Source organism: Mesorhizobium sp. M0060 (assembly GCF_040323155.1).
In the GTDB taxonomy this organism is placed as follows: domain Bacteria; phylum Pseudomonadota; class Alphaproteobacteria; order Rhizobiales; family Rhizobiaceae; genus Mesorhizobium.
This window is the reverse complement of sequence record NZ_JAMYUP010000004.1, coordinates 1-56544: the sequence shown is the minus strand read 5'-3', so window position 1 is coordinate 56544 and position 56544 is coordinate 1. Positions and strand designations below refer to the sequence as shown.

Annotated in this window: 50 protein-coding genes and 3 pseudogenes (1 of these 53 only partly in view); 27 read left to right on the top strand and 26 right to left on the bottom strand. The window is 62.7% G+C overall.

What is annotated here, in order from left to right:
* On the bottom strand, window positions 1-282 hold the 5' portion of the coding sequence (gene coaD, locus NKJ94_RS05755) for a pantetheine-phosphate adenylyltransferase (protein ID WP_352448768.1). Its footprint begins 219 nt before the window's first position; the window shows 282 of its 501 coding nt (coding positions 1-282); the start codon lies at window positions 280-282; the stop codon falls past the left edge of the window.
* A 196-nt stretch (window positions 283-478) separates the two neighbouring features.
* Here coaD and NKJ94_RS05750 point away from each other — a divergent pair, with 196 nt between their 5' ends.
* Entirely contained in the window at window positions 479-631 is a 153-nt protein-coding gene (locus NKJ94_RS05750; protein ID WP_352523479.1) for a hypothetical protein, read from the top strand.
* A gap of 62 nt (window positions 632-693) precedes the next feature.
* Here NKJ94_RS05750 and gyrA read toward each other — a convergent pair whose 3' ends face one another.
* Window positions 694-3507, bottom strand: a complete 2814-nt coding sequence (gyrA, locus tag NKJ94_RS05745; protein WP_352523477.1) for a DNA gyrase subunit A — start codon at window positions 3505-3507, stop codon at window positions 694-696.
* Between the two features lie 148 nt (window positions 3508-3655).
* The gene (locus NKJ94_RS05740; RefSeq protein ID WP_352523849.1) at window positions 3656-4483 is read right to left on the bottom strand and encodes a helix-turn-helix transcriptional regulator; all 828 of its coding nucleotides are present in this window, start codon (window positions 4481-4483) and stop codon (window positions 3656-3658) included.
* A gap of 85 nt (window positions 4484-4568) precedes the next feature.
* Between NKJ94_RS05740 and NKJ94_RS05735 the strand changes: the two genes are divergently transcribed.
* From NKJ94_RS05735 to NKJ94_RS05725, 3 genes and pseudogenes are all read left to right on the top strand, one after another.
* Window positions 4569-5099: a hypothetical protein gene (locus NKJ94_RS05735; protein WP_352523476.1), complete on the top strand. Its 531-nt coding sequence runs from the start codon at window positions 4569-4571 to the stop codon at window positions 5097-5099.
* A 32-nt stretch (window positions 5100-5131) separates the two neighbouring features.
* Window positions 5132-5511: pseudogene (locus NKJ94_RS05730) on the top strand (VOC family protein).
* Between the two features lie 115 nt (window positions 5512-5626).
* Window positions 5627-6248: pseudogene (locus tag NKJ94_RS05725) on the top strand (MarC family protein).
* Window positions 6249-6257: 9 nt separating this feature from the next.
* Here the strand turns inward: NKJ94_RS05725 and NKJ94_RS05720 are convergent.
* Both NKJ94_RS05720 and ssb read right to left on the bottom strand, forming a co-directional pair.
* On the bottom strand, window positions 6258-6680 hold the full coding sequence (locus tag NKJ94_RS05720; protein WP_352523475.1) for an OsmC family protein: 423 nt from the start codon (window positions 6678-6680) through the stop codon (window positions 6258-6260).
* Window positions 6681-6803: 123 nt separating this feature from the next.
* Entirely contained in the window at window positions 6804-7313 is a 510-nt protein-coding gene (gene ssb, locus NKJ94_RS05715; protein ID WP_352523473.1) for a single-stranded DNA-binding protein, read from the bottom strand.
* A 209-nt stretch (window positions 7314-7522) separates the two neighbouring features.
* Between ssb and NKJ94_RS05710 the strand changes: the two genes are divergently transcribed.
* The 9 genes and pseudogenes from NKJ94_RS05710 (at window position 7523) to NKJ94_RS05670 (ending at window position 16044) form a co-directional block, all read left to right on the top strand.
* On the top strand, window positions 7523-7912 hold the full coding sequence (locus tag NKJ94_RS05710) for a cupin domain-containing protein (RefSeq protein WP_352523472.1): 390 nt from the start codon (window positions 7523-7525) through the stop codon (window positions 7910-7912).
* A gap of 80 nt (window positions 7913-7992) precedes the next feature.
* The gene (locus tag NKJ94_RS05705; RefSeq protein WP_292653450.1) at window positions 7993-8307 is read left to right on the top strand and encodes an ArsR/SmtB family transcription factor; all 315 of its coding nucleotides are present in this window, start codon (window positions 7993-7995) and stop codon (window positions 8305-8307) included.
* Window positions 8304-8813 carry an SRPBCC family protein gene (locus tag NKJ94_RS05700; protein WP_352523470.1) on the top strand — a complete coding sequence of 170 codons (510 nt, stop codon included), beginning with the start codon at window positions 8304-8306 and terminating at the stop codon, window positions 8811-8813. Before NKJ94_RS05705 ends, NKJ94_RS05700 begins: the two co-directional genes overlap by 4 nt.
* A gap of 26 nt (window positions 8814-8839) precedes the next feature.
* The gene (locus NKJ94_RS05695) at window positions 8840-9445 is read left to right on the top strand and encodes an ATP-dependent Clp protease proteolytic subunit (RefSeq protein WP_254817374.1); all 606 of its coding nucleotides are present in this window, start codon (window positions 8840-8842) and stop codon (window positions 9443-9445) included.
* A 97-nt stretch (window positions 9446-9542) separates the two neighbouring features.
* Window positions 9543-9839 carry a hypothetical protein gene (locus NKJ94_RS05690; RefSeq protein WP_502904174.1) on the top strand — a complete coding sequence of 99 codons (297 nt, stop codon included), beginning with the start codon at window positions 9543-9545 and terminating at the stop codon, window positions 9837-9839.
* Between the two features lie 701 nt (window positions 9840-10540).
* Window positions 10541-13462 carry an excinuclease ABC subunit UvrA gene (gene uvrA / locus NKJ94_RS05685; protein WP_352523467.1) on the top strand — a complete coding sequence of 974 codons (2922 nt, stop codon included), beginning with the start codon at window positions 10541-10543 and terminating at the stop codon, window positions 13460-13462.
* A gap of 34 nt (window positions 13463-13496) precedes the next feature.
* Window positions 13497-13965, top strand: a pseudogene (locus tag NKJ94_RS05680) (GNAT family N-acetyltransferase).
* A 24-nt stretch (window positions 13966-13989) separates the two neighbouring features.
* Complete coding sequence (locus tag NKJ94_RS05675; RefSeq protein WP_352523465.1) at window positions 13990-14796, top strand: DUF72 domain-containing protein; 807 nt, start codon at window positions 13990-13992, stop codon at window positions 14794-14796.
* Window positions 14797-14892: 96 nt separating this feature from the next.
* On the top strand, window positions 14893-16044 hold the full coding sequence (locus NKJ94_RS05670; RefSeq protein ID WP_352523463.1) for a GGDEF domain-containing protein: 1152 nt from the start codon (window positions 14893-14895) through the stop codon (window positions 16042-16044).
* Between the two features lie 38 nt (window positions 16045-16082).
* On the opposite strand, the gene NKJ94_RS05665 is transcribed toward NKJ94_RS05670, so the two are convergent.
* From NKJ94_RS05665 to urtA, 6 genes are all read right to left on the bottom strand, one after another.
* Window positions 16083-16259 carry a hypothetical protein gene (locus NKJ94_RS05665; protein ID WP_352523462.1) on the bottom strand — a complete coding sequence of 59 codons (177 nt, stop codon included), beginning with the start codon at window positions 16257-16259 and terminating at the stop codon, window positions 16083-16085.
* Between the two features lie 208 nt (window positions 16260-16467).
* Window positions 16468-17163 (bottom strand): urea ABC transporter ATP-binding subunit UrtE, encoded by a 696-nt coding sequence (gene urtE / locus NKJ94_RS05660; RefSeq protein ID WP_006202038.1) that lies wholly within the window; start codon window positions 17161-17163, stop codon window positions 16468-16470.
* Window positions 17164-17233: 70 nt separating this feature from the next.
* Window positions 17234-17980, bottom strand: coding sequence for an urea ABC transporter ATP-binding protein UrtD (gene urtD, locus NKJ94_RS05655; protein ID WP_352523461.1), 747 nt, complete (start codon window positions 17978-17980; stop codon window positions 17234-17236).
* Window positions 17981-17987: 7 nt separating this feature from the next.
* Window positions 17988-19220, bottom strand: a complete 1233-nt coding sequence (gene urtC / locus NKJ94_RS05650) for an urea ABC transporter permease subunit UrtC (protein WP_352523459.1) — start codon at window positions 19218-19220, stop codon at window positions 17988-17990.
* Window positions 19217-20833 carry an urea ABC transporter permease subunit UrtB gene (gene urtB, locus NKJ94_RS05645; protein ID WP_352523457.1) on the bottom strand — a complete coding sequence of 539 codons (1617 nt, stop codon included), beginning with the start codon at window positions 20831-20833 and terminating at the stop codon, window positions 19217-19219. Before urtB ends, urtC begins: the two co-directional genes overlap by 4 nt.
* Before the next feature lie 100 nt (window positions 20834-20933).
* Window positions 20934-22244, bottom strand: a complete 1311-nt coding sequence (urtA, locus tag NKJ94_RS05640) for an urea ABC transporter substrate-binding protein (protein WP_352523455.1) — start codon at window positions 22242-22244, stop codon at window positions 20934-20936.
* 300 nt (window positions 22245-22544) lie between these two features.
* Here urtA and NKJ94_RS05635 point away from each other — a divergent pair, with 300 nt between their 5' ends.
* A complete protein-coding gene (locus NKJ94_RS05635) occupies window positions 22545-22940 on the top strand; it encodes a hypothetical protein (RefSeq protein WP_352523453.1) in 396 nt (131 codons plus the stop codon).
* A 103-nt stretch (window positions 22941-23043) separates the two neighbouring features.
* Here NKJ94_RS05635 and NKJ94_RS05630 read toward each other — a convergent pair whose 3' ends face one another.
* Together NKJ94_RS05630 and cckA are read right to left on the bottom strand one after the other, a co-directional pair.
* On the bottom strand, window positions 23044-23754 hold the full coding sequence (locus NKJ94_RS05630) for a purine-nucleoside phosphorylase (protein WP_352523452.1): 711 nt from the start codon (window positions 23752-23754) through the stop codon (window positions 23044-23046).
* Between the two features lie 83 nt (window positions 23755-23837).
* The gene (cckA, locus tag NKJ94_RS05625) at window positions 23838-26411 is read right to left on the bottom strand and encodes a cell cycle histidine kinase CckA (RefSeq protein ID WP_352523450.1); all 2574 of its coding nucleotides are present in this window, start codon (window positions 26409-26411) and stop codon (window positions 23838-23840) included.
* Between the two features lie 203 nt (window positions 26412-26614).
* On the opposite strand from cckA, the gene NKJ94_RS05620 reads away from it, so the two are divergent.
* Window positions 26615-27406, top strand: a complete 792-nt coding sequence (locus NKJ94_RS05620) for a hypothetical protein (RefSeq protein WP_352523449.1) — start codon at window positions 26615-26617, stop codon at window positions 27404-27406.
* Window positions 27407-27490: 84 nt separating this feature from the next.
* Here the strand turns inward: NKJ94_RS05620 and dksA are convergent, their stop codons facing one another.
* A complete protein-coding gene (dksA, locus tag NKJ94_RS05615) occupies window positions 27491-27907 on the bottom strand; it encodes an RNA polymerase-binding protein DksA (protein ID WP_023717816.1) in 417 nt (138 codons plus the stop codon).
* A 261-nt stretch (window positions 27908-28168) separates the two neighbouring features.
* Between dksA and NKJ94_RS05610 the strand changes: the two genes are divergently transcribed.
* The 6 genes from NKJ94_RS05610 to NKJ94_RS05585 all read left to right on the top strand — a co-directional run bounded on the left by NKJ94_RS05610 (window position 28169) and on the right by NKJ94_RS05585 (window position 34612).
* Complete coding sequence (locus tag NKJ94_RS05610) at window positions 28169-28672, top strand: SixA phosphatase family protein (protein WP_352523447.1); 504 nt, start codon at window positions 28169-28171, stop codon at window positions 28670-28672.
* A 64-nt stretch (window positions 28673-28736) separates the two neighbouring features.
* Window positions 28737-30215 (top strand): YcjX family GTP-binding protein, encoded by a 1479-nt coding sequence (locus NKJ94_RS05605; protein WP_352523445.1) that lies wholly within the window; start codon window positions 28737-28739, stop codon window positions 30213-30215.
* Window positions 30212-31306, top strand: a complete 1095-nt coding sequence (locus NKJ94_RS05600; RefSeq protein WP_352523444.1) for a YcjF family protein — start codon at window positions 30212-30214, stop codon at window positions 31304-31306. The genes NKJ94_RS05605 and NKJ94_RS05600 overlap by 4 nt, the downstream gene beginning before the upstream one ends.
* An 87-nt stretch (window positions 31307-31393) precedes the next feature.
* The gene (locus NKJ94_RS05595; protein ID WP_352523442.1) at window positions 31394-31948 is read left to right on the top strand and encodes a hypothetical protein; all 555 of its coding nucleotides are present in this window, start codon (window positions 31394-31396) and stop codon (window positions 31946-31948) included.
* Window positions 31949-32207: 259 nt separating this feature from the next.
* Window positions 32208-34043 carry a monovalent cation:proton antiporter-2 (CPA2) family protein gene (locus tag NKJ94_RS05590; RefSeq protein WP_352523440.1) on the top strand — a complete coding sequence of 612 codons (1836 nt, stop codon included), beginning with the start codon at window positions 32208-32210 and terminating at the stop codon, window positions 34041-34043.
* A 20-nt stretch (window positions 34044-34063) separates the two neighbouring features.
* On the top strand, window positions 34064-34612 hold the full coding sequence (locus tag NKJ94_RS05585; protein ID WP_352523847.1) for a DUF924 family protein: 549 nt from the start codon (window positions 34064-34066) through the stop codon (window positions 34610-34612).
* 24 nt (window positions 34613-34636) lie between these two features.
* On the opposite strand, the gene folK is transcribed toward NKJ94_RS05585, so the two are convergent.
* The 3 genes from folK to folP are packed head-to-tail and all read right to left on the bottom strand — an operon-like array spanning window position 34637 to window position 36353.
* Window positions 34637-35161, bottom strand: coding sequence for a 2-amino-4-hydroxy-6-hydroxymethyldihydropteridine diphosphokinase (folK, locus tag NKJ94_RS05580; RefSeq protein ID WP_352523438.1), 525 nt, complete (start codon window positions 35159-35161; stop codon window positions 34637-34639).
* Window positions 35145-35504, bottom strand: a complete 360-nt coding sequence (gene folB / locus NKJ94_RS05575) for a dihydroneopterin aldolase (protein WP_352523436.1) — start codon at window positions 35502-35504, stop codon at window positions 35145-35147. The genes folK and folB overlap by 17 nt, the downstream gene beginning before the upstream one ends.
* Window positions 35505-35507: 3 nt before the next feature.
* Window positions 35508-36353 carry a dihydropteroate synthase gene (gene folP, locus NKJ94_RS05570; protein ID WP_352523435.1) on the bottom strand — a complete coding sequence of 282 codons (846 nt, stop codon included), beginning with the start codon at window positions 36351-36353 and terminating at the stop codon, window positions 35508-35510.
* Between the two features lie 96 nt (window positions 36354-36449).
* Between folP and NKJ94_RS05565 the strand changes: the two genes are divergently transcribed.
* Both NKJ94_RS05565 and NKJ94_RS05560 read left to right on the top strand, forming a co-directional pair.
* The gene (locus tag NKJ94_RS05565; RefSeq protein WP_352523433.1) at window positions 36450-37067 is read left to right on the top strand and encodes a DUF922 domain-containing Zn-dependent protease; all 618 of its coding nucleotides are present in this window, start codon (window positions 36450-36452) and stop codon (window positions 37065-37067) included.
* A 226-nt stretch (window positions 37068-37293) separates the two neighbouring features.
* Window positions 37294-38775 carry an MDR family MFS transporter gene (locus tag NKJ94_RS05560; RefSeq protein WP_352523431.1) on the top strand — a complete coding sequence of 494 codons (1482 nt, stop codon included), beginning with the start codon at window positions 37294-37296 and terminating at the stop codon, window positions 38773-38775.
* 27 nt (window positions 38776-38802) lie between these two features.
* Here NKJ94_RS05560 and NKJ94_RS05555 read toward each other — a convergent pair whose 3' ends face one another.
* The 3 genes from NKJ94_RS05555 to NKJ94_RS05545 all read right to left on the bottom strand — a co-directional run bounded on the left by NKJ94_RS05555 (window position 38803) and on the right by NKJ94_RS05545 (window position 40700).
* A complete protein-coding gene (locus NKJ94_RS05555) occupies window positions 38803-39831 on the bottom strand; it encodes an NAD(P)/FAD-dependent oxidoreductase (RefSeq protein ID WP_352523429.1) in 1029 nt (342 codons plus the stop codon).
* 82 nt (window positions 39832-39913) lie between these two features.
* Complete coding sequence (locus tag NKJ94_RS05550) at window positions 39914-40234, bottom strand: 2Fe-2S iron-sulfur cluster-binding protein (RefSeq protein WP_023674833.1); 321 nt, start codon at window positions 40232-40234, stop codon at window positions 39914-39916.
* A 97-nt stretch (window positions 40235-40331) separates the two neighbouring features.
* A complete protein-coding gene (locus tag NKJ94_RS05545) occupies window positions 40332-40700 on the bottom strand; it encodes an Hpt domain-containing protein (protein WP_352523846.1) in 369 nt (122 codons plus the stop codon).
* Between the two features lie 284 nt (window positions 40701-40984).
* Here NKJ94_RS05545 and NKJ94_RS05540 point away from each other — a divergent pair, with 284 nt between their 5' ends.
* On the top strand, window positions 40985-47479 hold the full coding sequence (locus NKJ94_RS05540; RefSeq protein ID WP_352523427.1) for an apolipoprotein A-IV repeat region-like domain-containing protein: 6495 nt from the start codon (window positions 40985-40987) through the stop codon (window positions 47477-47479).
* 116 nt (window positions 47480-47595) lie between these two features.
* On the opposite strand, the gene NKJ94_RS05535 is transcribed toward NKJ94_RS05540, so the two are convergent.
* From NKJ94_RS05535 to NKJ94_RS05520, 4 genes are all read right to left on the bottom strand, one after another.
* The gene (locus tag NKJ94_RS05535) at window positions 47596-48204 is read right to left on the bottom strand and encodes an ABC-type transport auxiliary lipoprotein family protein (RefSeq protein WP_352523844.1); all 609 of its coding nucleotides are present in this window, start codon (window positions 48202-48204) and stop codon (window positions 47596-47598) included.
* Between the two features lie 82 nt (window positions 48205-48286).
* Window positions 48287-49660, bottom strand: a complete 1374-nt coding sequence (locus NKJ94_RS05530; RefSeq protein ID WP_352523425.1) for an MlaD family protein — start codon at window positions 49658-49660, stop codon at window positions 48287-48289.
* 13 nt (window positions 49661-49673) lie between these two features.
* On the bottom strand, window positions 49674-50492 hold the full coding sequence (locus tag NKJ94_RS05525; protein WP_352523423.1) for an ABC transporter ATP-binding protein: 819 nt from the start codon (window positions 50490-50492) through the stop codon (window positions 49674-49676).
* Window position 50493: 1 nt separating this feature from the next.
* The gene (locus NKJ94_RS05520) at window positions 50494-51678 is read right to left on the bottom strand and encodes an ABC transporter permease (RefSeq protein WP_352523421.1); all 1185 of its coding nucleotides are present in this window, start codon (window positions 51676-51678) and stop codon (window positions 50494-50496) included.
* A gap of 78 nt (window positions 51679-51756) precedes the next feature.
* Between NKJ94_RS05520 and dgcA the strand changes: the two genes are divergently transcribed.
* Window positions 51757-52740, top strand: a complete 984-nt coding sequence (gene dgcA / locus NKJ94_RS05515; RefSeq protein ID WP_352523420.1) for an N-acetyl-D-Glu racemase DgcA — start codon at window positions 51757-51759, stop codon at window positions 52738-52740.
* On the opposite strand, the gene NKJ94_RS05510 is transcribed toward dgcA, so the two are convergent.
* Together NKJ94_RS05510 and NKJ94_RS05505 are read right to left on the bottom strand one after the other, a co-directional pair.
* The gene (locus NKJ94_RS05510) at window positions 52711-53928 is read right to left on the bottom strand and encodes an MFS transporter (protein ID WP_352523418.1); all 1218 of its coding nucleotides are present in this window, start codon (window positions 53926-53928) and stop codon (window positions 52711-52713) included. The genes dgcA and NKJ94_RS05510 overlap by 30 nt on opposite strands.
* 127 nt (window positions 53929-54055) lie before the next feature.
* On the bottom strand, window positions 54056-54844 hold the full coding sequence (locus NKJ94_RS05505; RefSeq protein ID WP_502904172.1) for a UDP-2,3-diacylglucosamine diphosphatase: 789 nt from the start codon (window positions 54842-54844) through the stop codon (window positions 54056-54058).
* Between the two features lie 153 nt (window positions 54845-54997).
* Between NKJ94_RS05505 and NKJ94_RS05500 the strand changes: the two genes are divergently transcribed.
* The gene (locus NKJ94_RS05500; RefSeq protein WP_352523416.1) at window positions 54998-55777 is read left to right on the top strand and encodes an SDR family oxidoreductase; all 780 of its coding nucleotides are present in this window, start codon (window positions 54998-55000) and stop codon (window positions 55775-55777) included.
* 260 nt (window positions 55778-56037) lie between these two features.
* Window positions 56038-56544: IS110 family RNA-guided transposase (locus NKJ94_RS05495; protein ID WP_352523415.1), on the top strand; the 507-nt coding region annotated here is incomplete at its 3' end.

Genomic DNA, 56544 nt, shown 5'->3' with positions numbered 1-56544 from the left:
GCGGATCATGATCGAGGCGCCATGCTTCCTGGCCGCATCGATGACCAGACCGTCGAAGGCGACCACTTTGATGCGCGCACCGTCGCTGCCGAATTCCGCCTTGGCTGCCGTTTCGATCAGGCCAACCCGTTCCTCGAAGGAAAACAATGGCTTCTTGCCGGGATGGATGCCGATCGCCGCATAGATGGTGTCCGCCACGGCCAGCGACGCTTTCAGCACGTCGAGATGGCCGTTGGTCAGCGGGTCGAAAGAGCCGGCATAAAGGGCGATGCGTTCGGTCATGGCAGGTGCTTCTAGCGAGCCTCTCCCCTAAAGGCAAATCCGATCAGCAGGCCCGCCCCATGAACCTTTTGGCCGACGTGAACGACAGATGAATGTGCCGGTCACAACGGCTTCACGCAGTGTTCACCAAGTTACAGCTGCAGAAGATGAAACCAAACACCCATCTAATCGTTGGTAGGCGCAGGAGAACACGCACATGCTGATCTACATGCTTGCCACCGCAATGACCGTCGCCATGCTGATCGCTACCGTATTCGGGTTGCATCAGGAGGCACAGCGCGTCCGCGCCAAGGCCAATACCAAACGGTTCGAAGGCTTCGGCAGCCGCAAGCCTTATCGCCACTTCTAGATTGTTTGTTGACAACGCCGACCTATCGGGCCGACCTATCGGGCTGGCATTGTCGTGGCAACTCACTCGACGTTGTTGTTGTCAGGCTCCCCACCTTCCGCATCGGTAGCAGCGCCACCTTCAGCCTCGACACTCTCTTCGATCTCTTCGTCCGCTTGCGGCTCCGAAATCCGCTCCACCGACACGACCTTCTCGCCCTCTGCGGTATTGAAGATGGTAACGCCTTTGGTGGCGCGGCTGGCGAAACGAATGCCGTTGACCGGGACGCGAATGACGGTGCCGCCATCCGAAACCAGCATGATCTGATCGTCATTGCCGACCGGGAAGGTCGCCACCAGACGGCCGATTTCGGCTGTTTTCGAAACGTCGGTGGCGCGGATACCCTTGCCGCCGCGACCGGTCAGACGGAAATCGTACGACGACGAACGCTTGCCGTAGCCATATTCCGTCACCGTCAACACGAACTGCTCATGCGCCTTGAGGAATTCGTAGCGCTCGTCGGAAAGCTCCGCCTCTTCGCCGACCTCCTCATTGGTAAGCTGAATCTCTTCCTCCTCGCTGGCCGCAATGTCGGCGGCGAGCCGGCGTTCAGCCACCACCCGCTTGAGATAGGCGGCGCGCTCGGCCGGCGGCGCATCGACGTGCTCGATCACCGCCATCGAGATCACCCGGTCGCCATCGGCCATAACGATGCCGCGCACACCGACCGAATTGCGGCTTTGGAAGACGCGTACGTCGCTGACCGGAAAGCGAATGCACTGGCCGGAACTTGCTGTCAAAAGCACGTCATCATTGTCGGTGCAGGTCTCGACGCCGAGGATCTCGTCGCCTTCCTCGTCCAGCTTCATGGCGATCTTGCCGTTGCGGTTGACCTGGACGAAGTCGGAAAGCTTGTTGCGACGCACGGTGCCGCGCGTGGTGGCGAACATCACGTCGAGCTCGCCCCAGCTCGTCTCATCCTCAGGCAGCGGCATGATGGTGGTGATGCGCTCGCCCTGTTCGAGCGGCAGCATGTTGATCAGCGCCTTGCCGCGTGACTGCGGGTTGCCGATCGGCAGGCGCCAGACCTTTTCCTTGTAGACGATGCCACGCGAGGAGAAGAACAGCACCGGCGTGTGTGTGTTGGCGACGAACAGCCGGGTGACGAAATCCTCTTCCTTGGTCGACATGCCGGAGCGGCCCTTGCCGCCGCGGCGCTGCGCCCGGTAGAGCGACAGCGGCACGCGCTTGATATAGCCGGAATGGCTGACGGTGACGACCATGTCTTCGCGCTGGATCAGGTCCTCGTCTTCCATGTCCGCCCCGCCCTCGGCGAGCTCGGTGCGGCGCGGCGTGCCGAACTCGTCGCGCACGGCGATGAGCTCGTCCTTGACGATCTGCTGGATGCGGGCGCGGGACGACAGGATGTCCAGGTAATCCTTGATCTCGTCGCCGATCGTGTTCAACTCGTCGGCGATCTCGTCGCGGCCGAGCGCGGTCAGGCGCTGCAGACGCAGTTCGAGGATGGCGCGGGCCTGCTCCTCGGATAGATTGTAGGTGCCGTCCTCGTTGATGCGGTGGCGCGGATCGTCGATCAAAAGGATCAGCGATTCCACGTCGCCCGAAGGCCAGCGCCGCTCCATCAACTGCTCGCGCGCCGTCTGCGGATCCGGCGCGGTGCGGATCAGCTTGATGACTTCATCGATATTGGCGACGGCGATGGCAAGGCCGACCAGCACATGGGCGCGGTCGCGCGCCTTGCGCAGCAGGAATTTCGTGCGCCGGCTGATCACGTCCTCACGGAAGGCGACGAACGCCTTCAGCATGTCGGTCAGCGTCAGCAATTCTGGCTTGCCGCCGTTCAGCGCCACCATATTGGCGCCGAAGGACGTCTGCAGCGGGGTGAAGCGATAGAGCTGGTTGAGGATGACGTCGGCGACCGCGTCGCGCTTCAGTTCGATGACGACGCGGTAGCCCTGGCGGTCGCTCTCGTCGCGGATGTCGGAAATGCCCTCGATGCGCTTGTCGCGCACCAGCTCGGCCATCTTCTCGATCATCGACGACTTGTTCACCTGATAGGGAACCTCGGTGATGATGATCGATTCACGGTCGTTGCCGCGTTGCTCAATATTGACACGGCCGCGCATGACGATCGAACCGCGGCCGGTCGAATAGGCACTGTAGATGCCGGAACGGCCGAGCACGATGCCGCCGGTCGGGAAATCCGGTCCAGGAATGATCTCCATCAGCGCCGGCAGATCGATCGCCGGATTGTCGATGAGGGCAATGGCGCCGTTGCAGACCTCGCCCAGATTGTGCGGCGGGATGTTGGTGGCCATGCCGACGGCGATACCGCCGGAGCCGTTGACCAGCAGGTTCGGGAAGCGCGCCGGCAGGACTTTCGGTTCGCTGCCGGACGCATCATAAGTGTCCTGGAAATCGACGGTGTCCTTGTCGATGTCTTCCAGCAACTCATGCGCGACCTTGGTCAGCCGCGATTCTGTGTAGCGCATCGCCGCCGGCGGATCGCCGTCGATCGAGCCGAAATTGCCTTGCCCGTCGATCAGCGGAACGCGCAGCGACCAATCCTGCGCCATGCGCACCAAAGCGTCATAAATCGAGGCGTCGCCATGCGGATGGTATTTACCCATCACGTCGGCGACCGGGCGTGCCGATTTCACATATTTGCGGTTCCAGTGATAGCCGCTCTCATAGGCGGCGTAGAGGATGCGGCGATGCACCGGCTTAAGGCCGTCGCGCACGTCCGGCAGCGCACGGCTGACGATCACGCTCATGGCGTAATCGAGATAGGAGCGCTGCATCTCCTCGATGATGGATATCGGCTCGATGCCGGTGGGGCCGCCGTCGGCGCCGCGCGGTGTCTTTTGGTCGGTCAAATCGGATCACAATCTAATCAGGAATCACTTGGTGCTTATATAGGAAGCCGGCCCGAAACTCCAACAATCGCGGCAGTTTTCCAGTGTCGTTTTTAGCGGCAAATTCAAAAGGATACACCAATTGCGACGATATGGCCGTGGCACCCTTTCACGAGCGTCGCCGGCGGGCGCGATAAGTACCCGGCGTCTCGCCCATCAGCCGCCGGAAACGGCGGTTGAAGGTCGATAGATCGTTGAATCCCGCCGCAAAGGCGATCGCCGAAATCGCCTGATCTGACGTCCGCAACCGCACGGCGGCCTTGTGCAGCCGGGTCCGCAGCAGGAACTGGTAGGGCGTCATGCCGGCAACGTGCCGGAAGGTGCGCAGGAAATGGTAAGGACTGGTGGCGGTCTGATCGGCGAGTTCGGCAAGCGAGATCGGTCGGTCGGCATCGACTTCGATGCGCAGCACCGCTTCGGCGATGCGTTTCTGGTCGCGGCGGCTCGGCGCGCGTTGCCCTTCCGTAGCGCCGCAAGCCGCTGTCACCGCCGCACCGGCAATGCGCAGGGCGAATTCCTCGAAGGCGCCGGTGTCGGCCATCTCGCGCGCCGCCTCTGCTTCGGCGAGCAGCGGCACCAGCGCCGGCAATGGCGGCAGGCGCGGCATCCTGAAATCAAGCTGCTTCGCGCCCGGCACGTCGGCGACGATCCGCTCCATATAGGCCGGTCCGAAATGGAAGGAGAGGCAGCGGTCGCCGGCGCCATGCTCGTGGCCGCACTCGTAGCATGTGCCGGGATTGCCGAGCAGGAGCGCCCCCGGCGCCAGCATCGCCGTGCCCTGGCGCGCGCGATAACGGAAGGTGCCGCTGGTGACGGCGGCGACGCAGAAATCCCGATGCTCCTCCTCGAATGGCCTGTCGGCGGCACTGGCGGTGCAGATGACATCCGACACCTGCCAGCCTCGGCCCGACGCCAGCCTATGCGCGCTCGTCGTCATCACCGAAAGATAGCAATTTTTCCCAAGCGCAGAACACTGTCAGTCACTATGCCTGCCGGTCTCCTGACACGATGAGAGCGAAGCCATGTCCAATTCTTTTGCCAAAGCCTTGCACAGCGATTGGCCCGCACCGGCCCTTGCCGAAAAACTGGACCTTTACGGCCGTTTCGTCGGCGCCTGGACATTCGATGCCACACGCCATCTCGAGGACGGTTCGGTGCTGACCGGGCGCGGCGAGGTGCATTTCGGCTGGGTCCTGGAGGGCCGGGCGATCCAGGACGTGTGGATCCTGCCCGCCCGTGACGCAGGTGCCTCGCCTTCGCTCGGTAAATGGACCTTCTACGGCACGACGTTGCGCGTCTACGACCCCGGCGTCGATGCCTGGCACATCTTCTGGAGCGATCCGCGCAGCCAGTATTACAGCCGCCAGCTCGGCCGCGCCGAGGGCGATACGATCGTCCAATTGGGCGCAGACGGTACCGGCGCTTCAGTGCGCTGGAGCTTTTCCCAAATCACCGGAAATTCCTTCCGCTGGCTGGGCGAGCGCTCGCAGGACGACGGCGCCACCTGGCGTCTCGAGGTCGAGTTTCTGGCCCACAGAACAGCCGACACTTGACAGCCCAATACATTGTAAAAAAGGAGAAAACCATGCTTGACCATGTTTCAATAGGTGTCCGCGATACCGACGCCTCGAAGCGTTTCTACGATGCCGCGCTGAAGCCGCTCGGCTATACCTGTCTCAGCCAGTCGCCGGGCTCGCTCGGCTATGGCGCGCAAGGTGTTGCGCTGTGTGGGTGAACGAGGCTCAGCGCCCGGTTTCAGCAGACGGCGAGTCCGGCCTGCATTTCTGCTTTGCGGCGCCGACGCGGAGCAACGTCGATGCCTTCCATGCGGGCGCCTTGCGTGCAGGAGGCAGCGACAATGGCACGCCTGGCCTGCGCGCCGGCTATGGCGAAAATTACTACGCCGCCTTTGTTATCGACCTGGACGGCTATCGCATCGAGGCCTATTGCGGAGCGGCCGGCTAGGCTCATCCTACCCCATCAAGGTTGCCGAATTCCCGCAGCTCAAACGGTTTCCACTAACCCTGCTTTGCTCTACCAATGCCAGTATTCGGGCACGGCCCGGCGGGGAGGGTCAGAGATGCCGAGCTTCAACAGCCTGTTCAACGCCCATTCTCGTGACCATCGACCCGCCTGGCCTGGCGCCGCTTTTCCTCGCCGTGACCCGCGGCATGAACCGCGAGGAGCGCAACCAGGTCTCCGTGCGCGCCTCGATCATTGCTTTCCTGGTGATGGCGCTGTTTGCCGTCGCCGGTGCGTCGATCCTGTCGGTGTTCGGCATCACCCTGCCGGCCTTCCGCGTCGCCGGCGGCTTCCTGCTGTTCTTCATCGCCTTCGAAATGGTGTTCGAGCGCCGGCAGGACCGCAAGGAGAAGATCGGCGACGTCGCCATCACCAGGGACATGATCCACAACATCGCCGCCTTTCCGCTGGCGATCCCGCTTATTGCCGGTCCCGGCGCGATTTCGGCGACCGTTCTGCTCTCAAGCTCGTTTCAGGGTTTTGGCGCACAGGCAGCCCTTGTCGGCATCATCGCGATCTGCCTTGTCATCACCTATCTGGTATTCGTGCTGTCAGAGCGCATCGACCGTATCCTTGGCCAAACTGGCCGTTCGATCCTGACAAGGCTGCTGGGCGTCATCCTGGCGGCGCTCGCCGTACAGTTCGTCGCCGATGGCATCAAGGCGCTGATGGCGACGTAGGAAACTGTCTTACTTTGCCGTCTCAATGACTTCGAAGTCGTGGGTGATCACGGCGGTCTTGGCCATCATTGCCGAGGCCGAGCAGTATTTTTGGATCGAAAGCTCGATAGCCCGCTTCACCTTGTCGTGCGACAGCGCCCGGCCCTTGACGACGAAATGCATGTGGATGCGGGTGAACACCCTGGGATCGGCTTCTGCGCGATCAGCATCGAGTTCGACCACGCAATCTTCGACCGCCTCGCGCCCCTTTTCGAGGATATGGACCACGTCATAGGCCGAACAGCCGCCGGTGCCGATCAGCACCAGTTCCATTGGGCTCGGCCCCGGCGTCTTGCCTTCCGGTCCCAACGCAGTACCTAGGACCAGCTTGTGCCCACTGGCGGACTCGCCGACGAAAGTGCGCTCCTCGACCCATTTGACCCGTGCTTTCACTTGATACGTCCTTTCACCGCTCAAACGCACAGCGTCCCGAAAATCCAAGACAGATTTTCAGGACGCCAATTCGTGGCCAAGTAGCTGGCGTTTTTCGCCGTAAGGGTAGTCCGCCCCGAGAAATCAGAACGGGATTTCGTCGTCCAGCTCGCGCGACGAACCACCGCCGCCCTTGTTGGGTCCGCCGCGATTGAAACTTTCGCCGGGGCCGGACTGGCCGAAATCGGAACCGCGGCTCGCACCACCACCGGCATAGTTGCCGACCTGGCCGCCGCCCTCGCCCCGCGCATCGAGCATCTGCAGCTCGCCGCGGAATTTCTGCAGCACGACCTCGGTCGTATAGCGGTCATTGCCGGTCTGGTCCTGCCACTTGCGCGTCTGCAGCTGGCCCTCGACATAGACCTTCATGCCCTTCTTCAGATACTGCTCGGCCACCTTGGCGATCTGGTCGTTGAAGATCACGACATTGTGCCACTCGGTCTTTTCCTTGCGCTCTCCTGACGTCTTGTCGCGCCAGCTTTCCGAGGTGGCGATGCGGATGTTGACGACCAGGTCACCCGAATTCAGGCGGCGGATTTCAGGGTCCGCCCCGAGGTTGCCCACCAGAATGACCTTGTTGACGCTACCCGCCATGACACTTCTCCGCGCTTATCCGAAACCAAACTTTTGTCGCTGCACCTTACAGGCTGCGGACGATCCCCGCCTGCCGTGGCTGCCTTTTCCCACAAGGTTTTTGTTCTCTTTTCGTTCTAGGCTAAAGGCCCTGCACTGTCAATAGTTGTCAGTAACAAGTAGTGTCTTGGCGTCGAATTTCCACGAACCATGAGATCGAGGCGAACGCAATGAAGATGATTGCGCACGACGACCAGCCGCAAGAAGAATGGCGAGCGGGAGTAAAGACCCGCATGCATGTCTCGGCCCGCAACGGCGCAACTCAACTTTGCATATTTGAACAATGGGTCGAACCGGCGGTTGGCGCCCCGACCCATTGGCACCGGGTCGAGGAAGTGCTTACCGTCATCGCTGGCAAGGCCGAGATGTGGATCGACCAAGAGCATCTCGTCTTGACTGCTGGACAGTCGCTTGTTGTTGCCGCGCGCAGGCAACATGGCTTCAGAAACGTCGGCTCCGAAATGCTTCATATCCATGCCGTGCTCGCGTCACCAGTTTTCGAGGCGACGTTCAACGGATCCCCCGACATGGTGAGACGCTGGCTCCCAGAGAGTTTGTAAAACCTCGCCTGTCTTAAAACACCGCTTGTCTTAAAAAACTTCGCTTGCCAAACCGATAAGTATCGACTTATGCTTTCGGCATGATCGAAGCAGAGATTTTTCGGGCGCTGGCCGATCCAACGCGTCGCGCCGTCTATGAGCGGCTCGCCGACGGCGAGATGACGGTGTCGGAACTGCGCACTGGCATGCCGGTATCGCAGCCGGCGGTATCGCAGCATCTGGCCGTGCTGCGCGGCGCCGGCCTTGTGGTCGAGCGACGGGCTGGCCGCAACGCCTATTACCGCGCCGATCCGAAGGGGCTTGCGCCGCTGCTCGGCTGGATCGAACGCTACCGTGCATTCTGGCCAGAGCGCATTGAAAGGCTCAAGACGGTTTTGAAGGATATGGACCAATGACCAGCCGAGGCAAAGAACACGCGGAAATGGCGGCAGACAAGATCGAGTTCGAGTGCGAGTTGCCCGACCCGCCGGAAAAGGTGTGGCGGGCGTTGACAGTGCCGGACCTGCTCGCGGCCTGGATGATGCCGAACGACATAAAGCCCGAAATCGGTAGCCGCTTTGCCTTTAAAACGCCGGAGGCGCCGATCGAGTGCGAAATCCTCGACGCGGATCCCGGACGCCTGCTGCGGTATTCCTGGCGGGAACGGCCGGCGCCCGGCGATGCGCAGGCCCCGCTCGACAGTCCAACGGACAGCCCAATCGACAGCATCGTCACCTTTACGCTCGACCGCACCGTTTCCGGGGGCACGCATCTGCGCATCGTCCATGATGGTTTTGCCCGGGCAGCGATGCCAGAGATCGCGATGGCAGGCGCCGGCTGCAGGCTTTCGTTTGAAGCAAGCAATCCCAGCCACAAGCAGATCGCCGCAAACACCCCGCGCCTCTTCCGGCGCGCGGCCTGAACGACAATAGTCAACGGAGAGAAACGATGAGCGGCCTTGCCAACCTGGTCCCAATGGTGATCGAGCAGTCGAGCCGCGGCGAACGCGCCTTCGACATATTTTCGCGGCTGCTGCGCGAGCGCATCGTCTTCATCAACGGGCCGATCGATGACGGCACCTCGGCGCTGGTCTGCGCCCAGCTTCTGTCGCTGGAATCCGACAATCCCGACAAGGAGGTCTCGCTCTACATCAACTCGCCGGGCGGCGTGGTGACCAGCGGTTTCGCCATCTACGATACGATGCAGTACATCAGCTGCCCGGTCTCCACCGTTTGTATGGGCTTTGCCGCCTCGATGGCCTCGTTCCTTTTGATGGCGGGCACGCCGGGGCGGCGTATCGCGCTGCCCAACACCAGCATCGTGCTGCATCAGCCTCTCGGCGGCTTCCAGGGCCAAGCCTCCGACATCCAGCGCCATGCCGAGGGCATCCTTCGCACCAAGCGGCGCATGACCGATCTTTACGCCCACCATTGCGGCCGCACCTACGAAGAAGTGGAACGCACGCTCGACCGCGACTTTTTCATGACCGCCCAGGAGGCCAAGGATTGGGGCCTTGTCGACCATGTTTTCGACACTCGCAAACAGGCCGCGTGAACGAGCGGAGCCGGCGGACGGAACTGCGGCGATTGAGCGCCCGCAATTCAGCGCCGCCGGTCTGGTCCTGCCGCTATCGCGGCATTATAGTCCGGCGATGATCGCCTGCCGTTCATCCAGCATATTGCGCTTTGCCGCCGTCGCCATTGCCGGCACGAACATGCTGGTCGGCACGGCATTTGCCCAAGATAGTTCGACGTCTTCGCAAAAGGGCGCCCTGCCCGGTGTGACCAGCGACTATCGCATCGCCGAGCCAGCCCCGCAGCCCGAGCCCGACGACGCGGTTCCCAGCAGCGGCAACGGCACGTCCAAGATCGGCGATACCGATGTTCGGATTTCCGGTAGCATAACTATCGATGTCGCTACCGGCGGGATCAGGCCCTCCAGCCGGTAAGTTCGCCTGGTATGCACCACAATCGTTGCGCCTCAAACGAACAGCCCCGCCATTGCTTTTGCAACTGACGGGGCTTCTTGGATCTGAAATCCAAATTGCCGGGAGTGTACTGCCGGCTTTTTATTTCGGATGCTTCGCGGCGTTCAGCCGACGATCCGACTAGCAGTCTCTGATTTTTGTGGGGATCGGCAGATCAACGTTTAACGGGCGGCGAAAACGCCTGACCCTGGCCACTTATACCTGCCGCGGCTCCAGCGACACGTGGAGCCTCAAGGAACTATCCGGTGGAGTCATGCCTCTGCTCTCCTTCTGTTCGTTGTGACTGTCGTCATCGAAGCGCTCATCGCATACCCTGCAGCGTCTCGCAGGCTGGCCCCAGGCCGCGAGGCCATCGAAAGACGGCCGGCTTCGTTGACGTTTGGAGTCTGCCCCCATGGCGCAGGGACGTCAACCTTGAATAGCCGATTTACCGAAAAATGTGATCGCGAGACGCTTTGTGAAGCCGGCTGCACGGGCAGCTTTTGTCAGGAGCGTGTTCGGCCTTTGTTCTTTCCGCTTGCCCGTTCGCGCGAAAGACGGTTAAACGCTTTGGTCGAGAGTTGTGGCGTCTCTCGAAAAGGCGGCGAAATTACCTACATAGGGGGGTGGTCGGGAAAACCCGCCCATCCCACGAATTCCAGATTCTGAGGCGGCGACCGGCGATGGCCGACCATAAATATCTTTCCATTCGCGGGGCACGCGAACACAATCTGAAGAATGTCGATCTCGACCTGCCGCGTGACAGCCTGATCGTCATGACCGGGCTGTCGGGGTCCGGCAAGTCGTCGCTTGCCTTCGACACCATCTATGCCGAAGGCCAGCGCCGCTATGTCGAGAGCCTTTCGGCCTATGCACGGCAATTCCTCGAAATGATGCAGAAGCCGGACGTCGACCAGATCGACGGCCTGTCGCCGGCCATCTCCATCGAGCAGAAGACCACCTCGAAGAACCCGCGTTCGACGGTCGGCACTGTCACCGAGATCTACGATTATATGCGGCTTTTGTTCGCCCGCGTCGGCATCCCCTATTCGCCGGCCACCGGCCTGCCGATCGAGAGCCAGACGGTTTCGCAGATGGTCGACCGGGTGCTTGCGGTCGAGGAAGGCACCCGGCTGTTCATTCTGGCGCCGATGGTGCGCGGCCGCAAAGGCGAGTACCGCAAGGAACTGCTCGAGTTGCAGAAGAAGGGCTTTCAGCGCGTCAAGGTCGACGGCGTCTTCTATGAGATCGCCGACGTCCCGGCGCTGGACAAAAAGTACAAGCACGACATCGACGTCGTCGTCGACCGCATCGTCGTGCGCGGCGATCTGGCGACGCGGCTCGCCGACTCCATCGAGACCGCGCTGAAGCTGGCCGACGGACTGGCGGTGGCCGAGTTCGCCGACAAGCCGCTCGACGCCAGCCAAACCGGCGAGGATTCGGTCAACAAGTCGAAGAACGAGACGCATGAGCGCATGCTGTTCTCGGAAAAGTTCGCCTGCCCGGTATCCGGCTTCACCATTCCCGAGATCGAGCCCAGGCTGTTCTCGTTCAACAATCCGTTCGGCGCCTGCCCGACCTGTGACGGTCTCGGCAGCCAGCGCGCCATCGACGCCAGCCTGGTCGTGCCCGACGAGAATGTCTCGCTGCGTGCCGGCGCCGTCAGCCCGTGGGCGAAGTCGACCTCGCCCTATTATGCGCAGACGCTGGAAGCGCTGGGCGTTGCCTATGGCTTCAAGCTTGGCGACAAGTTCAAGGATTTGAGCGAGGAGGCAAAGCAAGCCATCCTGCACGGCACCGGCGAGCGCGAAATCACCTTCCACTATGATGACGGCCTGCGCTCTTACAAGACGACCAAGACCTTCGAGGGCGTCATTCCCAATCTCGAGCGCCGCTGGAAGGAAACCGAATCAGCCTGGATGCGCGAGGAGATCGAGCGTTTCATGTCGGCCACGCCTTGCCCGGCCTGCCGCGGCTATCGGCTGAAGCCGGAGGCGCTCGCGGTCAAGATCGCCGGCAAGCACATCGGCGAGGTCACCGAGCTGTCGATCCGCAAGGCCGACCAGTGGTTCACCGATCTGCCTGCTTCCCTCAACGACAAGCAGAACGAGATTGCGGTGCGCGTGCTCAAGGAGATCCGCGAGCGGCTGCGCTTCCTCAACGATGTCGGGCTTGACTATCTGACGCTGTCGCGCAACTCCGGCACGCTGTCGGGCGGCGAAAGCCAGCGCATTCGCCTCGCCTCGCAGATCGGCTCCGGCCTGACCGGCGTCCTCTACGTGCTGGACGAGCCGTCGATCGGCCTGCACCAGCGCGACAATGCCCGCCTGCTCGACACGCTGAAGCATCTGCGCGACATCGGCAACACGGTGATCGTCGTCGAGCATGACGAGGACGCCATCCTGCATGCCGACTATGTCGTCGACATGGGCCCGGCTGCCGGCATCCATGGCGGCCACATCATCGCCCAGGGGACGCCGCAGCAGATCATGGCCACCCCCGCCTCGATCACCGGCAAATACCTGTCTGGCGAACTCGAAGTGGCGGCGCCTTCGGTGCGGCGTGAGGCCAAGAAGAACCGGCGGCTGAAGATCGTCGGCGCACGCGGCAACAATCTGAAGAACGTCACCGCCGAACTTCCGCTCGGCACCTTTACCGCGGTCACCGGCGTGTCCGGCGGCGGCAAGTCGACCTTCCTGATCGAGACCTTGTTCAAGGCGGCGTCGCGCCGCATCATGGGCTCGCGCGAGCATCCGGCCGAGCACGACCGCATCGAGGGGCTGGAATTCCTCGACAAGGTCATCGACATCGACCAGTCGCCGATCGGGCGCACCCCGCGCTCCAATCCCGCCACCTATACCGGCGCCTTCACGCCGATCCGCGACTGGTTCGCCGGCCTGCCGGAAGCCAAGGCGCGCGGCTACCAGCCGGGGCGCTTCTCGTTCAACGTCAAGGGCGGCCGCTGCGAGGCGTGCCAGGGCGACGGCGTCATCAAGATCGAAATGCACTTCCTGCCCGACGTCTACGTCACCTGCGACGTCTGCCACGGCAAGCGCTACAACCGCGAGACGCTCGACGTCCTGTTCAAGGGCAAGTCGATCGCCGATGTGCTCGACATGACGGTCGAGGAAGGCGTCGATTTCTTCGCCGCCGTGCCCGGCGTGCGCGACAAGCTGGAGACGTTGAACCAGGTCGGCCTCGGCTACATCCATATCGGCCAGCAGGCGACGACTTTGTCGGGCGGCGAGGCACAGCGCATCAAGCTCGCCAAGGAACTGTCGCGCAAGGCGACCGGCAAGACGCTCTACATCCTCGACGAGCCGACCACCGGCCTGCATTTCCACGACGTCGCCAAGCTGCTCGAAGTGCTGCACGAGCTGGTCGACCAAGGCAACACGGTCGTCGTCATCGAGCACAATCTCGAGGTGATCAAGACCGCCGACTGGGTACTCGATCTCGGCCCCGAGGGCGGCGACGGCGGCGGCGAGCTGGTGGCGTCCGGCACGCCGGAGGACATCGCCCGCGAAAAACGCAGCTATACCGGGCAGTTCCTGAGGGAGTTGCTGGAACGAAGGCCCGGGGGTAAGCGCGAAGCGGCGGAGTGAATGAGGACTGGCTAGCGTTTGGAAGAACCTTCAAATGAAGATCAGAAGAGCGTTTGCCGGTGATTTTGATGCTGTCGTCCGGCTGACCGGCGCCGCCTACGCGCCCTACACCGCCTTGCTCGGCGCCACCGATCCCTGTCACCGAAGACTATGCGCTGCGCATCGAACGCGGCGAGGTCTGGCTTTCAGAGCAAGATGGACAGCCGGCCGGCCTGGTCGTTCTCGAACGGCACCCAGACCATACGATGATCTTCAGCGTCGCCGTCGCGCCGGCCTTTCAAGGCAAGGGTTTCGGCGTCGCGCTGCTCAACTGGGCCGAGGAACAGACCCGCCTGTGGAGCTTGCCCGAGGTGCGGCTCTATACCAATGCCAGGATGGAACGGAACATCGCACTGTACAAAGCCCATGGCTTTCGCGAAACGGGTCGTCGGCCCAATCCATACCGGCCAGGATGGACGATCGTCGACATGGCCAAAGCCGTCCAGACGACCGCCATCGCCTGATCTTTTCAAACCGGGAGGACGACAATGACTCAATCAGGAACAATCCGCGCCGGCATGGGCGGCTGGACCTTCGAGCCGTGGGACACGTCCTTCTACCCGGACAAATTGTCGAAGGCCAAGCAGCTGCATTATGCCAGCCGGCAGGTGCCGACCATCGAGGTCAACGGCACCTATTATTCGAGCTTCAAGGAACCGACCTTCGTCAAATGGGCCAACGAGGCGCCGGACGGTTTCGTCTATTCGCTGAAGGGCAACCGCTTCGTCACCAACCGTCGCGTGCTCGGCGAGGCCGGCGAATCGGTGATGCGCTTTCTCGGGTCGGGTGTCGCAGCACTTGGCGACAAGCTCGGGCCGATCCTGTGGCAGTTCGCGCCGACCAAAAAATTCGACCCGGACGATTTCGAAGCCTTCCTCAAGCTGTTGCCGGAAAAGCAGGACGGCGTTGGGCTGCGCCACGCGGTCGAGGTGCGCAACGATAGCTTCGTCGTGCCGGAATTCGCCGCGCTGGCCCGCAAATACAAGGTCGCGGTCGTCTATGCCGACCATGCCAAATATCCAGCGATCGCCGACGTTACCGGCGACTTCGTCTATGCCCGGCTGCAGACCGGCAGCGACGACAATCCCGACTGCTACACGCCGAACGGGCTCGACGAATGGGCAGCCCGGGCAAAGGTCTGGGCGGAAGGCAAGGTTCCCGCCGACCTGCCGCGCGCCGATCCTTCGACGGACGCGCCGGTCAAGCCACGCGACGTGTTCGTCTACTTCATCACCGAGGGCAAGGTCCGCGCTCCATTCGGCGCCATGGCGCTGATGAAGCGGGTCACGGGCTGACGACCCCGAATTGTGACATCTTCATCACCATCGTAACCTTATCGATACCTCCTTGCTGCATGAATCCGCGGAGCTAGGGCAGCCGCGGGTTAGGGCATGTCGCTCGACTACCACTCACTTCTGCTGGCTGTCGGTTTTTCCGCCGCCTGCCTGAGCCTGACGCTGTTCGGCATCTGGCTGACCGCGCGAACCGAAAAGTTCCTGCTGACATGGGCGATTAGCGCTTTGTTGATCGTCGGCGACGTTTTCATCTACGAGGACTATATCGAGACGCCCGGACGCATCCTCGGCATCGCGACGTTTGCCCTGCTCCTGGTTGGGTTCTCGACCATACTGGGCGCCGCCTATCAGTTCAGAACCGGCCGGTCGCCGATCCCGCTGACGGTTCGCGGCAGTTGCATCTCGCTTGCCCTGGCGCTGCCGCCGATGGCGTTCGGCTATGACGGTCTCGGCTTCATGTTCGAAAATCTTCTTGCCGCCCTGCTTTTGTTTGCAACGGCCTATCAGTACTGGATCGGGCGCGCTGAAGCCCCCGTCCCGATCATCGGCCTCGCCGCGCTCTACTCGACCACGGCCATGTCCTTCGTGCTGTGTGCCATGGCTCTTGCGTGGGACGGGAAGCTGATTCTTGGACATGCGCCGAGCAACTGGGCCGAGGATCTGAGCCTCGTCATCGTCATTGCCGGCATGACAGGCATCGGCGCCCTTTCGCTGGCGCTCAACCAAGGCCGTCTAGCCCGGCATCACCGTCTGGATGCACTGACCGATCCGCTGACCGGCCTTCTCAACCGGCGTGCCCTGTTCGATCTCAATGGCGGCGCCCCGATCGGGGCGTTCACGGCAGTGGTCGTGTTCGACATCGACGGTTTCAAGGCCATCAACGACGAATTCGGCCACGCCACGGGCGATCAGGTGCTGAAAGTGTTCGCCGAGGAACTGCTCGAGAATCTTCGCCCGACCGATGTCGCCGCGCGCTTGGGCGGAGAGGAATTCGCGCTGGCTCTGAAGCGGACCCTGCCCGAAACAGTGGAATTCACCGCCGAGCGTATACGTACCGCCTTCGCTGCCCGCGTCATTGCGACCGAAACCCGTCCGCTGACATGTACGGTCAGCGCCGGATACGCTTTCGGCAGCAAGGACGGCATGAGTTTCGACAAGGTGCTCAGTGCCGCCGACAAGGCGCTCTATGCCGCCAAGCGCGGCGGTCGCAACCGCGTCGCGGCCGCCACGCTCCGACTGGCAGGCTAGCCGCTCGGCAGCACAGGGTAATCGGCCTCAGCTAGTCCTCATGCCGCCATGACGATCTCATTGTAGGCATCGAGATCGACGTAGAAGACCTTGGTGATCTCCGCGATCAGCTCGTCGTGGTCGTATCCGTGAGATTTCAAAATGTTGATGGCGGTCATGATGTCGACGCGCTCCGTGAGCCGTCGTTTCTGGTAGTCCTCGACGTAACGTTCCATCAGCTTCCCTGATGCCCGAAAAGTTGAAATAACAGTCAGATCGCAGGAAGGAAGCCGCTCGCATGAAGCGTGATGGCGCGGCCCGCACCTTCCTCTGATCTGCCAATTGAGACTGATACGGAAAGCGGCCGACTCACCAAGGCCAAGCAAAGCCTAGCATGCAATCTTCGGCGCGCCAGGGTTGCAAAGTAATAGAATCAATAAGAATTCAGACAGTCAGGAATTTGCGGACATCCGCGCGGTCGAGATCCTCGGCCGGGCCGGTATGGACGATCTGGCCGCGGTCCATGATGTTGACCTCATCAGCCAATTCCCGGCAGAAATCGAGATACTGTTCGACCAAAAGCACGGCGATGCCGGCCTGGTCGCGCAGATAGCGGATGGCGCGGCCGATGTCCTTGATGATCGACGGCTGGATGCCCTCGGTCGGTTCGTCGAGCACCAGCAGCTTCGGCCGCATCACCAGTGCCCTGCCGATGGCAAGCTGCTGCTGCTGGCCGCCGGAAAGGTCACCGCCCCTGCGACCGAGCATCTGCTTCAGCACCGGAAACAGCTCGAAGACGTGACCGGGAATGTTGCGGTCGGCGCGCTTCAGCGGCGCGAAGCCCGATTCGAGGTTTTCCCGCACCGTAAGCAGCGGAAAGATCTCCCTGCCCTGCGGCACGAATGCGATGCCCGACCGGGCGCGATCATACGCCGCGCTCCGGTCGAGCGCCTTCCCCTCGAAGGCAACGCTTCCGCTCGTCAGCCGGTGATGGCCGACGATCGATCTCATCAAACTGGTCTTGCCGACGCCATTGCGGCCGAGCACGCAGGTGATCTTGCCGGCGCCGGCTTTCAGCGAGACGCCGCGCAGCGCCTGGGCGGCGCCGTAATGTAGCGTGGCATTGGAGACTTCGAGCATGATCAGCGCTTTCTCCAACGCCTGAAGAACGAAAGGTCGAAATGATGGAACGGAACCCGCCAGACCATGCTCATCTCCCCAGATAGACTTCGACGACACGTTCGTCGGCCGAAACGAAGTCGAGCGAGCCCTCGGAAAGCACCGAGCCTTCGTGCAGGCAGGTAACTTTGACGCCGAGCTCGCGCACGAAATGCATGTCGTGCTCGACGACGATGACCGAATGGTCGCGCGCGATATCCCTAAGCAACCGCGCGGTTTCCTCGGTCTCGGCGTCGGTCATGCCGGCGACAGGTTCGTCGACGAGGAGCAGCTTCGGATCCTGCGCGAGCAGCATGCCGATCTCGAGCCATTGCTTTTGGCCATGGCTCAAACTGGCGGCGAGCTCGTCGCGCTTGTCGCCAAGCCGGATGATGCCGAGAATGTCGTCGATCTGCCGCGCCTCGACGGCCGAGCGGCGATGGAACAGCGCCGGGAAAATCGAACGCGGGCCTTTCAGCGCCAGCATCAGATTGTCCTCGATCGTATGGCTTTCGAAGACGGTCGGCTTCTGGAATTTACGGCCGATGCCCATCATGGCGATCTCGGCCTCATCGTGTTTGGTCAGATCGACCTCGCCGTCGAAGAAAACTTCGCCCGCATCGGGCCGCGTCTTGCCGGTGACGATGTCCATCATCGTCGTCTTGCCAGCGCCGTTGGGGCCGATGATCGCCCGCATCTCGCCCTTGTCGAGCACCAGCGACAGATTGTTGATGGCGCGAAAACCATCGAAGGAAACCGAAACGCCGTCGAGATAGAGGATGGTATTGCTCTTCGACATCAGGCCTTCACTCCGCAGGCTGCGGTTCGGCGCCGGAGGCCGACCAGTCGCCCGGCTTTCTTGCCGCCGAGCGATCGGTTTTCGGCGGCACCGGCGCGTCGGGATCGATGCCGGCTTCCTCGGCGACCGAGGCTGCCCGCATCGCCTTGGCATTGCCGCGCCAGGAATCCCACATGCCGATGATGCCCTTGGGCAGGAACAGCGTGACGGCGACAAACAGCCCGCCCAGCGCAAACAGCCAAAACTCCGGCAGCACGCCGGTGAACCAGGATTTACCGGCATTGACCAGAAGCGCGCCGACGATCGGCCCGACGATGGTGCCGCGCCCGCCGACTGCCGCCCATACCACCACCTCGATCGAATTGGACGGTTCGAACTCACCCGGGTTGATGATGCCGACCTGCGGCACGTAAAGCGCGCCGGCGATGCCGGCCATGACAGCCGACACGGTGAAGGCGAACAGTTTGACGTTCTCCGCGCGCCAGCCGAGAAAGCGAGTGCGGCTCTCGGCGTCGCGGACTGCCATCAAAAGCTTGCCGTATTTGGAGCCGACGATTGCCCAGGTGACGAAGACGGCAGACGCGAGCATGACGGCGCTGGCCGCGAACAGCGCCGAGCGCGTCATGTCGGCCTGCACGTTGAAGCCAAAAATGTCCTTGAAATCGGTCAGGCCGTTATTGCCGCCGAAACCCATGTCGTTGCGGAAAAAGGCAAGCAGCAGCGCATAGGTCATCGCCTGGGTGATGATCGACAGATAGACGCCGGTGACGCGGCTGCGGAAGGCGAACCAGCCAAAGATGAACGCGAGCAGGCCGGGCACCGCAAGGACCATGACCGCGGCAAACCAGAAATGGTCGAAACCATACCAGAACCACGGCAATTCCTTGTAGTTCAGGAACACCATGAAATCCGGCAGCAGCGGATTGCCATAGACGCCTCGCGAGCCGATCTGGCGCATCAGATACATGCCCATCGCATAACCGCCGAGCGCGAAAAAGGCGCCATGGCCGAGCGAGAGGATGCCGCAATAGCCCCAGACGAGGTCGAGCGCCAAAGCGAGCAGCGCGTAGCAGAGATATTTGCCGGTGAGCGCGACGATATAGGATGGCACGTAGAAGGAACTTGTCGGCGAGACCGCAAGGTTGAGCAGCGGCACGATGATGGCGACCGCCAGCAGGATGAAGATCGTGATGGCGATGCGGCGGTCGGCGCCGGCGGCGAAGAAGCGTCCCGTGATCATGCTTCCACCGACCTGCCCTTGAGCGCAAACAGGCCGCGCGGGCGTTTCTGGATGAACAGGATGATCAGCACCAGGACGACGATCTTGCCGAGGACTGCTCCGGCATAAGGTTCGAGGAACTTGTTGACGATGCCGAGCGAGAAGGCGCCGACCAGCGTGCCCCAAAGGTTGCCGACACCGCCGAAGACGACGACCATGAAGCTATCGATTATGTAGCCGCGGCCAAGGTTGGGCGAGACGTTGTCGATCTGGCTGAGCGCGACACCGGCGATGCCGGCAATGCCCGACCCCAATGCAAAGGTCAGGGCGTCGACCCACGGCGTCCTGATGCCCATCGAGGCGGCCATGCGGCGATTGGCGGTGACGGCACGCATCTGCAGCCCCCAGGGTGTGCGTTTCATCACGTAGAGCAGCACCGCGAACACGCCGAGCGCAAAAGCCAGGATCCAGAGCCGGTTCCAGGTCACGGCAAGCTGACCGATATCGAACGAACCGGACATCCAGGACGGGTTGCCGACCTCCTGGTTGGTCGGCCCGAAAATGGTGCGCACGGCCTGCTGCAGGATCAGCGAGACACCCCACGTCGCCAGCAGGGTCTCCAGCGGCCGGCCATAGAGGAAGCGGATCAGCCCGCGCTCGATGACAAGGCCGACGAGCGCCGCTACCAGGAAGGCCAGCGGCAGGGCGATGACCAGCGACCAGTCGAACAGGCCGGGAAAGGAATTGCGGATCACCTCCTGCACGACAAACGTCGTGTAGGCGCCAAGCATGACCATCTCGCCATGCGCCATGTTGATCACGCCCATGACGCCGAAGGTGATGGCGAGGCCGATCGCCGCCAGCAGCAGCACCGATCCGAGCGATATGCCGTACCAGATGTTCTGGCCGGCATCCCACAGCGCCAGCGTCGAATTGATGTTGGCGATCGCCGCCGTCGCCGCGTCCTTCACCGCACCTTCGGAATTGGCCTCTACCGACGTGAGCAGCGACACCGCATCGCGGTCGCCGCGCGCACCGATGAGTGCGATCGCCGCCAGTTTGTCGGCCTCCGGCCTGTCGGAAACGAGAACCGATGCGGCGCGGGCCTGTTCGAGCAGCGCCTTGACGCTTGCCACGCTCTCATTGGCGATCGCGGTGTCGAGCGGCTCGATGTTTGCCGCGTCCGGCGTCTTGAACATGGTGTCGGCGGCGGCAATGCGCACGGCGGAATCCTTGGAGCCAAGCGTCAGCGTCCCCAGCGCGTCGCGGATGACGCGGCGCAGCGTGTTGTTGACCTTGATCTTGGTGATGTCGGTCTTGGCAGCTTCGCCCGATTTTTCGCCGGTGAGCGCATCGAGCAGCTCGATGCTGTCGCCGCTCTCCTTACCGACAAAGACCAGTGAATCGGCCTTGCGGACGTAAAGGCTGCCCTCCGCAAGCGCGGCAAGCGGCCGTTCTACGGCCGGATCGCCGGAAGCCGCAAGCTCGCGCACGACGGCTTCGATCGCTGAAAAATTGGAGGCGGTGGCGAGTTTGGCGACGACCGCGCGCAGATCGGCTTCGCTGGCGTTCGACGGCAGCAGCATTCCAAGGAGGAGGAGCAGCATCAGGCCAATCGCGCGGATCAGGATCATCGGTTTCTGGTGGCTCTTGGAGGTTGAATGTCGCCTCCGGGCAGGCTGGAGGACGAGCCCGCCCGGAGGCTTTGCGGTCTGGGAGGACAGACCGGGAGGATCAGTTGGTTCCCTTGCCGCCGCATTTGCCGGTGGCAACATTGAAGTTGCCGCAGGACAGAGGCGCGCGCCAATCGGAGATCAGGTCCTTGGAATCAGGCAGATAGTCGGACCATTCGTCGCCCATCACCAGGCCCGGCGTCTGCGAGACGGTTTCGAACTGGCCGTCGGCCTGGATTTCGCCGATCAGCACCGGCTTGGTGATGTGATGGTTCGGCATCATGGTCGAATAGCCGCCGGTCAGGTTCGGCACCGAGATGCCGATCATGGCGTCGATGACCTTGTCCGGATCGGTGGTACCGGCCTTCTCGACTGCCTTCACCCACATGTTGAAGCCGATATAGTGGGCTTCCATCGGGTCGTTGGTGGTGCGCTTGTCGTTCTTGATGAATTTGTGCCAGTCGGCGATGAACTTCTCGTTCTCGGGCGTATCGACGCTCTCGAAATAATTCCAGGCGGCGAGATGGCCGACCAGAGGCGCGGTGTCGAGACCGGCAAGCTCTTCCTCACCGACCGAGAAGGCCATGACCGGAATGTCCTCGGCCTTGATGCCCTGGTTGCCGAGTTCCTTGTAGAACGGCACGTTGGCGTCGCCGTTGACGGTCGAGACGACCGCGGTCTTCTTGCCGGCCGAACCGAACTTCTTGATCGCCGAGACTTCGGTCTGCCAGTCGGAGAAGCCGAACGGCGTGTAGTTGACCATGATGTCTTCGGCAGCAACGCCCTTCGCCTTCAGATAGGCTTCGAGGATCTTGTTGGTGGTGCGCGGATAGACATAGTCGGTGCCTTCGAGCACCCAGCGCTTCACCGAACCGCCATCCTCGCTCATCAGATAATCGACGGCCGGAATGGCCTGCTGGTTCGGCGCCGCACCGGTGTAGAACACGTTGCGCTCGCTTTCCTCACCCTCATACTGGACCGGGTAGAACAGGATGTTGTCGAGCTCGCTGAACACCGGCAGCACCGATTTGCGCGACACCGAGGTCCAGCAGCCGAACACCGCCGCGACCTTGTCCTTCGAGATCAGCTCGCGCGCCTTTTCGGCGAACAGCGGCCAGTTCGAAGCCGGATCGACGACCACCGCCTCGAGCTTCTTGCCGAGCAGGCCGCCCTTGGCATTCTGCTCTTCGATGAGCATCAGCATGGCGTCCTTCAGCGTCGTCTCCGAGATCGCCATGGTTCCCGACAGCGAATGGAGGATGCCGACCTTGATGGTGTCGTCGGCCGCCCTGGCGGGAACGCTCATCAGCAAGCCGGCGGTGACCACGCCGGCCGAAAACATTTTTGTTATTGTCGAGAAACTGCCCCTCATACTTTTAACTCCCAAACTGGTTAACTGCATCGGAACAGACCATGCAACGGCTGTGCCAATCACCGGAGCAAGATCGGAGGAATTGAGATTTCCCAGCCCTATCAGCGGGTTAATATATTAGCCGCAGAAGATGAACACCGCTCACCAGGTTTTGAATGAGAAACGACCACCCGCGTCAGCCTAAGTTTTACTCATATGCCAACAGATGACTTGTTTTTAGGCAACATCACATGAGCGCCGGCGAAGGATTGCGGCGCCGCAGCGAACTGGGGCAAGTTCGCCTCTCAAACGAGCGACGCCATGGCCTTCAGAACTTCTTGCATTTTCACCACCATGCTTCTGCTGGCGACGACGACCGCGGCGCGCGCCAACTTCAGCGACGGCAAGCTGCCGGACGGCACCTATCATTGCGAGGTCTATTTGCTTGGCATGTTTCTCAGCCTCGGCGACATCACCATCAAGGGAAACGTCTATAGCGGTCCGGTGAGCTTCGGCGCCGCCCCGCCGAGCCATAACTACCAGATGGACGCAGACGGGGTGATCACCTGGCTGGGTCCACTAGGCGGCTACACCAGCGGCGGCAACTCGATCTCGCTCACGCAAGCGACGCTGGACGGCGAAACCACCCCGTCCTTCGATGTCATCATGAAGCAGTCGGACGGAGCCTTTACTGCCTCGACCTGCACGAGGCGCTGAAAAAATTGCCGAACCCGGCAAGGTTCCGCGCCGGAAGGCAGCTCTAATTTGTGTGGCCCTCGCCCAAAGTCGAAAAGCAAATCGCGCCGAAGCAGAAAGCCGCCTAGCTCTCCGCCGCCACGTCGAGCGCCAGCCGCGTCATATCGGTGAAAAGCCCCTGGCGTTCGGAATAGTCGGTCTGCTCGCCGGTTGCCACATTGTCGACGACGGTCAGGATCGACAGCGCCCGGGCGTCGAAATCGGCCGCAATGCGGTAGAGCGCGCTGGTTTCCATGTCCACGGCGAGCGCGCCCTGTGCCTGTGCTTCGGCGAAGCGCTCGCGCCCCTGCGGATGATAGAAAATATCGCTGCAGATGGTCAGCCCGGCCCGATGATCGATGCCGAGCTCGGCGGCCCGGGCCAACGCCTGAGCCAACAATGCCGGATCGGGGCCGGCATCGGCACGGTAGAGCCCGAAACTCTGGCCGCTTTCTGAGCTTTCAGCGCGCACCGATTGCGCGATCACCAGGCTGCGCAGCACCAGCTCGGCGGTCAGCCCACCGCATGTGCCGGTACGGATCAGTGTTTTCGCACCATAGAAATCCAGCAGCTCATGCACGTAGACCAGGAATGACGGGACGCCGATGCCGGTGGACTGAATGCTGACAGGCTTGCCGCGAAACAGGCCGGTAAAACCAAGCGCGCCGCGGCGGCGGTTGACGCAGCGCGGCGCCTCCAGAAAAGTCTGTGCCATCCATTCAGCGCGCTGCGGATCGCCCGGCAGCAGCACCGTGCTTGCGTACTCGCCCTTGCTTGCCTCGTTGTGTGGCGTCACGGCATGCTTTCCAAAACCCGTCGCCCGTTTCGCCTGCAATCATGGCAGTCTCACGACATTGCGCAAGCGGAGCATTGGAAGAGTCAGGATTCCAGCATGTCCTTTACGATTGTGGCCAATTGCTTGAGCGAAAACGGCTTCGGCAAGAAGCCGAAATGCGCGTCCGCCGGCAAGTTCTTGGCGAACGCGTCTTCCGCATAGCCGGACACGAAGATGAACTTGATGTCGGGCTGCCGTTTGCGCAATTCGCCAAGCAGCGTCGGGCCGTCCATTTCCGGCATCACTACATCGGAGACGACGATGTCGACCTTGCCGCCGAGCGCTTCGTAGACTTCAAGCGCCTCGACGCCCGAGGACGCCTCGTGGACGGTATAGCCGCGCGATTTCAGCGCCCGCATGCCGCCCATGCGCACGGCGTCCTCGTCTTCGACCAGCAGCACCGTGGCCGAGCCCGACAGATCCTTGGCTGAGTCGGCGATCTTGGCAGGTGCGGCCGGCACTTCTCCGGCCTCGCCCGCCTTTCTCGCCTCCGCAATGTGCCGCGGCAGGAAGATGCGGAACACGGATCCCTTGCCGACTTCGGAATCGCAGAAGATGAAGCCGCCTGTCTGCTTGATGATGCCATAGACCATGGACAGGCCAAGGCCAGTTCCCTTGCCAACCTCCTTTGTCGTGAAGAAGGGCTCGAAGATCTTTTTCAGCACATCAGGCGCGATACCGCTGCCGCTGTCCTCGACCTCGACCAGCACATAGTCGGCCGGAGTAAGTTCGCGATAGGAAAAGGTCTTGCATTCCCCGGCGCTGACGTTGCGGGTGCGCACGGTGAGGTCACCGCCGGCCGGCATCGCATCGCGCGCATTGACCGCCAGATTGACCACCACTTGCTCGAACTGCCCGATATCGACCCTGACCGGCCACAGGTCGCGGCCATGGTCGATCTTGAGCTTGATGTCGTTACCGACCAGGCGGGCAAGCAGCATCCTTAGATCGGCGAGCACGTCGGTCAGGTTGAGCACCTCCGGCCGCAACGTCTGCTTGCGCGAGAAGGCCAGCAACTGCCGCACCAACGAGGCCGCCCGGTTGGCATTCTGCTTGATGTTCATGATGTCCGGGAACGACGGATCGGACGGCCGGTGATTGGTCAAAAGCAGGTCCGAGGCCATGATGATGGCGGTCAGCACATTGTTGAAGTCGTGCGCGATGCCGCCGGCGAGCTGGCCCACCGCCTGCATCTTCTGGCTCTGCGCCATCTGGCCCTCGAGGGCCTTTTGCTCGGTGGTCTCGACGGCATAGACGATGGCCGATTCCTCGGCACCCTCGCCGCCGGTACCGTCTGCTACTGCATTGACGTAGAAGCGTATGTGGCGCTCCTCATTGCCGGGCAGCACCGTATCGATCGGTTCGATGTCAGCCTGTTGCTGGCGTGCCTTTTCGAATGCCGCGGCGAAAGCCGGCCGGTCGCGCTCGTGGATCACCGTATCCAGCCGCACACGCCGATCGACCGCGTCGCGGTCGACGACCGAGGAAAACAGCGACAGGAACGGCGCATTGGTGCGCAGGATGCGCCCGGCATGGTCGACGCCGGCTATCGCCATTGGCGTCGAATTGAAGAACCGCGTGAAGCGTATTTCCGAGGCGCGGAGGTCGGCCGAAGCATCCTCGCCTTGCGTCCGGTTGAGCACGATGGTGCGAGTCGGGCCGTTGAGGCCCTCTCGGCTGGCCGAAACACGATGCATGAAGCGCACCGGCAGCGCCTCGCCGGTCATCGTCGTCAGATCGAGATCGATAACGGCATTGCGCGTGGTACCCGCGTCGGCCTTGACCGAACGGACCAGCGCCATGCCGTCGCCGGCGACGATCTCCGGCAGCTTGATGGCGCCGGGGGTGAAGCTGGCCAGGTCGATGCCCAGCCACTCCGCAAGGGTCGCGTTGATATAGGTGACGCGGCCTTCCTGGTCAGCGGAAAAGAAACCGGCCGGCGCATGGTCGAGGTGATCGATGGCCTTTTGCAGGTCGAGAAAGAACCGCTCCTGCTCGGCCCGTTCCTGCGAGATATCGGCAAGCTGCCAGGCAAGCATGGGCAGCCGCTGGCCGGGAACGCTGAACGCGCGGGCACGAACGCGGTACCAGCGCGCGCCCGGTTCGGCGCCTGGCCGAATGGACTGGGCCAGCCGAAACTCGCCGTCGCCCGGCTGGCCGTCGCGCAGGCCCGACGCCAGCCGGTATATGGTCACCGAGGCCTCGGGAACGTCTGAAAGCAAACCTTCGACCGTCTTGAGGGCGGCCGCCGACTCGGCGCCCGTCATGTCGGCATAGGTCCGGTTGGCGTAGATGATGCGGCCTTTGGTGTCGGTGACCAGGAGACCTTGCGACATCGAATCGACGAAAGCTTTCGACAGTTCGTCGCTTGTCGAGCGCGGCGTGATGTGCACGAAGCCGATCGCAGTGGCGAACAGAAAGCCGACGCCGATCATCGCCAGCACGCCAAGCATGCCGAGCAGGAATGGATCGCCAAGTCGCTCGCGGAAAAGGCCGAAGACGATCGCTGCCCCTGTCAGGACGACGATGAAGACGATGAGCCGGGTGACCGCGCCCGGTCGCGTGTTCTGGTCGACGATAGGTACCGGATAGAAATCGCCGCGCGCTTCCTTGGCCATGTGCCCCCTGCTCGTGAATTCCGGTGTCGGTTGAATCATATTCTCAGGGTCGGGAAAAGGCCCGGCGGCAAATGTCCGCTAAAAATGACGCCGTTCGGCTCCCGGTGTTTCAAGCTGTTCACGAAGCGTGAAAGGCAACTTGCGGTGGCCTGCCGCAACAGTCTAGTGTCGCCTCTCTTCGAAAGCCGATTTTGGGGGAACCAATGCTGCAATGGCTGGATGGCGTGGCGGGTCCTGGTTATGCCGCAGCAATCCTGTGGACGTTTGCAGTACTTGTCCTTCTGCTCATCATTCTTCTCATCATCAAGCTGGTCCGCAGCCTGACATTCGGAACATTCGTCGCCGGCGGCAGGAACCGCAAGACGCGGCTGGCCGTCATGGACGCCACAGCGGTCGACAGTCACCGGCGGCTGGTGCTGGTGCGCCGCGACGATATCGAGCACCTGCTCTTGATCGGTGGCCCGACCGACGTCGTCGTCGAGCGCGACATCAGGCTCTCGGCGCTGCGCCGCCCGGCATTGACCGGAGACAACAGCCACCAGCCAGCAGCAAGGTCGGCTCAGACCACAGCCGCGCCGGTGAGGCAAGCGCCGCCGCAGCCGGCAAGTGCAGCCGCAACGCCCGTCCGAGCCCGCCAGACGGCGACAACCCCGGCAATGATGCCAGCACCGGCGCCGAAACCGGCATCGAACGTCACACCGTTGCCAAGTTATGGATCCGTCAACGCCAATGTCTCGCGACATGCACCGCCGCCGGCAAGACAGGACTCCCCGGCAAGATACGAGCCTCCGGCAAGGCACGAGTCCGCGACAAGACATGAATCGTCCCCGGCACGGCATGAGTCGATCGACGATGCGCTGATGAAGGAGCTGGAGGTTTCCCTCGACGAGCCACGCTTCAGCCAAACGCCGAGCAAGCCAGTGGCGAAGGCATCGCCCTCTCTCGACGACGAGATGACGAAGCTCCTCGGCGAGTTGTCCAATCAGAAAAGATAGGCTGATAGCGAACGGCCAATGAAAAATGGCCGGAAAACCGGCCATTTTGAACGCTTTACCGATGCCGCTGTTTTTCCCGCCGACTCAGTCGTCGCGGTAGACCTTCTCGCGCCGCTCATGGCGCTCCTGTGCCTCGATCGACAAGGTAGCGATCGGGCGCGCGTCGAGCCGCTTCAGCGCGATCGGCTCGCCCGTCTCCTCGCAATAGCCGTAAGTGCCTTCGTCAAGGCGCTGGAGGGCGGAATCGATCTTCGAGATGAGTTTTCGCTGGCGATCGCGGGCGCGAAGTTCGATGGCGCGGTCGGTTTCCGAGGAGGCGCGATCGGCGAGGTCGGGGTGGTTGGCGTTTTCCTGCTGCAGGATTTCGAGAGTTTCGCGTGCTTCGCGCAAGATGTCGTTCTTCCAGGTGACGAGCTTCAGGCGAAAGTAGGATTTCTGCCGCTCGTTCATGAACGGCTCGTCTTCGGAGGGTACGTAATCGGCGGTAACGATGTCGTTCATTCGACTCACCCAACAAACCCCAATTTTTGCGCCTATATATTCGCGGACCGAAAACTGCACAAGCTCAATCGACGACAGTTTCACGCATTTGTTTATGTGGGACAAACCGACATTGGCGACATCATTCGCATGAACGGCACGCCCGAATTCGCGCATGATTCATTATGCTTGACGGGCATCGGCATTGCGCGCGAAGCGCTTCTGATGGCTAATTCCAGCGGCCGCATTTGACCGGTCGGTACCCGACATATCGGGGGTTCCGTGACCAGACTTTACCTGCTGAGGCATGCAAAGGCCGGCTGGGCGCTGCCCGGCGTCCGCGACTTCGATCGCCCGCTCGATGCATCCGGCTTCGCCGATGCCGAAGCGATGGGCGTGCTGATGCGCGCCCGCAACTATCTACCGGACCTCACCCTTTGTTCCAGCGCCAGGCGTGCGCGCCAGACGCTGGAAAGCTTAGCGGGCTATGCGGACACGGGCCGGGTGCTGTTCTTTGACACGCTCTACAGTGACGATGCCGCCGGGTATCTGGCTACCATCCGGCAGAATGGCGGGCTGGGCCCCCTGCTCGTCATCGGCCACAATCCGATGATTGAGGATCTCGCCATGGCGGTCTCAGGCGATGGCGACGAGACCGCGCGGGCCATGCTGAACCACGGCTTCCCGACCTCCGCTCTTGCGGTGGTCCGGTTCAAAGGCAGTCTTGAAGAGGCTGCGCCGGGCGCCGGCTATCTCGAAGCCTTCCTGACGCCTGCCGATATCTGAGGCCATTTCAAAGCCGCGCATCAAAGCCTATATCGGAGCCTGACCGGCCCCGCGAGAACAGATTTTGGCATCATCGCTGACGACTTTCACCGACGAGGCGAAGATTGCCTTGGATACGTTGTCAGGCCGCGCTGCCGGGCTTTTCACTCCGTCGCTGCGTCTTGGCGTGACCGGGCTGTCCCGCGCCGGCAAGACGGTGTTCATCTCGGCCCTTGTGCACAATCTGGTCCATGGCGGGCGCTTGCCGCTGTTTGAGGCACAAAAATCGGGGCGCATCGCCCGGGCTTTTCTCGAAGAGCAGCCGGACGACGCCGTACCACGCTTCCAGTACGAGGATCACATCGCGGCTCTTGTCGACGACCGCCTCTGGCCGGATTCGACGCGTGCGATTTCCGAACTGAGGCTCACCATCGAATACGAAGCGGCCTCGGGCTGGAGCCGCATGTTTTCTGCCGGCAAATTGTCGGTCGACATCGTCGACTACCCCGGCGAATGGCTGCTCGACCTGCCGCTGCTCGGCAAGTCCTTCGCCGATTTTTCTCGCGAAGCCTTCGAGATGGCCGCGTTGCCGGTGCGTGTCGATCTTTCGCGGGAATGGCAGGCACTCTCCGCCTCCGTCGATCCGAACGCCGACGCCGACGAGATGGCGGCGCGGCGCCTCGCCGAGTGCTTCGCCGCCTACCTCAAGGCCTGCAAGCTCGACGAGCGGGCGCTTTCGACCTTGCCGCCCGGCCGCTTCCTGATGCCCGGCGATCTTGAAGGCTCGCCGGCGCTGACCTTCGCGCCGCTGCCGAAACTCGGCGCCGGGCGCGCCCGCTCCGGATCGCTGCAGGCGATGATGGAGCGGCGCTATGAGGCTTACAAGACGCATGTCGTCAAACCGTTCTTTCGCGAACACATCACGCGTCTCGACCGGCAGATCGTGCTCATCGACGCCTTACAGGCGTTGAATGCCGGCCCCGGCGCGATGGCCGATCTGGAACGCGCGGTCACCGAAATCCTGTCCTGTTTCCGTCCCGGCCGTGGCAACTTCCTGACCGACCTGTTTTCGAGGCGCATCGACCGCATATTGGTGGCCGCGACCAAGGCCGACCATTTGCACCACGAAAGCCACGACCGGCTGCAGGCGATCGTGCGGCGGCTTGCCGACCGCGCCGTGGCGCGGGCGAATTTCACCGGCGCCGACGTCGACGTCGTCGCCATGGCGGCCATGCGCGCGACGCGGGAAGGCACGGTCAAGCAGGGCCGCGAGACTTTGCCGATCATTATCGGCACGCCATTGCGCGGCGAAAAAATCAATGGCGAAACCTTTGACGGGAACACCGAAACGGCCATATTTCCCGGTGATTTGCCGGAGAAAGTTGATGCGGTGTTCGATGTTTCCGAATCGAAGCACCGGCAGAACAATGACGACCCGGCGATCCGCTTCGTGCGCTTTCGCCCGCCGAAACTCGAACGCACGGCCGAAGGCGTGACGCTGTCGCTGCCGCATATCAGGCTCGACCGCGCGCTGCAGTTCCTGATCGGAGACCATCTCGCATGAGCGCACCCCGCAGACCGGCGGCCTTTCGCATCGAGCCGGAGCCCCTGCCGAAGGAAGATCCGACGTCTCGCCATGCCGCGTCCGAGGCCGCGCCGGCGCGAAAGCCGCGTACCGTGAAGGCGGATCTTGCCGTGGTCATACCGGCGGAGATCGACGTCTTCGACGAGCCTGATATCGTCGCTGCCGAACCGCCGCCGGCGATTGCGCCGCGAAAACGTTCGCTGCTTGGCAGCCTGTTCTTCGGCGCGCTGGGCGTTCTGGTTTCGCTGGCCGTCGGCCTCTGGACCGACCAGCTGATTCGCGACCTGTTCGAGCGCGCCGAATGGCTGGGCTGGCTGGCCGCCGGAATGGCCGCGATCGCCATCCTGGCGCTTCTGGTCATCCTCGTCCGCGAATTCCTGGCGATTGCCCGCCTCGCCGAGGTCGAAAAGCTGCAGAAGCGGGCACTCGACGCGATTGCCCGCGACGATCCGAAGGCCGCGCGTGCCGTGGTCGACGAGTTGTCGGCCTTTGTCGCGGCCAAGCCCGAAACAGCGGCCGGCAGGCGCTCGCTGGCCGAATTGCGCGGCGAGATCATCGACGGCGGCAATCTGGTGCGCCTGGCCGAGACCGAGATCCTCGGCCCGCTCGACGCCCGCGCGAAGGTGATGATCCTCGATGCGGCGAAGCGTGTGTCGCTGGTAACCGCGGTCAGCCCACGCGCGCTGGTCGACGTCGCCTATGTCGTATTCGAAGCCGGCCGGCTGATTCGCCGCCTGTCGGAGCTCTATGGCGGCCGCCCGGGCACGCTTGGCTTCTTTCGCCTGGCGCGCAGCGTTCTCGCCCATCTGGCGGTCACCGGGTCGATCGCCGTCGGCGACAGTTTCGTCCAGCAGATCGTCGGCCACGGCCTCGCCGCCCGGCTGTCGGCGAAGCTTGGTGAAGGCGTCGTCAACGGCATGATGACCGCGCGCATCGGCATTGCCGCCATGGAAACCGCAAGGCCCCTGCCCTTTAACGCTGTCAGGCGGCCAGGATTGGGCGATTTCCTCTCCGCGCTGACCTCCTTTGCAGCAAAGAAAGAAAAAGAAACATCCGCTTCCGGAACGTGACTATCGCCTTCGGGTGACAAAGCATTAACCAATCTTGTTCATGGTCGGAGGCGTCCAAACCAGTCTCTTTGTTGCCGGGTGTCGTCGATGAAAAGCGTTATTCTGTCCAGCGTGCTGCCCGTGGCGCTCACGCTTGTCGCAATCGTCGGCATCGCCGGAAAGGCTTCGGCGGCGGAACCGGACAAGCAGTTCTTTCGATCGGTCGAAGGCAAATGGGTCGGCCCCGGAGAAATCGTTGCCGGCAAATACAAGGGCACGAAATTCACCTGCAGCTTCATCGGCTCGACGCCTGACGGCAAGGTCGGCATGTCGCTCGACGGCGGCTGCCGGGTCGGCATGTTCACCCAGCAGATGTCGGCAACGATCGAACACAAGGGCCGGCAGGGTTACAAGGGCAGCTTCATGGGCGGGGCCGCTGGCTCCGGCCTCGACATTATCGGTGGCAATGTCGTCGATGCGCACAAGGTGGTTTTCACCATCAATCGCAATCAGTTGCGCGGCGTGATGCAGGCGCTTGTCCCCGACGACAATTCGATGACGGTGACCGTTGCCGTGCGCGTCGACCAGCAACTGGTCCCGGTCATCGGCATGAAGTTGAAGCGGATCGATGCGGTAGAAGTTGGCTCCATCGCTCCGAACTGAGCCTCCGGCATAAAAAAGGCGGCAGCCAAGCGGCGCCGCCCTCTTTGACATGCACCTGGGCGCTCAGCCCTTGATCGCGGCAATCAGCTCGTCATAGGCCTTGCAGGCGTCGGCCGCTACCGTGCCGCCCCGGAGGCCCCACTATCCTGTGCAGTGCGCCTGCAATATCGCTTTCACGATGCGCTGGATTCGCACTGTTCGATCCGCGCCGAAGCCCCTATCTTGGCCGCTTGACTCCCAAGAGAGCGGAACGGCAGGCATGGCGGCAGAGGCATCGAACAGCGATCTGATCCAAGTGGTGGCGCTGCTTGCCGCCGGCGTCGTTGCGGTGCCGATCTTCAGGCGCATGGGACTAGGCTCCATTCTCGGCTATCTGGCGGCCGGTGTCGTGATCGGCCCGTTCGGGCTGCGCATCTTCTCCGAATCGGAAGCCATTCTTCATGTCGCCGAACTCGGTGTCGTCATGTTCCTGTTCATCATCGGGTTGGAGATGCAGCCGTCACGGCTATGGGGCATGCGCCGCGAGATTTTCGGGCTTGGCGCGCTGCAGGTCGGCGTCTGCGCGGTTCTGCTGACCGGCGTCGGGCTGGCCGGAGGCTTTCCGATCGCACAATCCTTCGTTGCCGGCGCCGGTTTCGTGCTCACCTCGACCGCAATCGTCATGCAGTTGCTGGAAGAACGTGGCGAATTGGCCACGCCCAAGGGCCAGCGCATCGTCTCGATCCTGCTTTTGGAAGATCTCGCGATCGTGCCGCTGTTGGCGCTGATCGCCTTCCTTGCGCCGGGCGGCGCCGATATGAGCCTGTCGGATCGGTTGACGGAGGTCGGCATCGGCCTTGCCGCTATCGTCGGTCTGGTGGTTGCCGGGCGCTATCTGCTCAATCCGTTCTTCCGTATCCTGGCGGATGCGCGCGCCCGCGAGGTGATGACCGCAGCCGCCCTTCTGGTCGTGCTCGGATCGGCGCTTGCCATGCAGCTTTCCGGCCTGTCGATGGCGATGGGCGCCTTCCTGGCCGGCGTGCTTTTGTCGGAATCGACCTTCCGTCACCAGCTGGAGGCCGACATCGAACCGTTCCGCGGCATTCTGCTCGGTCTGTTCTTCCTCGCCGTCGGCATGTCACTCGACCTGCATGTGGTCGTCGTCAACTGGCAGCTCATTGCCATCTATGTCGTTGCCTACATGGTGATGAAAGCGATCGGCATTTATCTCGTTGCCCGCATCCTCAAAACCGGCCATCGGGAAGCGCTCGAGCGCGCCGTCTTCATGGCGCAGGGCGGCGAATTCGCCTTCGTCCTCTATTCCGCAGCGGCGGCGGTGGGCATCATCGACGGCCAGGCCAATGCGATGCTGACCGCCATCGTCATCATTTCCATGGTGCTGACGCCTTTGGCAATCATAGCACTGCGGTATCTGACGCCGCGCGACGAGCAGTCGCTCGAAGGCGTCGATGTCGCCAACGGCCTGACCGGCAGCGTGCTGATCATCGGCTTTGGCCGGTTCGGCCAGATCGCCAGCCAGCCGCTTTTGTTGCGCGGGATCGACGTGTCGATCATCGACAATGAGGTCGAAATGATCCAGGCGGCGGCCGATTTCGGCTTCAAGGTCTATTATGGCGACGGCACGCGGCTGGACATCCTGCGTGCCGCGGGAGCCGGGCGGGCCCGCGCCGTGCTGATCTGCGTCGACAAGCCCGATGCCGCCGTGCGCATCGCGGAGCTGATCAAGGCGGAGTTTCCCTTGCTGACCGTGCTGGCGCGGGCCTTCGACCGCGGCACCGCCTTACAGCTCATTCGTGCCGGCGTCGACTATCAGCTCCGCGAGACTTTCGAATCGGCGCTTGTCTTCGGCGGCTCGACGCTGGAAGCTCTTGGCGTCGACCCCGAAGAGGTCGCCGAGGTCGTCGAGGACGTCCGTCGCCGCGATGCTGCCCGTTTCGAACTGCAGCAGGCCGAAGGCATCCGCGCCGGGCGGCGCTTTCTCAAAGGCAATATCGGCACGCCCATCCCGACGCCGCTCAGCACACCACGGCGCGCGGGCCAGGCGCTCAATGAAGAGACCGCCGGCGTGCTGCAGAAATCCGAGCCGGCCGACTAACCCCTGGAAAGACGCGAATGATGAACGAACTGGACGAGCGCGCTCTCTCCGTCACCAGATTCTGGCGCGACGCCGGGGAGGATGCATGGTTCGAGAAGAGCGACACCTTTGATGCCGACTTCCGCACCCGGTTTCTCGATCTGCACTTCGCCGCCGCCCGGCGCGAATGCGACGGTTGGTCCGAACACGCCGAAGGGTCGCTGGCGCTGATGATCCTGCTCGACCAGTTTCCGCGAAACTGCTTTCGCAGCACCGGCCACATGTACGCCACGGACCCGCTGGCGCGGCATTTCGCCGGGAAGGCGATTGCCGCCGGTCATGACCTGGCGCTCGACGAAGAGCTCCGCGTCTTTCTTTATTTGCCCTATGAGCATTCGGAGGACCTTGCCGACCAGCTCAAATCGATGGAGCTTACCGCCGCCAAAGCCCCGTCCTATCTGAAATATGCGGTAGAGCACCGCGATATCATCCAGCGCTTCGGCCGCTTTCCGCATCGAAACAGGATGCTTGGCCGGGAGACGACACCCGACGAACAGATGTTCCTCGACGGCGGTGGGTTTTCCGGCTGAGTTCGGGCACCGATGGCGGCAGCGTCAGGCCGTCCACCAATCCCGGCCCGACGGCAGCCGTCCAATGCCCGAAGTGTCGACGGCGGCCAGTCGCTCCGACACGCTCTTGCCGTCGACCACAAGCTCCGGCGCAATTTCTGCCAGCGGCGCCAGCACGAAGGCGCGCTCCAGCATGCGCGGATGCGGCACCTCCAGTCCGGTCTCGTGGATGATGCGGTCGCCGAACACGAGAATGTCGATATCGATCAGGCGTGGACCCCAGCGCTCCTCGCGCACCCGCTTCAGTTTTCGCTCGACATCAAGGCAAAGCTCGAGCAAGGCGCGCGGCGCGAGCACGGTCGAGATTTCGGCCGCAGCGTTGAGGAAATCCGGCTGATCGAGCTTGCCCCAGGGCGGCGTGCGGTAGAGCGACGAAACGGCAACGACGCGCGTACTCTCGTCGGCATCCAGAATGCCCAGTGCCGCAGCCATCGACTTCGCCGGATCGCCGAGATTGCCACCAAGGCTGAGATAGACGGTGTTACTGGTATTATTATTCTGGCCAGACAACGGTCACCTCGACATGATCGAGCACACCCGGCACCGGGGCATTCGGCTTGCGCACGGTAATCTCGGCCTTTTTGATCTGCGGAAACCGTGCCGTCAGCGCCCTCGCCACTTCGAGCGCCAGCGCTTCGATCAGAAAGCGCCGCTCGCCGGTAATGATCCTTTCGATCACCGCAAAGGCAATGCCATAATTGACGGTGTCTTCGATGGAATCGTCGACCAGCGCCCGCCCTGGATCCACCGTGAGTGCGGCATCGACATAAAAGCGCTGACCGAGCGTCTCCTCCTCGTCCAGCACGCCGTGCCGGGCGAAGAAGGCGCAGTTCTTCATTCGGATGACATACATGGCTCAGCTTTCCCCGGTCTCACGTGCCAGCATAGCATCGGCAATGGCCAACGCATCCACGTTGATTGCGACATCGTGGACGCGAAACAGATGCGCGCCTTTGAGCCTCAGGATGACGCTGGTGGCCGCGGTTCCGGCACCCCTTGCCGCCGCGTCGCGGTCGGTGACGGTGCCGATAAAGCGCTTTCGCGATGTGCCGGCCATCAGCGGAAAGCCCAGCGCATGAAGCTCGGAAAATCGTGCCATCAGGTCAAAGTTTTCCGCAGCTGTCTCCTTGGCGAAGCCGAAGCCCGGATCGAGCACGATATGGTCGTCGGCAACACCGCTCCGCTGCGCGATTTCCAGCGACTTCCTGAGGAAGAAAAGCTGATCGGCAATCACGTCGGGCAGTTTCTGCCGATCCCGTCCCGTGTGCATGATGACAAGCCCGGCGCCGGTTTCGGCCGCGATGCGGGCAATACCCGGTTCGCGCTGCAGGCCCCAGACGTCGTTGACGATATGCGCGCCGGCTTGGACGGCAAGCCGGGCCGTGTCCTCCCGGTAGGTGTCGACCGAGATCAGCGTTCCGCCAGATTTCGCGAGCGCCTCGATGATCGGCAATATGCGGGCCTGTTCTTCCTCTGCGGAGACCGCAGTCGCGCCGGGACGTGTCGATTCTCCGCCGAGATCAATGACGGAGGCCCCCTCCTCCACCATACGGCGCGCCCGGGCCACCGCTTTTTCCGGGGCATCGAACAGCCCGCCGTCGGAAAAACTGTCGGGCGTGACGTTGAGGATGCCGACGACGACGGCCTTGCCGCCAAGGTCGAGATGGCGCCCATGTGCCAGTTGCCATCGCCCTGTCATCATTGCCCATCAACCATGTTCGATCCCGCGCCACGACCGGGGATCAATTCCGTTGCGCCGGAGACGGCGGTAAAGCAAGGTGGGCAAAGAGGCAACACGATGACACGATCCCTCCTCTGCGCCCTGATGCTCGCTCTGACCGCACTCCCGGCCGGCGCTACGACTCTCGTCAAGACATATAGTTATTTCCCGATCGGCGGCAGGACGCTCGACGACATCGAGACCCAGCTGTCGAAACTCGGGCCTCAGGTGAAAAGCACCGGGTCGCGGCATCCAGGCGCCACCCAGATGGCGTTCACCACCCGCGTCAGTTATGCGGAAAAGCCGGGCTCGTGCTGGATTGCTGACGCCGTCGTCACCGTCAAGGTCAAGGTCATCCTTCCCTCATGGCGCCGCCCGCGCAAGGCCGATGCCGGCGTCAGGCTGTTCTGGGATACGTTATCCGCCGACATCAAGCGCCATGAGGAACGCCACGTCGAGATTGCCAAGAACCATGGCCGCGAACTCGAAGACGCCTTGAAGGCGAGCTACCCGGAAAAGACCTGCGAACTGGCCAAGGCCAAGGCCGCGAAAATCACAGCGGCCATGCTTGCCAAGCACGACCAGGACCAGATGCGCTTCGATCGTGTGGAAAGCGCCAATTTCCAAAGCCGTATCCTGCGGCTTTTGCACTATCGCATCGAGCGCATCGAGAACGGCCGGCTCGCTCCCGGCTGAACTCTGCGTCGTCGGACAAAACCAATTTGGAACAAGCCAATTTTGGCGAAGCATAGTGCCAGCTTCGAAAAACTTTCGAGCCCCTGTCGAAATCGGCCTATAGCGAACGACATATGTCAAGTTCGCAAGGCTCAGTCTCAAGGCACGAGAACACGTCCAATCTGCACACTCGACGCAGTCCAGCCGCCTCGCGGACGTGCACGCAAGCATTAATGGATGAACCGATATGGACCAGACTATCGACAAGCAAGCGATGGTGGAAACCAGCACGCCGCTGACCGAAGCCGAGAAAAACGCCATCATCGGCGGCGTGCTGTTGTCGATGCTGCTGGCGGCGCTCGACCAGACCATCGTCGCGCCGGCGATGCCGACGATGGCACGTCTGCTCGGGCATGCCGAATATCTGCCGTGGATCGTGACCGGCTATCTTCTGACCGCGACCGCCGTGGCGCCGCTCTACGGCAATATCTCCGACATCTATGGCCGCCGGCCGACCGTCTATGCGGCAATCCTGATCTTTCTCGCCGGGTCGCTGGTCAGCGCCATGGCCCCCAACATGCTGGTCCTCGTCGTCGGCCGGGCGATCCAGGGCGCCGGCGGCGGCGGCCTGTTCGCCCTGACGCAGACCGTGATCGGCGATCTCGTGCCGCCGCGCGAGCGGGCCCGCTACGCCGCCTGGATCTCGGGCACCTGGGCCGTCGCCAGCATCGCCGGGCCGCTGCTCGGCGGCACCTTCGCCGAGCATCTGCATTGGTCGCTGATCTTCTGGATCAACATCCCGCTTGGCCTGCTGGCCATGGCGATCATCAACAAGCCGCTCAAGAAGCTGCCGATCGCCGCAAAGCATCACCGCGTCGACGGCCTCGGTGCGGTGCTTCTGATCGCGGCCACCTCCTTGCTGCTGCTTGCCTTGAACTGGGGCGGCAGCGAGTATCCGTGGTTGTCGCCTGACATCCTTGGACTGCTCGCCTGCTCTGCTGCGTTCTGGAGCGCGTTCGCGCTGCGGCTCATGCGCGCGGCCGAACCGCTGATCTCGCTCGAAGTGCTAGGCAATCCGATTGTTCTCGCCGGCACGCTTTCGATGTTCCTGCTGCAGGCCGCCAATGTCGGCTTGTCGGTCTATCTGCCTGTCTACCTGCAGTCGATCGTCGGCCTGTCGGTCAGTGAATCGGGCACCGCGTTGCTTGGGCTGATGCTCGGCACGGTCGCCGGTGCGACGTTCAGCGGGCGAATGATCCCGCGCTTTTTCCATTATAAGCGCATCGCCATGATCGGCACTGTTTTCTCGATCCTGTGCCTCGGTGTACTCAGCCTGGTCGCCGGGCATGCCTCGCTGTTGGTTGTCGAGGTGTTGACGACCTGCATAGGCTTGGGCACAGGCACGACCTTTCCGGTTGCCACCGTATCGGTCCAGAACGCCGTCGATCGCATGCACCTTGGCGTGGCGACCGGCGTGCTCACCTTCCTCCGCTCGCTGGGTAGTGCGCTTGGCGTCGCAATGCTTGGTGCCGTCGCCCTTGGCTACGGGCTGCCGCTGGCCAGCGAAGGCGCGCAGGAGGTCGGCCATATCGGGTCAGTTACGCCCTTTGTGATGATCTTTCTTGCCGCGGCGGCGACCTTGCTGCTGTCGTTCATCACGCTCTGGCTGATGCCGGAGAAAACGCTTCGCGGCCATGCCGAGGCTGTGGCCCCGGCCATGGCGGAGTAGACCCGCCTGACGAAAATACAGCGAGGCTCAGTCGACCACGCCGAGCTTCTTATGCAGACTGGTCGACGAGGTCGTATACTGGAACACGATGCGCTCGCCGGGGCTGATGACGCGCTTGGCTGCCTGCGCCATTAGCGCGACCTCATGGAACCCCGACAGGATCAGCTTCAGCTTGCCGGGATACCAGTTGATGTCGCCGACGGCGAAGATGCCGGGCACGGACGTCTGAAATTTTTCGGTATCGACCGGGATCAGGTTCTCGTGAAGATTGAGGCCCCATTCGGCGATTGGGCCAAGCTTCATCGTCAGGCCGAAGAACGGCAGCATCCGCGTACACGGCACTTCGATATCGCCCTCCGGCCCCTTGATGGTGGCGGAGACTAGCTGGCCGTCGGTGCCGGTCAGGCCAGTCACCTGTCCAACCTGGAATTCCAGCTCCTTCATCTCCTGCATGGCGTACATCTTGTTGACGCTGTCGGGCGCTGCGCGGAATTCGGGGCGCCGGTGCACCAGCGTCACGCTCTTGGCGACCGGCTGCAGGTTCAGCGTCCAGTCGAGCGCCGAATCGCCGCCGCCGACGATGACGAGGTCGTGGCCGCGAAAGTCCTCCATCCGGCGCACCGAGTAGAACACGCTCTTGCCTTCATAGGGCTCGATGCCCGGAATCGGCGGCCGCTTCGGCTGGAAAGAGCCGCCGCCGGCGGCGATCACCACAATTTTGGCTTCGAACACCTCGTTTTCGTCGGTCGTGACGCGGAAGCTGCCGTCCTCCAGCCTTTCCAGACTCGAAACCATGCGGTTATAGGTGAATTCGGGCTTGAACGGCGCGATCTGCTCAAGCAGCTTGTCGACCAGGCCTTGCGCCGAGATCGAGGGCCAGCCCGGAATGTCGTAGATCGGCTTTTCCGGATAGAGTTCGGCGCATTGCCCACCGGGCCGGTCGAGTATGTCGATCAGATGGCACTTCATGTCGAAGAGGCCGAGCTCGAATACGGCAAACAGGCCGACAGGCCCTGCCCCGACAATGAGTACGTCCGTCTTGGTGATAGCGGTCATGGAGCGTGCGCCTTTATGGGAAAACGGCGCGACACTGCATGACCATTGGTCCGCTGCCAAGCGGCAGCGGCAAAAATCGGCTTCAGCCCTGGCGGGCCGGCACGCGCACGACCAGCCCGTCGAGGGCGTCGCGCACCTTGATCTGGCATGACAGCCGCGAGTTCGGCTGGACCTCGTAGGCGAAGTCCAGCATGTCCTCTTCCATAGCTTCCGGCTCGCCGACCTCCGCCGTCCAGGCTTCGTCGACATAGACATGGCAGGTCGCGCAGGCGCAGGCGCCGCCGCATTCCGCTTCTATTCCCGGCACCGCATTGCGGATCGCATTTTCCATGACGGTCGAGCCGTTTTCGGCATCCACGTCAAAATGCGTGCCGTCATGGGCGATGAAGGTCAGCTTGGTCATTTGTCACCTGAAGGGAGTCTGAGCCGACATAATCACTCTGCCGGACAAGTCAACTGCGGCGCGAAAGCGCCGCTGCGTGGCGTTTTGGGAATAAGTCCTATCGGCTGATGGCGGCGACGAAATCGCGCACTTCTTCGATCAGCGAGCCAAGCCGCTTCAGCGTGCTGGCGTCTTCGGGCCGGCATTCGATCGCACTGGCGCAATCGGCAATGGCGAAGGCACCGACCCCGCGCGCCGAGCCTTTGAGCCCGTGCGCCAGTAGCAGCCGCTGGCTGACATCCGCATCGACGATCTTGTCGCGCACCGACAGCGCCTGCTGGACGAACAGCGCCAGCACCTCCTGCTCGAGGCTCCGATCGCCCATCGTCTGGCGCGCAAGATGCGCCAGGTCGATCGGCCGCGCCCCGGCTGTCCCCGACACGTCGCCGCCGGGCATCGAGAAGGCAATGCCGTTTTCGCCACGTATCACTTTGAGACTCCGTTCTTCGGCCGCCGCAAAAACTAGGCGTATCCGGTGGATAACGGGTTAATGATTGGCCCGGAAAAATGTCGCGATAACGGCGCCGAAATCACGGCTTCGTTAACCTTATATTTAAAGTTTTACGTATCGGGCGGAATGCATGTTTTCTTTACCCCGCTGTGTCATTACGATACGACAGGTCCATTTTCAGCCTCCTGCGCGGGACACGCTAGGCAGAATCAATAAGCAGAACATAAGTCCCGCGGCAGCTTGTACAGGGTAGCGAAGGCATGGCGAAGAAACCAACGACGACGAGAACGCTCGACAGCGACGTAGCCAGGGAACTCGAAAAGGCACTTGATATCGATCTGAGCGGCGATGCCGGCGGCGACTTCGACATCGCGGCATCCATGGAAGATCTGGAAGCGCAGATATCGCAAGCCGCCGACGAACTGGCGCGCGAAGGTCGCAGCCAGAACGAGGCGCCTGCCCCCGACCAGAGCCAGAACGCGGCACCTGCCGCCAATCAAAGCCAGAACGCAAACCCCGCGCCAAAAGCCAAGCCGGCTGAGTTGCGCCCCGTTGCGACGCGCAATGGCTCGCAGCCGGCCGCTTTCTCGCCGGCCAATGACGATCGCCAAAAAGACTATAAGACGCTTCTGCACACCCTCAATCTGCGCGCCTCGAACACGATCTATTGGGTCGTGGCTTTTGTTTCGCTGGCCTGGATCGCCGGCGCCGGTGGGCTCGCGAACCTGTTGTTCGGACCTGGCATCTGGAACATCCGCACCGTCGATCAGTTTTTCGCCCGTCCTGAGCTGATCGGCCTGGCGGTCGCGGCAATCGTGCCCGTCATCCTGTTCTGGGCATTCGCAGTGATGATTCGCCGCGCTCAGGAGATGCGCCTTGCCGCGCAGTCGATGACCGAGGTGGCCTTCCGTCTGGCCGAGCCGGAAAATCTTGCCCAGGACCGCGTCATGATGATCGGCCAAGCGGTTCGCCGCGAGGTGGCGGCCATGGGCGAAGGCATCGAACGCACGCTTGCGCGTGCAGTCGAACTCGAAACGCTGGTTCACAGCGAGGTGAACCAGATCGAGCGCTCCTATTCGGAGAACGAGTCCCGCATCCGCTCGCTTGTCGACGGGCTGGGCAGCGAGCGCGAAGCGGTCGTCACCCATGCCGAGCGCGTGCGCGCCTCGATCACCGGCGCCCACGAGACGCTGAAGGACGAGATCAACGCCGCCAGCGATATCATTCGCGACAGCATTCTCAACGCCTCGACCAAGCTGTCGATGACGATCAACGAATCCGGCGACACGCTGATCGACAGGATCAACGGAAGCTCGATGTCGATCTTCGATTCGGTGGAAGGCCGGCTGGAATCGATCACCGACCGGCTGTCGACGTCGGGCGAGGCCTTTGCCAGCCTGCTCGACACCCGCATCGCCAAGCTGACGGACACCACCGATGGCCTGACGCGGTCGCTGACCGACCTGCTCGACGACCGCACGACCGGCATGGTGTCGCTGCTCGGCGGTGCCGCCCGCACACTCAATTCCGAATTCGAAGCCAGCCTCAACGGCATCGAGCGGACGCTTGCCGAACGTGGCCAGACGCTGATCAGCGAGTTCCAGACCCGCGCCGAGGCGCTCGACACCGGTACGCAGAAGCTCAACGCCGCGCTGGAGGCTCGCGCACGCCAGATCAACGAGACGCTGGTCGAGCGCGCGCGCGAAATCGCCCACACCTTCCAGGAAAGCAAGGAGACGCTGTCGGCGATGATCGATCAGGGCAAGACCCAGATCGGCGCCGACATGGCCGACATCGTTTCGTCGACCTCGACCATGCTTGAAGCCCGCGCCGGCGATTTCGCCGGGCGCATGGAAGCGGCGCGCCATGTCGTATCGCGTTCCTTCGATACGGACATCCAGCGGCTTGCCGATGCTCGCGCCGGCATCGAGGAAGCCGTCGAAAACCACAGCCGCAAGCTTTCCGAAAGCCGCGACCGGATGGCGGCGGCAATGCAGGCCGATCTGGCGAAGTTCGCCGAGGGCCGCGCCGAAATCGACGCAGCGGTGACCAACCAGGTGCAGAAGCTTGCCGAAGGCCGCGGCCAGATCTCGCGCGCTCTTGAAGAGGATCTGCGCAAGGTCAACGAATCGCGCGCGGCGATCGACGCTTCGCTGGGCAGCCATCTAGAAAGGCTTGAAGAGGGCCGCAACAGGCTTGCCCAGGCATTGAACGAAGACTCTGGAAAACTCGTGCAAGCCCGCACGATAATTGATGAAATGGTTGCCGGACACGTCGGCAAGCTCGCCGAAGGCCGCAGCATTCTTTCGCGCGCGCTCGAGGCCGACCTCGGCAAGCTGGCAGACAGTCGCGCCAGCATCGACGGCCTTGTCGCCGGTCAGGTCGAAAAGATCGGCGAGGGTCGCGCCATACTCGCCAGTGCGCTGGAAGCCGACATCGCCGGCATTAATAGCCTCATCGAGACCCACTCCGCGAAATTGGCGCAAGACCGCAGCGGGCTTTCCCAGTCGCTCGAGAACGACCTGTCCGACATCAGAGGTCTGATCGCCCATCATTCGGGCAGGCTCGCCGATGATCGCAGCCTGCTTTCGAAGACACTTGAAGACGATCTTGCCAAGCTGGCAGAGAGCCGGTCGAGCATCGACGGGCTGGTTGCCGGCCAGGTCGAGAAGCTGGCCGAAGGCCGCGACATTCTCAAGCGCGCGCTGGAATCGGACCTGAACGCGATCAAGGGCGTCATCGCCAGCCAATCCGAAAAGCTGGCAGAAGACCGTGGCCAGTTGTCCCGGGCACTGGAGGGCGACCTGCAGGCCGTGCGGGACGTTGTCTCCGATCACATGAACAAGCTCGCCGAAGACCGTTCGACTCTGTCGAAGGCGCTCGAAGACGATCTCGCCAAGTTGGCCGAAAGCCGCTCGAGCATCGATGTGATGGTTTCCGGCCAGGTCGAAAAGCTGGCAGAGGGCCGCGACATCCTCAAGCGCGCGCTGGAAGCCGATCTAAGCACCGTCAAGGGCGTCATCGCCAGTCAATCCGAAAAGCTGGCGGAGGATCGCGGTCAGTTGTCGCGGGCACTGGAGACCGATCTCGAGACTGTGCGGGGCGTCGTCTCCGATCATATGAACAAGCTCGCCGAGGACCGTTCGGCCCTGTCGAAGGCGCTCGAGGACGATCTCGCCAGGCTGGCAGAGAGCCGGTCGAGCATCGACGGGCTGGTCGCCGGCCAGGTGGACAAGCTGGCTGAGGGCCGCGATATCCTCAAGCGCGCGCTGGAAGACGATCTGGCCAAGCTGGCCGAAAGCCGCTCGAGCATCGACGGGCTGGCCGCCGGCCAGGTGGAGAAACTGGCTGAGGGCCGCGACATCCTCAAGCGCGCGCTGGAAGACGATCTCGCCAAGCTGGCCGAAAGCCGCTCGAGCATCGACGGGCTGGTTGCCGGCCAGGTCGAAAAGCTGGCCGAAGGCCGCGACATCCTCAGGCGCGCCTTGGAGGCCGATCTCAGCACGATCAGGGGTGCCATCGCCGATCAGTCGCAGCTATTGACCGACAATCGCGCACAGTTTTCGCGTGCGCTGGAAGCCGATCTCGGCAACGTCAACAGCCTTGTCGCAACCCACGCCGAGAAGCTCGTCCAGGACCGCTCGACCCTGTCGAAGGCGCTCGAGGACGATCTCGCCAAGCTGGCCGAAAGCCGCTCGAGCATCGATGGGCTGGTTGCCGGCCAGGTCGAGAAACTGGCCGAAGGCCGCGACATCCTCAGGCGCGCGTTGGAAGCCGACCTGGAGAGGCTTGCATTAAGCCGCAGCGAGGTCGACGAGATCGTCGCTGGTCATGTCGGCAAGCTGACCGAGGGCCGCGACATGCTGACCCGCGCATTGCAGGACGATCTCTCCAGGCTCGCCGATACGCGCAAGGATGTCGACCGTTCGCTGTCCGGCCATATCGACCAGATCGCCGCCAGGAGCACCGACATCTCCGATGCCATTGCTGCCGACGTGGAAAAGATCGAGCAGGCGTTCAGCCGGCAGACAGGCATCATCGAGGAGCGCGCCAGCACCATGGAGCGGGCGCTGTCGACGGGTGTCGACAACGTTCGCAGTGTGCTCGAAAGAAGTGCCGTCTTCGTCGCCGGAGCGCTGCGCGAGAAGGTCATGGAAGTCACCAGCGCGCTGCATGAGCAGGCTGGCGCAGCATTCAGCGATGCCGACCGCAAGATCGCCGAGCGCGCCGAGCAGACCTCGACCGCCCTGCTCGCCAGGGCGGAGGACATCGCGCGCACCTTCGAGGAGGCGGATCGCCGCCTCGCCGCACGCGCCGAGGATACGTCGAGCGCGCTGATTGCCCGCGCCGACGACACGTCGAACACCTTGCTGGCGCGTGCTCAGGAGACGGCCGATCAGCTGGCAGCCAGAGCAAGTGAGATTGCCGGTACCTTCGACGCGGCGGATCACAGGCTGGTCTCTCGCGCCATCGAAACGGCCCAGTCGCTGGCTGCACGTGCCGGCGACATCCTGCGCAATTTCGAAACAGCCGATGAGCGGCTGGGTGTGCGCATCGGCGAATCCGCCGAAGCTCTCGCGGCACGTGCGTCGGATCTCGGCCGCATTTTCGATGCCGCCGACCAGCAACTTATCTCGCGCATTGCCGAAGGCTCCGAAGCACTTTCGGCCCGTGCGTCCGAGATCGGCCGCATCTTCGAGGAGGCGGATCATCGCCTGGTGTCCCGTATCGCCGACAGCAGCACCGCCATCGGCGAACATGCCGACAACATTGTCGGCGCCTTCACCAGCACCGAGCAGCGGGTTGCCGAACGCGCCAGGCAGACTGGCCAGGAACTCGCCGTCCATGCCCGTGAAATCGAGCAGGTGCTTGCCGGCGCCGACGAACGCTTGGCATCGAGTGCTGCTGCCACAGCGGCCCGCGTCGAGGAGCAGGTCGTGAGCGTCGAGAACCGCTTCGCCTACACCGCCGAGACAATGGGCCAAAAGCTCACCGAACAGGTCTCGAACGCCGAGGCGCAGCTGATCTCGCGTGCCAACACGATCGCCGAAACCTTCACCGCGGTCGGCCAGCATATCGGCCAGAGCACCAATGACGCCGCAAAGACCATCGGTGCCAATACTCGCGAGCTCAATACGATGCTTGCGGCACGTTCGGCCGAAATATCGAAAATCCTGGACGAGACGGCACGACCTCTGGTCGAGCGCTTCGCCCAAGGCGGCTCCGAGCTGCAAAAGAGCATGGAAGAGGTCACCGAACGTGCGACCGAGAAGCTGCGCACTCAAAACGCCGCCCTCGTCGACGCCCTCGCCAGCCGCACGGCCGAAACCCTGTCGGCCGTCGAAGGCGCGCGCTCGACGCTTGCTGACAGCGTTGCCGACCTCATCGGCCGCATGACCACCTCCAGCTCGCAGCTCGGTCAATTGATCGAGCAGGCAGCGACCAATCTCGGCCAGGTCGACGAACGCCTGACCGGCAGCACACAAAGCTTCGCGGCGACCACGGAAAAGACCGCGCAGACCTTCGCCAGCTCGGCGCGCCTGGTCGATTCGAATACGACGCGGCTCACCGAGCTGTCGTCCTCGACCTTGCGCGAGGTTGCCTCTATCGCCACCAAGTTCGACGAGCACAGCCGGTTGCTGTCCAGTGCCTCGGACCTGTTGAGCTCGGCCCAGAGCAACCTCGAGCACACGCTCGAAAGGCAATCGTCGCTGGAAGACCTCGCTGTCGGCCTTGTCAAGAAATCGGAAGATCTCGAAAGGGTCATGCGCTCGTTCGAGAATCTGGTCGGCCAGACGCTGCAGAACGCCGAAGGCAAGACGCTGGAATCCGCCGACAAGATCCGCACCGCGATTTCCGAAGTGGTCGATTCGGCCACCAAGCGCTTTGCCGATGCGACCGAGGAGATGCGGCGCACCGCCGGTTCAATCAAGAGCGAGCTCGACCTCACCCGCGCCGAGCTCAAGAAAGGCGTCATCGAAATGCCGGAAGAGGCAAAGGAATCAACCACGGCTATCCGCCGTGCCGTTTCCGAGCAGATCAACGCGCTGAAGGAACTTTCTGAAATCGTTGCGAAATCTGGCCGCAGCGCCGACAGTTCGGAGCAGCGCAACCTCCGTCCGGCGCCGCAAGCGCCTGCCGCGCGCGCCGCCGAACCGCCACGCCGCCCAGCTCCGGCTCCGGAACAGCGCCGTGCACCGCAGGCGCCTTCGGGCGAGACGGCGCTGCGCGGCACGCTCGACCTCGAACGTTCTGCAGACACAGCGCCGCGCCAGCGCGAACCAAACGGCCGCACGCCGCAGGGCGGCTGGGTGCGCGACCTCCTGACCGGTGCATCGCGCGAAGACGACGCCAAGCCGGCAGCGCCTGCCGAAGCGCCGCGTCCGGCTCCCGCTCCGCGTTCGCCGCTTCACGTCGTGGAGTCGCTGAACTCGCTTTCCGTCGATATCGCCCGCGCCATCGATCACGATGCCTCGATCGAGCTGTGGAACCGCTACCGGCGCGGCGAGCGTGACGTCTTCACGAGGCGTCTATACACACTGAAGGGCCAGCAGACGTTCGACGAGATCCGCCGCAAATATCAGTCGGAGGCGGAGTTCCGCGCCGCCGTCGACCGTTACTGCGATGATTTCGAAAAGCTGCTCAAGGACGTGTCGCGCAACGACCGCGACAACATCATGGCGCAGACCTACCTGACGTCGGATACCGGCAAGGTCTATACCATGCTGGCCCACGCCAGCGGCCGCCTGCACTAAGCGGGCGATAGAGGCCAAACGAAAAAGGCGGGAAACTCCCGCCTTTTTCATTTACGCCGATTGAGTCTGAACAGATCGGCGGCCCGGATGATCGCGCCTGGCGGCGTCTGGCCGGTTCAGATCACAGTGTCCGTCCAGTTGACGATTTGCCTGGCCGCATCGCCGAACGCGGCATCGAGCGCGCCGACATAGGCCTGGTTGCCGCTGCCCGAAACGGGCGCGGTCGCGCTAAACGTCTTCGACGCCCGTACTTCGCCGTTGCGGTCGTTCAACAGGCGCACGAACAGCTCGATCTCGGCATGTTCGCCGCCGTCGACCCGCACCTCGAACGAGCGGATTTCGACGATCACCTGATAGTCGATCGCCAGCCCCTCGCCCGGCTTGCCAACACCGGTAAAGCTGCCCGAGCGCTGGAAGGTCTCTGCCAGCCGCGCCTGTACGATCATCGGCAGCCGGTCGGCCCATTGCGCGCCCTTGAGATACTGGATCGATCGCGGCGATGGCTTGATGACGATGTTTTGGCTGTCCAGCGCCTTGAGCGCCGATGGCTGGGCGATGAGGATCTGGCGACGGCTGTGGCCACGCGCTTCCAGCGACGGCGCCGAAAGCTCAAACGTATCCAGCGGCGCCGGCTTGCCGCCCAGCGCCGCGCAGCCGGCGAGCGAAAGCGCCAGCAGTGCCGCTCCGGCCTTGAACCCACTCGATCGGACGCGGCCTGAACTGATCGACTTCAAACGCGATCCCCCCCGGATCGTGGAAACAACGCGTATCTGCAAGCTATGTTCTTGCGGTGGGCGCAGGCCGAAGTCAACGGCGCACCCTGCCGTCGAACTGCCGAACCTCACCCTCGCCGCCGGACAGGATCCGCTGTGGATTGCGGCTGAGGTCGGTCACGGCCTCTTCGATGCGGTTGATCGAACGACGGCTGTCCTGGACCAGCGATTCGACGTTTTGCAGCCCCTGTCCCGAGAACCGCGCCAGATTGTCGGTGATGGTACCGAGGCGGGCATTCAGCGTGTCGGCGACCTGCTTGAACGATTTGAGCGTCGCCCTGGCATCGGCCATGACGCCGTCGGCCTGACCGGAGCCGAGCAGTTTGTCGACCTTGGCAAGGATACCGTCGACTCGCACCGAGGCATCGTTGAGGCGTCCTGCGAGCTGGTGCGCGTCTTTGATGGTTTCGTCGATGTCGTCGGCCCGGTTGGCGAACTTGTTGGTCACCTTGGCGATGTCGGCGGCAGCTTCGTTGGCGTTTTCGCTGGCCTTCTGGATATTGGCCAGCGCGGTGCGAACCTCAGCCGGATCGATGCCGTCGAGAACGCCGTCGACCTTGGCCAGCGTGCCTTGCGTCTTCTGGGCGAACTCGTTGATCGAGCCTACCGCCGTGTCGACGTTCTTGATGACCGTGTCGAACTGCTTGCTGGTTTCCTTGAGGTTGGTGGTGACAGTGTCGACATTGGCGACGATGCTCTTGATCTGGTCCTTGTCGACGGCGTTGAGTAGCCCTTCCGCCGCCTTCAGGGTGCTGTCGAGCTTGCCCGAAACGCCCTTCAATTCGTCTGCCAGCGAGCTGACGCTGGCCAGGAACTTGTCGACGCCGTCCGAATTCCTGGCCAGCGCATCGGAGAAGGTCTGGACATTGTTGACGGTCTGCGTGAGCGGCCCGCGAACGTCCTTGGTGAAGCCTTCGAGCTCCGAAAGGACCTTGTCGGCGCGGGTGAAGATGTTCTGCGCCGTCTGCAGCAGATTGGTGACCGCCGACGGGTTGGCAACGATCTCGGCGACACGGCCTTCCTTTTCCGCCTCGTCGAGGAGCTTGGGCTCCTTGGGGTCGGCGCCCTTGAGCTCGATGTTGGCCTGGCCGGTGAGGCCGGCAAGCCCGATATCGGCCTGCGTCGACTTGGTGATCGGCGTATTCCGGTCTATTTCGGTGTCGGCGATGGCAGCGGTCGGATTGTCGACGTCGATATAGACACGGCGCACGTCGCCGACCTTGACGCCGTTGAACAGCACGAAGCTGCCACGGCCGAGCCCCGAAGCGGACCCTGGAATGCGCACGCGCAGTATCGTCGTCTCACCCTTGTCGCCGATCGCCGCCGTCCAATAGACGAAGGCGAAAGCCGCGAGGATCGCGGCCAGCGTGAAAATGCCGACAATGACGTAGTTGGCCCTGGTTTCCATTGCTCACTTATGGCTATGCGCGCGCCGCAAGATCAAGTTGCCGGGCGCGTTTTCCGCGGAAATAGGATTTTACCCAGGGTTCCTCGCTCCTGAGCATGTCGTCGATCGTGCCCTCGACCAGCACTTTCTTGTTGCCGAGCACCGCCACGCGGTCGCACGCGGTAAACAGCGTGTCGAGATCGTGTGTGACCATATACACGGTCAAATCCATTGTATCGCGCAGCTTGACGACCAATTCGTCGAACTCCGCGGCGCTGATCGGATCGAGCCCCGACGTCGGTTCGTCGAGGAAGACGATGTCCGGGTCGAGCGCCAGAGCGCGCGCCAGCGCAGCACGCTTGATCATGCCGCCGGAAAGCTCGGAGGGGAATTTCTGCGCCGCGTCCGGCGGCAGTCCGACCAGCTCGACCTTAAGCATGGCCAATTCGTCCATCAGCTTCTTCGGCAAATCGAGATATTCGCGCATCGGCACCTGGACGTTTTCGAGAACGGTCAGCGCCGAAAACAGCGCACCATGCTGGAACAGCACGCCAAGCCGCATGTCGATGCGAAGGCGCTCCCGTTCGCTTGCCTTTTCGACGTCGACGCCAAACAGTTTGATTGTTCCCGATTGCTTGCGCGTCAGGCCAAGGATGGTACGCAGGAGGACGGACTTGCCGGCACCGGAAGCGCCGACGAAGCCGAGAATTTCCCCGCGCCAGATATCGAGCGACAATTTGTCGAGAATGACCTTATCGGCGAAGGACACCGTGATGTCGTGCGCCGACAGCACGATCTCGTCTTCTTTGGCTTTCTCCGCCACCTTGGTCGAGTTTGTGCCCGGCAGCGCCATGTCAGAACTCGATTGCTGCATAGAACATGGCGAAAAGCCCGTCGAGGATAATGACCACGAAGATCGACTTCACCACTGAGGCGGTCACGTGCTGGCCGAGCGATTCGGCGCTGCCGCCAACCTTCATGCCTTCGACCGAGGCAATCGTGCCGATGATCATGGCCATGAACGGCGCCTTGATCAGGCCGGCAAAAATGGTGCTGAGGTCGATGGCGACGCGCAGCCGGTCGATGAAGGCCGCCGGTGCAATATCGGAATAGAGCCATGCAGCCAGTATGCCGCCGCCAAGTGCCGCGAAATTGGCGATGATCGTCAGGCAAGGCAGCGCGATGACCAGCGCGACCAGCCGCGGGAACACCAGCACACCGATCGGATTGAGACCGATGACCTTCAGCGCATCGACCTCCTCGCGCATCTTCATTGAGCCGATTTCGGCGGTGATCGCGCTGCCCGAACGGCCGGCGATCATGATCGCCGTCATCAGCACGCCGAGTTCGCGCAGGATCAGCACACCGACCAGGTCGACGACGAAGATATCGGCGCCGAAATAGCTGAGCTGATAGGCGCCTTGCTGGGCGACGATCGCGCCGACGATGGCCGACATCAGCACCACCACGGGTATGGCGCCGACGCCCATGCGATCGATCTGGTTGAAGATCGCCGCCATGTTGACGGCATGGCCGCGGCCAAGCTTCATCTGCGAGCCGCGTATCGTGGCGCCGAGGATGTTCATTGCGGCCAGGAAATCGTCGCGCATCTCATAGACGCGCCGGCCAACCGCCTCGAGCCCGCGAATGATGAAGTTGGGCGGCTTTGCCGGACCGGATTCGGGCTCGCGTCGAACCGCATCGCCGACGGCGCCGAGCAGGATCGAGGCAATCTCGCTTTGCCCCTGCATCGTGATCTCGACGCCTTTCTTTTCGAAGCTGCTGACCAGACGATCGATCAGCCAGGCGCCGGCAGTGTCCATCTTCTCGATCTGCGACAGATCGAGCGCCAGCGTCTTGAAGCCGCTGCGCTTCTCGATCTTGCGCATCTCGGCGTCGACCAGCGCCACGGTACGTGTCGTCCAGCTTCCCGAGAAAGCGCAGCCGAGAACGCCGCCCTCTTCGCCGATCGCGATGCGCGGCTGGTGGTCGGGCTCCTTGGCAGTGCCGCTTGCCTCGCGTTTGCGGATGGTCAACATGGCGTCCTGTTTAGCCTGACGGGGCCGACCTGTCGATTTGCCGACATCCTCCTTGTTGCACAGCCGGAGCAGAAAAATATGGCGCGTGTCATTTCGGTCGAGGCCGAGCGCTTTCCCATCGCCGGCACCTTCACCATTTCACGCGGCTCGAAGACCGAGGCTGAGGTGATTTCCTGCACCATCAGCGAAGGCGGCCATATCGGGCGCGGCGAATGCGTTCCCTACAAACGCTATGGCGAGATCATGGAGGGTGTGCGCGACGCGATCGAGGCGATGCGCGGTGAGATCGCGGGCGGCATCAGCCGCACCGCCCTACTCGACGCCATGCCTGCCGGCGCGGCACGCAACGCCATTGACTGTGCGCTCTGGGACCTGGAAGCGAAGATCAGCGGAACACCGGTGGCGCATATGATACGCGCCGTTCCGTTACGGGCGCTTGAGACGGCTTACACACTGTCGCTCGCCGAGCCGGAGGCGATGGCGGCGCAGGCCCGCGCAAATGCCAAGCGCCCGCTGCTCAAGGTCAAGATCGGTGGCGACAACGACATCGCCCGCATCCGCGCGGTGGCGGAGGCAGCACCCGACAGCCGCATCATCCTCGACGCCAATGAGGGCTGGACGAACGGCAACATCGTGGAAAACCTCGCCTTTGCCGCCGGGCACGGCATCGCCCTTATCGAACAGCCGCTGCCGGCGGGACATGACGATATTCTTCGCCACATCGCGCATCCGGTGCCGATCTGCGCCGACGAAAGCGTGCACCAGGCGAAGGACCTCGAAGCCCTTGTCGGCCTCTACGACGCCGTCAACATCAAGCTCGATAAATCGGGCGGCCTGACCGCAGCACTCGTTCTTCGCGAGCGCGCCCGCGAACTGGGTCTTGGCGTCATGGTCGGCTGCATGGTCGGCACATCGCTGGCGATGGCGCCGGCCGTGCTATTAGCGCAGGGTGCCGATTTCGTCGATCTCGACGGTCCGTTGTTGCTAGCCCGCGACCGCGTTCCCGGTCTCGTCTACCAAGGTTCGCTGGTGTCACCGCCCGAGCCGGCGCTGTGGGGTTGAACGCGCCGCAAGCCCGATCAGCGCCAGGCCCGTCAGGGCGATGGGGATCATCGCAAAGAAGCCGTTCGCGCCGAAGCGGTCATAAAGAGGGCCTGAAATGAGCGTCGCCACGGCCATGAAGAAGCCGTTGGAGAAATAGGCGATGCCTTGTGCGGCCCCGGTGCGTTCTTCCGAGACCGTCTCACCGATCATCTTTTGCAGGCCGATCAGCACCAGTGCCACCGAAACCGCGTGCAACGTCTGGATTGCGAAAAATCCGCCGACGCCAAGGCCAAGCGGCCAGATCAGCGGGAAGGCGATCCAGCGCACGATCGCGCCTATCCCGGCAATCAGCATGATCGACACGACCGAGAAAGAGGCAAAAGCGCGGGTGAAGACGACGAACATGCAGATCTCGGCGACAACGCCCCACCCCCACAGCAACCCGACAACCGAATCACTGATGCCGATCGACTTCCAGTAGATCGACACGAAGCCGTAGAGAAACGCGTGGCTGGCGGTGATGACGCCGACGCCCGTCGAAAAATAGAGGAAGTACGGGTTGAGGAGTTTCGGTGCCGATTGCTGGATATCGGCGGCCGAAAGTGGCGAGGCGCGGCGCGGGCGGCCGAGGCGCGGCGCAATCAGCCCGGCGGCTAGCGCGGCACACAACGCCGCGAAGATGATCACCGGGACGGCCTGGGCACCGCTCGCCGACAGGATGAAACCGCCGGCGAGATTGGCGCAGAGATAAGAGATCGAGCCCCATTTGCGCATGCTTGCGTAATTGGAACCGAAGCGGCGCACACCCGAAAGGGCGAGCGAATCGGCAATCGGCGAATGCGGCGTCCAGACGACCGTCAGCGCCAACGATACGGCAAGTACCATTGCGTAGGTCGGCGGCAGGAAGTAACCAGCCGACAGGATCAGCGATGCGGCGACCAGCGCGACATAGACATTGGCGCGGTCCCTCGCTTTGTCTGCCAGCGCGGTAAGAAAAGGCGTCGTCAACACGCGCAGGAACATCGGCGCGGCGAGGATCACGGCTATCTGTTCGGCATGGAACCCCTTCGCCTGCAGCCACAGCGGGAAATAGGGCACATGCGTTCCGAGCGGCACAAAAAGCGTAAAGAACATCAAGCTCATGCGCAGTTCGAAATGGCGTGGCTTGACGAGCTGTTCGGGCGAAAGCGGCGGCAGCGAGGACATCAACAGGCGATCCGTCGGCACGGCATTTGGCCGGGTCGGCCCACCACACCTGCCGCTGCATAACACGGCGAAAAAGTCGATGAAACCGTTGGACTAACCGATTAAAGCGCGATGAGGCCGGGGTTGGTCAAGCCGCCTGGACTGCCCTGCCCTTGATGTCGATCGGCACCAGCACTTCGTCGCCGACCGGCGTTTCAGGCAGGACATGCGCCCAGTGCAGGATCTCCATCTGACCGTCGAAATGCTCGACCACCGCCGTGCAGCTTTCCACCCAGTCGCCGGTGTTGATGTATTGCACGTCCTCGTAGCTTTCGATCGCGGCATGGTGGATGTGCCCGCAGATCACGCCGTCGACATGCGAGCGGCGCGCCTCCTCGGTCAGCACGGTCTGGAACGAGCCGATGAAATTCACCGCCTTCTTGACCTTGACCTTGGCCCAGGACGAGAACGACCAGTAAGGTAGACCGAGCACTTGGCGCAGGCGAGTGATGACGCGGTTGACCAGCATCGCCGCGTCATAGGCGTAGTCGCCTAGATAGGCCAGCCAGCGCGCATTGTGGACGACGGTGTCGAACTGGTCGCCATGGATGACAAGAAGGCGTTTGCCGTCGGCGGTCTCGTGGATGGCACGGTCGGCGACGACGATGCCGCCGAAATGCACGCCCTGGAACTGGCGCGCGAACTCGTCATGGTTGCCGGCTATGTAGGTGATGCTGGCGCCCTTGCGCGCCTTGCGCAGCAATTTCTGGATCACGTCGTTGTGGCTTTGCGGCCAATGCCAGCTTCGTCTCAGGCGCCAGCCGTCGACGATGTCGCCGACGAGATAAATGATATCGGCATCGTGATGGCGCAGGAAATCGATCAGGAATTCGGCCTTCGCCGCCTTCGATCCGAGATGGACGTCGGAGATGAACATGCTGCGGAAAGTGCGGGGCTCTGCGCCGGACATCATTTGTCACCGTTGCTTTCGCGTGAGGCTATGCCCCGATTCATGCAACAACCGTATGACGGTTGCGATTGGTCCAGCCATACGGGTAGGTTGCCGCGGCAATCAGAGGAGAAAATCACCATGGACCTCGGCATTCGCGGCAAGAAGGCCATAGTCTGCGCTTCGAGCAAAGGCCTGGGGCGCGGCTGCGCCATGGCACTGGCCGAGGCAGGCTGCGATCTGGTCGTCAACGGCCGCAACGCCGATCAGCTGGCCAAAACCGCCGCTGAACTGCGCGAGAAATTCGGCGTCAAGGTGACCGAGATCGTCGGCGACGTATCCAAGCCCGGGGTCCAGAAGGCGCTGCTTGCCGCCTGCCCCGATCCAGATATCCTCGTCAACAACAATGGCGGTCCGCCGTTTCGCGATTTCCGTGCGCTCGACCGTGAAAAGATCCTCGAAGGCGTCACCCAGAACATGGTGACCCCTGTCGAACTGGTTCAGGCCGTGATCGACGGCATGGCGGCGCGCGGCTTCGGCCGCATCGTCAATATCACCTCGCTGTCGGTCTACGTCCCGATTCCCGGCCTCGATCTGTCGTCCGGCGCCCGCGCCGGCCTGACTTCGTTCCTTGCCGGCGTCGCGCGCACGGTGATCGACCGCAATGTGACGATCAACAACATGCTGCCGGGCAAGCTCGACACCGACCGGCTGCGCGGCCCGCACGAGGCCGGCAGCGTCGAAGATCCGGCTGCCGCCGCCGCCCGCAAGGCGCAGGCCGCAGCCAACGTTCCGGCCAAACGGCTCGGCACGCCGGAGGAGTTCGGCCAGATCTGCGCCTTCCTGTGCTCGGTCCACGCCGGCTATCTGACCGGGCAGAACATACCGGTGGATGGTGGCCTCTACGTCAGCGCGTTCTAATCCAACGCTTGGTACCCGCTGAAAACGAAGGGAAACGGGCCCTTCTCTGCCATTCCTTCGAAGAAGTTGAAGGGCAAGCCGTGGCCCAAATGCGACCTTGGTCTTTCGCTCGGTAAATAGCCGCGTCGCGCCTCATGTCGGCCGCAACGACGTTGACTGCGGTTGCTCAAAAGCAGATGAGGTGGATGGCTCCCGCTCCCGGCCTCTGAGTGCCACAGTGGGTTTGCTGTCAGGCAACCCGAGCAAAGGAGCCATCCGCCATGCAGATTACCACCGTGGGCCTTGATCTGGCCAAGCGCATTTTTCAGGTTCATGCCGTCGACGCGTCTGGGGGCGTTGTCGTGCGCAAGGCCCTGCGCCGATCGCAAGTTCTGCCGTTCTTCACCAAGTTGCCACCCTGCCTGATCGGCATGGAGGCCTGCGGGACGGCACATCACTGGGCTCGAGAACTGACGGAGCTCGGCCATGAAGTCCGCCTGATGCCACCGTCCTACGTGAAGCCCTATGTGAAGCGCGGCAAGAATGATGCGGTGGACGCGGAAGCGATTTGCGAAGCGGTAACACGCCCGACCATGCGCTTCGTGGCGATGAAGTCGGCCGAGCAACAGGCGGCCCTGTCGCTTCACCGCACACGCAATCTTCTGGTCAAGCAGCGCACGCAACTCGTGAACATGATCCGCGGCCTGTTGGCTGAGTTCGGCATCGACATTCCCCAAGGTTTGGAGCGGGCGCTTAAGCTGGCGCGCCAGATAGCCGCGAAGAAATCC

What these genes read in the sequence shown, in the direction of transcription:
- NKJ94_RS05750 (WP_352523479.1), top strand. Translation starts at nt 479, where the DNA reads ATGCTGATCTACATGCTTGCCACCGCAATGACCGTCGCCATGCTGATC.
- NKJ94_RS05740 (WP_352523849.1), bottom strand. Translation starts at nt 4,483, where the DNA reads ATGACGACGAGCGCGCATAGGCTGGCGTCGGGCCGAGGCTGGCAGGTG.
- NKJ94_RS05735 (WP_352523476.1), top strand. Translation starts at nt 4,569, where the DNA reads ATGTCCAATTCTTTTGCCAAAGCCTTGCACAGCGATTGGCCCGCACCG.
- ssb (WP_352523473.1), bottom strand. Translation starts at nt 7,313, where the DNA reads ATGGCGGGTAGCGTCAACAAGGTCATTCTGGTGGGCAACCTCGGGGCG.
- NKJ94_RS05710 (WP_352523472.1), top strand. Translation starts at nt 7,523, where the DNA reads ATGAAGATGATTGCGCACGACGACCAGCCGCAAGAAGAATGGCGAGCG.
- NKJ94_RS05705 (WP_292653450.1), top strand. Translation starts at nt 7,993, where the DNA reads ATGATCGAAGCAGAGATTTTTCGGGCGCTGGCCGATCCAACGCGTCGC.
- NKJ94_RS05700 (WP_352523470.1), top strand. Translation starts at nt 8,304, where the DNA reads ATGACCAGCCGAGGCAAAGAACACGCGGAAATGGCGGCAGACAAGATC.
- NKJ94_RS05695 (WP_254817374.1), top strand. Translation starts at nt 8,840, where the DNA reads ATGAGCGGCCTTGCCAACCTGGTCCCAATGGTGATCGAGCAGTCGAGC.
- NKJ94_RS05690 (WP_502904174.1), top strand. Translation starts at nt 9,543, where the DNA reads ATGATCGCCTGCCGTTCATCCAGCATATTGCGCTTTGCCGCCGTCGCC.
- uvrA (WP_352523467.1), top strand. Translation starts at nt 10,541, where the DNA reads ATGGCCGACCATAAATATCTTTCCATTCGCGGGGCACGCGAACACAAT.
- NKJ94_RS05675 (WP_352523465.1), top strand. Translation starts at nt 13,990, where the DNA reads ATGACTCAATCAGGAACAATCCGCGCCGGCATGGGCGGCTGGACCTTC.
- NKJ94_RS05670 (WP_352523463.1), top strand. Translation starts at nt 14,893, where the DNA reads ATGTCGCTCGACTACCACTCACTTCTGCTGGCTGTCGGTTTTTCCGCC.
- NKJ94_RS05665 (WP_352523462.1), bottom strand. Translation starts at nt 16,259, where the DNA reads ATGGAACGTTACGTCGAGGACTACCAGAAACGACGGCTCACGGAGCGC.
- urtE (WP_006202038.1), bottom strand. Translation starts at nt 17,163, where the DNA reads ATGCTCGAAGTCTCCAATGCCACGCTACATTACGGCGCCGCCCAGGCG.
- urtD (WP_352523461.1), bottom strand. Translation starts at nt 17,980, where the DNA reads ATGTCGAAGAGCAATACCATCCTCTATCTCGACGGCGTTTCGGTTTCC.
- urtC (WP_352523459.1), bottom strand. Translation starts at nt 19,220, where the DNA reads ATGATCACGGGACGCTTCTTCGCCGCCGGCGCCGACCGCCGCATCGCC.
- urtB (WP_352523457.1), bottom strand. Translation starts at nt 20,833, where the DNA reads ATGATCCTGATCCGCGCGATTGGCCTGATGCTGCTCCTCCTCCTTGGA.
- urtA (WP_352523455.1), bottom strand. Translation starts at nt 22,244, where the DNA reads ATGAGGGGCAGTTTCTCGACAATAACAAAAATGTTTTCGGCCGGCGTG.
- NKJ94_RS05635 (WP_352523453.1), top strand. Translation starts at nt 22,545, where the DNA reads ATGGCCTTCAGAACTTCTTGCATTTTCACCACCATGCTTCTGCTGGCG.
- cckA (WP_352523450.1), bottom strand. Translation starts at nt 26,411, where the DNA reads ATGGCCAAGGAAGCGCGCGGCGATTTCTATCCGGTACCTATCGTCGAC.
- NKJ94_RS05620 (WP_352523449.1), top strand. Translation starts at nt 26,615, where the DNA reads ATGCTGCAATGGCTGGATGGCGTGGCGGGTCCTGGTTATGCCGCAGCA.
- dksA (WP_023717816.1), bottom strand. Translation starts at nt 27,907, where the DNA reads ATGAACGACATCGTTACCGCCGATTACGTACCCTCCGAAGACGAGCCG.
- NKJ94_RS05600 (WP_352523444.1), top strand. Translation starts at nt 30,212, where the DNA reads ATGAGCGCACCCCGCAGACCGGCGGCCTTTCGCATCGAGCCGGAGCCC.
- NKJ94_RS05595 (WP_352523442.1), top strand. Translation starts at nt 31,394, where the DNA reads ATGAAAAGCGTTATTCTGTCCAGCGTGCTGCCCGTGGCGCTCACGCTT.
- NKJ94_RS05590 (WP_352523440.1), top strand. Translation starts at nt 32,208, where the DNA reads ATGGCGGCAGAGGCATCGAACAGCGATCTGATCCAAGTGGTGGCGCTG.
- NKJ94_RS05585 (WP_352523847.1), top strand. Translation starts at nt 34,064, where the DNA reads ATGAACGAACTGGACGAGCGCGCTCTCTCCGTCACCAGATTCTGGCGC.
- folB (WP_352523436.1), bottom strand. Translation starts at nt 35,504, where the DNA reads ATGTATGTCATCCGAATGAAGAACTGCGCCTTCTTCGCCCGGCACGGC.
- folP (WP_352523435.1), bottom strand. Translation starts at nt 36,353, where the DNA reads ATGATGACAGGGCGATGGCAACTGGCACATGGGCGCCATCTCGACCTT.
- NKJ94_RS05565 (WP_352523433.1), top strand. Translation starts at nt 36,450, where the DNA reads ATGACACGATCCCTCCTCTGCGCCCTGATGCTCGCTCTGACCGCACTC.
- NKJ94_RS05560 (WP_352523431.1), top strand. Translation starts at nt 37,294, where the DNA reads ATGGACCAGACTATCGACAAGCAAGCGATGGTGGAAACCAGCACGCCG.
- NKJ94_RS05555 (WP_352523429.1), bottom strand. Translation starts at nt 39,831, where the DNA reads ATGACCGCTATCACCAAGACGGACGTACTCATTGTCGGGGCAGGGCCT.
- NKJ94_RS05550 (WP_023674833.1), bottom strand. Translation starts at nt 40,234, where the DNA reads ATGACCAAGCTGACCTTCATCGCCCATGACGGCACGCATTTTGACGTG.
- NKJ94_RS05540 (WP_352523427.1), top strand. Translation starts at nt 40,985, where the DNA reads ATGGCGAAGAAACCAACGACGACGAGAACGCTCGACAGCGACGTAGCC.
- NKJ94_RS05530 (WP_352523425.1), bottom strand. Translation starts at nt 49,660, where the DNA reads ATGGAAACCAGGGCCAACTACGTCATTGTCGGCATTTTCACGCTGGCC.
- NKJ94_RS05525 (WP_352523423.1), bottom strand. Translation starts at nt 50,492, where the DNA reads ATGGCGCTGCCGGGCACAAACTCGACCAAGGTGGCGGAGAAAGCCAAA.
- NKJ94_RS05520 (WP_352523421.1), bottom strand. Translation starts at nt 51,678, where the DNA reads ATGTTGACCATCCGCAAACGCGAGGCAAGCGGCACTGCCAAGGAGCCC.
- dgcA (WP_352523420.1), top strand. Translation starts at nt 51,757, where the DNA reads ATGGCGCGTGTCATTTCGGTCGAGGCCGAGCGCTTTCCCATCGCCGGC.
- NKJ94_RS05510 (WP_352523418.1), bottom strand. Translation starts at nt 53,928, where the DNA reads ATGTCCTCGCTGCCGCCGCTTTCGCCCGAACAGCTCGTCAAGCCACGC.
- NKJ94_RS05505 (WP_502904172.1), bottom strand. Translation starts at nt 54,844, where the DNA reads ATGTTCATCTCCGACGTCCATCTCGGATCGAAGGCGGCGAAGGCCGAA.
- NKJ94_RS05500 (WP_352523416.1), top strand. Translation starts at nt 54,998, where the DNA reads ATGGACCTCGGCATTCGCGGCAAGAAGGCCATAGTCTGCGCTTCGAGC.